Consider the following 57,671-nt stretch of genomic DNA (forward strand, 5'->3'; position numbering starts at 1 on the left):
CTCCGCCCCCACCCCCATGCCCGGGAGCGGCCCTTCCCTGCGGAACGTCCTCGCCGCCCGCCCGAAGCTCTCCGGTGGGAGCGGGAGCCCGGCCTCCATCGAGGACATGGGCCAGGCGGAGCTCGAGCGGTTCCTCGACGAGCAGCTCGCCGACCTCACCCACCTCATCGACTGACGCTTTCCTGCAACCCCGAGCGGGGGACTCCGAATCCATGGAAGAGAAGCCCGATCCACACGTCGCGCGCTTGAAGCAGGCGGCCGCGGTCATCCAGAAGCTGCGCGCGGAGGTCGAGCGGCTGAAGGTGAGCCGCCCGGAACCCATCGCCGTCGTCGGCATGGCCTGCCGGATGCCCGGCGCCAGCTCCGTTGAAGCGTTCTGGCAAGCACTCCAGGAGCAGCGCGACTGCGTCAGCCCCGTGCCGGAAGGCCGCTGGGACGTGGACGCCTTCTACGACCCGGAGCCCGGGGCCCCAGGGAAGATCTACAACCGCGAGGGCGGCTTCCTCTCCGACGTGGATCACTTCGATGCCGACTTCTTCGGCGTGTCTCCCCGCGAGGCGCTGGCCATGGATCCCCAGCACCGCCTCCTCCTGGAGACGTGCTGGCACGCCCTGGAGGACGCGGCGCTCGCACCGGAGCGCCTGCACGGCGGGCGGACCGGTGTCTTCGTGGGCATCACCGCGAGCGACTACTTCCAGGAGCAGCTCGCGCGGCTCGGGCTGGACGGGCTCGACGCGTACACGACGACCGGCAGTCCCCTGAACTTCGCGGCGGGGCGCGTCTCCTACCTGCTGGGCCTCCAGGGCCCCGCGTTCGCTGTGGACGCCGCGTGTGCCTCCTCCCTGGTCTCCACGCATGTGGCGTGTCAGAGCCTGCGCGCCGGGGAATGCGACGTCGCGCTGGCCGCGGGCGTCAACCTCCTGCTGTCACCCGTCACGAGCGTGCTCCTGTCGCAGACGAAGGTGCTCTCACCAGATGGCCGCTGCCGGACCTTCGATGCCGCGGCGCAGGGAATCGGCCGCGGTGAAGGCGTAGGAGTGCTGGTCCTCAAGCGCCTGTCGGCGGCGCGCCGGGATGGGAACCGCATCCTGGCGGTGGTGCGTGGCTCGGCGGTGGCGCATGACGGCGCGAGCGCGGGCCTCACGGCGCCTAACGGTATCGCGCAGCAACAGGTGCTGCGGCAGGCCCTGGCGTCCGCGGACGTGCGGCCCGCGGAGGTGCAGTACGTCGAAGCGCACGGAACGGGAACGCCACTGGGCGACCCCGTCGAGTTGGAAGCGCTCAACGCGGTATACGGCCAGGGACGCGCCAGGCCAGACGCGCTCCGGGTCGGCTCGGTGAAGACCAACATCGGCCACCTGGAGTCGGCGGCGGGCGTCGCGGGCCTCATCAAGGTCATCCTGGCCATGAGGCACCGCCAGTTGCCCGCGCACCTGCACTTCCAGCGCGGGAATCCGGCCTTCGCCTGGGAGGACCTGCCCCTGCGCGTCGTCCGGGAGCTGGAGCCCTGGGACACGGACGGCGCCCCTCGCATGGCGGGCGTGAGCTCCTTCGGCATGAGCGGCACCATCGCGCACGTCATCGTCCAGGAAGCCCCGCCGGACGAAGAGCGGCGGACGAAGCCCTCGCGGCCGGTGCAGCCCCTCCTCCTGTCGGCGCGCAGCGACGAGGCCCTGCGAGCGCTGGCCCTGCGCTATTCGGACCACCTGGCCTCCGTGCCCGAGTCCGAGTGGCCCGACCTGGCCCTGACCGCCAACGTCGGCCGGGCCGCCTTGCCGCACCGGCTCGCGCTCGTGGAGGACAGTCCTCGAAAGGCGGCCGAGCACCTGGCGGCCTTCGCCCGCGGCACCAGCAGCCCCAGCGTCCGCGAGCAGGTCCTCGCGCAACCGCGCCGCGCGAACGTGGCCTTCCTCTTCACCGGGCAGGGCTCCCAATACCGCGGCATGGGGCGCGAGCTCTACGAGAGCGAGCCCGTGTTCAGGGACGCACTGGATGAATGCGACCGGCTCCTGCGCGAGTCCTTCGCGCTCCCGCTGCTCGACGTGCTCTACGCCGACGCGGGGGACATCCACGCAACGGCGAACACGCAGCCCGCCCTCTTCTCCCTGCAATACGCGCTGACGAAGCTCTGGCGCGCCTGGGGCGTGGAGCCCCGCTTCGTCATGGGCCACAGCGTGGGCGAGTACGCCGCGGCGTGGGCGGCCGGGTGCCTCGACTTCGAGCAGGCGCTCGGGCTCATCGCCGTGCGCGGTCGGCTCATGCAGGCACTGCCCGCCGGAGGCGCCATGGGCGCGGTGTTCGCCAGCGCGGCGCGCGTCGCGAGCGTGCTGGAGCAGCTCGGCGGCGGCGTGGACCTCGCCGCCATCAACGGGCCCGAGAGCACCGTGGTCAGCGGTCCGGCGAGTGGCGTGGAGGCGGTGCTGGCCCGCTTCGAGCAAGAGGGCGTCCGCAGCCAGGTGCTGCGCGTCTCCCATGCGTTCCACTCCTCGCTGCTGGAGCCCATGCTGGACGCCTTCGAACACGAGGCGGGGGCCGTCACCTTCCAGCCGTCACGGCTCGACCTGGTCTGCAACCTCACCGGGGAGGTGCTTCCACGCGGCGGCATGCTCGATGCCCGCTACCTGCGACGCCACTCGCGCGAGCCGGTGCGCTTCCTGGAGAGCATCCGCACCCTCCAGCGCCTCAAGTGCGACACCGTCATCGAGCTTGGCCCGGGCGCCACGCTCCTCGGAATGGCCCAGCAGTGCATCGAAGTGCCCGAGGGCGCTGCGTCCCCTGCCCATGACACCCTCTGGCTTCGCTCGCTCAATGCCAAGGGGGGTGACAGTCGGCAACTGCTGCAGAGCGCAGGCGAGCTGGGGCTCCGCGGCGTCCCGGTGGACTGGCGGGGAGTGATGACGGGCACCCAGGCGCGCTTCGTTCCCGCGCCGCGTTATCCCTTCCGGCCCCGCCGCTTCTGGCCCACCGCCCCACCGCGCCAGCCCACGCCCGGAGCTTCGCCGTCCGCCCATGAGCACGCCTACACCCTGGGCTGGAGTGAGCTGGACGTGTCCACGCGGCCCACTGCGGACGAACGCCCGCTGCTGCTCATCGCCCCCAGCCTCGAGCACGCCGAGCCCCTGGCCGCCACGCTCCGCGCCCACGGGCGGCCCGTCCAGGTGGCCTCGCTCGCGTCGGAGCAAGGCCCCGAGCTCGACGCGCTCATCGAGAGGCTGCGTCGGAGCGCCTTCTCCGAGCTGCTCTTCCTGGGAGGGCTGGAGCTGACCTCGGTGTCGGCGGACGCACAGGCACGCGTGTACCGACCCCTGCTCGCGCTCATTCAGCGCCTGATGTCGGGCGCGGTTCCCGCGCTCCCCCGGCTGGTGCTCCTCACTCGTGGCGCGCAGCGCTGTGAAGGGCCGGTGGCGCAAGCCGCGCAGGCGCCGCTCTGGGGACTGATGCGCGTGCTGCGAAGTGAGCTGCACGAGGCCTCGACGCGGGTCATCGACCTGGACCCCGCCGGCGCCGGGACGGACGGGGACACGCTGGTGAAGGCGCTCGGCGCGAATGAGCCCGAGGTCGTCATCCGGGGGGGCCGGCTCTTCGCGGGACGGCTGCGGCGCGCAACGCTCCAGGACCACGCGCGGCCCCCCGCCGTGCGCGAGGACCGGAGCTACCTGCTGACGGGCGGGCTCGGCGCGCTCGGTCGGCGCGCCGCGCAGACGCTGGTCTCCCTGGGCGCGCGGAGCCTGGTGCTCATGGGCCGGAGCGAACCGGATGGCGCGGCGCGTGCCTGGATGGACTCGCTGCGAGACGAGCGCGTCCAGGTCCGCTACCTGCGATGCGACGTCGCCGATGCGCGGGAGCTGTCGCGCGGCCTCGACAGCCTCCGCGACGCCCCGGCGCTCGGCGGCATCCTTCACGCAGCAGGCGTGCTGGATGACGGCATCCTCCTGGAGCAGTCCTGGGAGCGCTTCCAGAAGGTGTTCGAGCCGAAGCTGGTGGGCGCCTGGAACCTGCATGCGCTGACGCGAGAACAGCCGCTGGACTTCTTCGTGCTCTTCTCGTCCGTGGCCGCGCTGCTCGGCCCCCAGGGCCAGGCCAACTATGCCGCCGCGAATGCGGGGCTCGACGCGCTGGCCGAGCACCGCAAGGACCTCGGCCTGCCCGCGCTCAGCATCAACTGGGGCCCCTGGGCGGAGGCGGGCATGGCCGCCGGGTTGGGGGACGACAACCGCCGACGGCTCGCGCGGCAGGGCCTCGAGCAGCTCCCGGTGGAGCGTGCGTGCTCCGCGCTCGCCGGCCTTCTGGGCGCCATCCCCGACGCACGCGCCGTGGTCCTCTCCGCGAACTGGGAGCAGGTGGCACGGAGCCTCGGGCCCCGGATGGCGCGCGGGCTCCTGTGGGAGCTCGTGGGCGGGCACACGGCGTCCGAAGTGGAGGCGGAGGCCCACGCGCTCCGCCTGCGACTGCTGCAGGCCACTGGAGCCCGCCGGCGAGAGCTGCTCAAAACGCTGGTCGCCAGCCAGGTGCGGCGGGTGATGGCGTGGGACGAAGCGGAGCCGCTGCCGGAGTCCAAGCCCATGCGCGAGTTCGGCATGGACTCGCTGATGGTCGTCGAGCTGCGCAACGCGCTGGCCCGTGCCCTGGGACAGACGCTCGCGCTCCCCATGTTCTTCAACCACCCCACCGTGGAGAGCCTGGTCGACGTCCTGATGGAGACGACCGGGCTGGCGGCGCCGCCGGTGGTCACCGCCGCGGAGACCCGCCGGACACCGCGCGGCCAGGACGCCCTGGAGCGCGTGCGGCAAATGACCCCGGAGCAGATTGACGCCTTGATTGGCGAAGGTCTGGAGCTGGGCAGCGAATGAGCTCGACGCGGAGAACCCACGACATGCGTGATGTGAGTAGCAACGCAGAGGCCAGCACGCTGGAGCGAGCGCTGATGGCGCTGGAGGCGACGAAGGCCCGGCTCAATCAGGTGCTCGCCCAGCAACGCGAGCCCATCGCCGTCGTCGGCATGGCCTGCCGCTTTCCCGGCGGCATCCGGGACGCCAATGACTACTGGGCGTTCTTGCGCGGCGGGCGGGACGCGGTGGGGGAGCTCCCGCCCGAGCGGTGGCCGTTCGACGAGGTCTACGACCCGAACCCGGGCGTGCCGGGCAAGAGCTATTGCCGTCACGGCGCCTTCCTGGACGACGTGGACCGCTTCGACGCCGCCTTCTTCGGCATTCCTCCGCGAGAAGCCGCCAGCATGGACCCGCAGCAGCGGCTGCTGCTCCAGGTGAGCTGGGAGGCGCTCGAACACGCGGGCATTCCCCCGGGACGACTCCAGAAGAGCGCCACCGGCGTCTTCGTGGGGATTGCGGGCAACAACGACTACCCCGTCGCGATGCTGAAGGCGAACGCGTCACTGGACGCGTACTCGCTGACGGGCGCCGCGGTGAACGTGGCCAGCGGCCGGATTTCCTACCAACTGGGGCTGCGCGGTCCCTCCCTCATCGTCGACACCGCCTGCTCATCGTCGCTGATGTCCGTCCACCTCGCGTGTCAGAGCCTGCGGCAGGGCGAGTGCGACGTCGCGCTGGCGGGAGGCGTCAACGTCATCGCCTCCACCGAGACGAGCGTCTGCCTGGCCCAGACGGGCGCGCTCTCTCCAATGGGACGCTGCCGGACGTTTGACGCCGCCGCGGATGGCTATGTGCGCAGCGAGGGCTGCGGCATCGTCGTGCTCAAGCGCCTGTCGAGCGTGACGCCGTCGGACCGCGTCTTCGCGGTGATTCGCGGCTCGGCCACCAACCAGGACGGCCGCAGCAACGGGCTGACGGCGCCCAACGGCGCGGCGCAGGCCGCGTTGATTGCTCGCACCCTCGAAGGCGCGGGAACGCCGCCACGAGAGGTGGGCTACGTGGAGGCCCATGGCACGGGCACGCCCCTGGGCGACCCGATAGAGCTCCAGGCCCTGGGCGAGGTCCTCCGGCCGGAGCGCGCCTCGGCGGAAGCGCTCTACGTGGGCTCGGTGAAGACGAACCTGGGTCACACCGAAGCGGCGGCGGGAATCGCCGGGCTGCTCAAGACCATCCTCTCGCTCCACCACCGCGAGATTCCCCCGCATCTGCACTTCCAGAAGCCTAGTCCGAACGTCGACTGGGAGGCGTTCAACCTGCGCGTCCCCACCACCTGCATGCCGTGGCCGGAAGGCAGGCCCGCGGCGGGGGTGAACTCGTTCGGCGTCTCGGGAACCAACGTCCACATCGTGCTCGGGCCAGCCCCCGTCAGGGTCGCTCCCGAATCCGTTGATGCCGGCGCGCACCTGCTGCTGGTCTCCGCGGGTTCGAAGGAAGGCCTCGAGCGACGCATCGAGGCCCTGCGGCCCTACCTCCAGACCGCGACCCCGGCCGCACTGCGCGACCTGTGCCACACCTCCGCGCTGCACCGCGAGCACCTGAGGTGGCGCGCGGGGCTCCTGGCCAGCACACCGGAGGAGCTGCGCACGCTGCTCGACGCCTGCGTCGCCCACGAGCGCGCACCGGGAATCTTCATCGGTCCCGAGGCGGGCGACCGCGCCCCGCGCTGCATCTTCGTCTTCTCCGGACAGGGCTCGCAGTGGCTGGGCATGGCGAGAGACCTGCTGGGCGAAGACGGCGCCTTCCAGCGCAAGCTGAAGGAAGTGGACGCCTGCCTCCAGCCGTTCCTGGGCTGGTCCGTCCTGGAGCGGCTGGCCTCCGACACGGACACGGAGGCGTGGCTGTCCGCGGCCGAACGCGTGCAGCCCATCCTCTTCGCGCTGCAGGTCTCCCTGGCCGAGCAGCTCCGCGCCTGGGGCGTCATCCCGACTGGCGTGGTGGGCCACAGCATGGGCGAGATTGCCGCCGCGCACGTCGCCGGGTGCCTGGACCTCCAGGACGCGGCGCGGGTGGTCAGCGCGCGGGCGCGGTTGCTGCCACGGCTCCGGGGAAAGGGCGGCATGCTGGTGGCCGGCCTGGGGCTGGAGGCGGCACGGCAGGCGCTGCGCGGCTTCGAGGACCGCGTGGGCGTGGCGGCCATCAACGGGCCGGACACCGTGCTGCTGTCGGGAGAGAACGCCGCGCTCGACGCGCTGGCGGCCCGCATCTCCGAGGACGGCACCTTCTGCCGGCGCGTGGGCGTGGACTTCGCTTCCCACTGCCCCCAGGTGGACGAGCTCCTTCCAGACTTCCGGGAGCTGCTCGCGGACGTGCGCCCCTCGGAAGGCACGCTCGACTTCTACTCCACGGTCGAAGGGGAGCGGGTGGAGGGGACGCGGCTGGATGCGGACTACTGGGCTCGCAACCTCCGACAGATGGTGCGGTTCGCTCCAACGGTGGCCGCCATCGCGGAGGGGCCGCGGGCCTTGTTCGTGGAGGTCAGCGGACACCCGGTGCTCACGCCCACCTTCGCGTCGCTTGCCAACACGCCTCGCTGCGTCGCCACCCTCCGCCGGGACCAGCCCTCGCGGGCGGCCCTGCTCGCGTCCCTGGCGGAGCTGCACACGGAGGGGCTGACGCCGGATTGGGCCTCGGTGCATGGCTCGGACAGCCGCTGCGTGGACTACCCCAACCACCCCTGGCAGCCAGAGCGTCACTGGTTCCAGGCCGGCGTGGGCCCCTGGCGCAAGCAGGTGGCGCCTCCCGAACCGCGGGGCCCCGAAGGCGACGTGCGGTCCGTCGTGCGTGACGAGTTCGCCCGGCTCATGGAGTCCTTCTCCGCGCAGCTTCGTGGAGGAGGCGCCGCGCTCGTGAGCGAACCGGCCCCGCCGCGGACGACCGCGGCCCCGGACGCGCCCTTCGCGTTGCAAGACGCCGCCCTGACGCCCGAAGCGCGGCGCGAGCAACTGACGCAGCAGGTCCACGAAGAGGTGGCGCGAACACTCGGCATCTCCGCGAGCCGGCTGCCCCGGGACCAGAAGCTCCAGGAGGTGGGCTTCACGTCGATGTTGACGTTGATGGTCCGCAACTGGTTGCGCTCCCAGCTCCAGGTCGCGCTGCCCGCCTCCGTCCAGCTCCCGGGGTTGAGCGTGAACGAGTTGGCGGAGCGGGTGCTCGCGGAGCTGGAGCCCTCGCGGCCCCTCACCGCTCCGCCCACGAGCGTCGAGCCCCTCCCAACGCCCGCCCCTGGCCCGGTGGAGCCACCTTCTCTGGGTGGCGTGCTGATGCAGGACGGCTGGTTCCCGCTGCGGCGTCCCCGGCGGACGGCGCCGAGCGCGCGGCTGTTCTGCCTGCCCTTCGCGGGAGGAGGCGCATCGGCCTACCGCGCGTGGCCCGGGCTCCTTGGCGAGGAGGACATCGAGGTCCTCCCCATCCAACTCCCCGGCCGTGAGACGCGCCGCGATGAGCCGGCCTTCCAGCGGATGGCGCCGCTGGTCTCCGCGCTCGTGGAGGCGCTGTCCCCGCTGCTCGATGTCCCGTATGCCTTCTACGGCCACAGCTTCGGCGCGGTGCTCGCGTATGAAGTCAGCGCTCGGCTCATCGCGGACGGACGGCCTCCACCGCGCCACCTCTTCGTCGGCGCGCGGGGAGCGCCCCATGCCGTGGTGGAGCGCCCCCTCTTCCGGCTGAGCGACGAGCGCCTCATCGAAGAGCTGCGCCGCATGGGTGGGACGCCCGAGCAGGTGCTCGCCGAGCGCGACCTCATGAGTGGCTTCCTGCCCGTGCTCCGCGCGGACTTCAGCGTGCTGGGGACGCACGTCCACGCCCGCCGTCCACCCCTGCCCTGCCCCATCGACGTGTTCGCGGGAGCGTCGGACCCCCGTGTTCCTGTCGAGCACCTCTCCCGCTGGTCGGAGCTGACCTCCGCGGGAGCACACGTCCATGTGCTCCCGGGAGGCCACTTCTTCCTCCAGCAGCATGCCCAGGAACTCGTCGACCAGCTGCGCGCACGCATGACGCCGCGCACGCGCGAGTAGGAGCCCCCATGCCTCGCATCATCGCCACGGCCAGCGCGCTGCCCAGCACCTACTACGAGCAGGCGCTCCTCGCGCAGACGCTCGAACACTTCATCGCGTCGCTGGAGCGTCCCTTCGAGGGGCTCTGGCTCGTCGCGGACATCTTCAAGAACGCGAAGGTGCGGGGGCGGCACTTCGCCATCCCGCTCGACTCCTTCTATGAGCCCCCGGACATCGGCCGGGGACACCGGCGGATGGTGGAGGAGCGAAACGCGCTCTGCGCGAGCGCGCTCGCGAGCCTCTTCGAGAAGTCCGGCGTCGCCGCGTCGGCCATCACCCAGCTCACGTCCGTCACCTCCGTGATGTCCATCCCCTCGGTGGACGCGGAGATGATGAACCGGTTCGGGTTTCGCGGGGACCTCAAGCGCGCGCCCCTCCTCGGGCTCGGGTGCCAGGCGGGCGCCGCGGGCATCTCCCGGGTGACGGACTACCTGCGGGGACATCCACGCGAGGCCGCCATCCTCCTGGGCGTGGAGATGGGCTCGAGCATCTGGGCGGGTCCGCTCCAGCGTGACCTCGAACACCTGCTCGAGCAGCTCCAGCGCGAATCAGAGGTGTACCCCATCATCCTCTCGCAAATCGTGGCGGCGTCCCTGTTCGGCGACGGCGCGGCCGCGCTCCTCATGGTGGGTGACGAGCACCCGCTGGCGACGAGGCCAGGCCCCCGGGTCTTCGACACCCGCTCCGTGTTCGTCCCCGGCACCGTCGGCCTCATGGGCATGAACATGGAGGACGCGGGCCCTCGCAACGTGCTGGGCGTCGACGTGCCAGCGCTGGCGTCACGGACCTTCGCGGAGGGCCTGGGCGGGTTGCTCGCCGAGCACGCGCTGGACGCGTCACGCATCGCCCACTGGTTCATCCACCCCGGTGGCCCCAAGGTCCTCCAGGAGCTCCAGGCAATCACCCGGCTCCCGGACGCCGCGCTCGCCTCCAGTTGGAGCGTGCTGAACGACGTGGGCAACCTGTCGTCGGCGACGGTGCTCTACATGCTGGGCCAGCACCATGACGCGAACAGCGCCAGCGCCGGCGACCTGGGGCTGCTCACCGCCATGGGGCCCGGCTTCTCCGAGGAACTGGTGCTGCTTCAATGGTGACGCAGGCCGGCTTCACCCTGCTGGTCGTCCTCGTCTTCCTCCAGCGCGGCCTGGAGCAACGCTTCAGCGACCGCAACACGGCCGCGCTGCGGGAGCGCGGCGCGAAGGACCACACGCCCCGTGCGCTCTCACGCCGCATGCTCGTGCTCCACATGGCGTGGTTCGCGGCCATGCTGCTGGAGGTCTGGGCGCTGGACCGCCCCTTCCAGGCGCCGCTCGGCATCGCCATGGCCACCGCGGTGCTGCTCGCCCAGGCCCTGCGCTACGCGTCGATGCAGGCGCTCGGCTTGCAGTGGACGCTGGGCCTCCTCACCCTGCCCGAGCTGGGCGTGGTCGACCGAGGCATCTACCGCTGTTGCCGCCACCCGAGCGTCTTCGCCGTCATGGTGGAGATGTTCGCCCTGCCGCTCGTCCACGGCGCCTACCTCACGTCCGCTGTCTTTGGCTGTGTCTACACGGCGCTCCTGGTTCACCGGACGGACCTGGAAGAGCAGGCCTTGAAGCAAGACACCGACTACGCCCGTCTCTTGATGGACCGCCCCCGCTACCTGCCCCTGCCTCCCACTCTTCGCGTGGGGAGAGGAAGACATTCATGAGTCATGACAAAATCACCCATTCCATTCACATCCTCCGGCGGCGGGAAGACGTCTTCACCGTGCTGGCGGATCCGGAGCGACACGAGAGCAAGTGGCGCCCGGAGGTCATCGAGTTCCGCCAGGTGAATGACGGCCCCGTGGGCGCGGGGACGCGCTACCAGGTCTCCCGTCAGCTCATGGGGCGCCGCTCCGACGCGACGGTGGAGATTCTGCGCCTGGAGCCGCCGCACCTGGGCGAGTTCCGTGGCACCGCGGGCCCCTTCACCTTCTGGGGCAAGTACGTGCTCGAGTCCGCGGACGGCGGCACGCGGATTGACGTCGAAGCGCGGATTGGCACCAAGGGCGCGGCGGAGGCCGGGGCCTCCGCGACGCTGGGCCAGCGGCTCCTGAATGCGGCGTATTCGGCGCTGCTGCGCGCGGGCATCGTGGTCTTCCGCAGGGAGATCGCCGTCGACTTCCGGCGCCTGAAGCGCCTGATTGAAGCCCCCACCGCCAACCAGCTCTTCGGCTTCCCGGAATCACCCTGATGACGGAGCAACCCATGGACAAGACTTCCACTGCCTATCGATTTGGCGGCATCTGCGGCGTCCTGACGGGCCTGCTCTACATCGTCATCGCCGGCTCCATGGTGGTGGACCCCGGCGCGGCCAAGGCGACGGCCACCACGACGACGCCCGAGTACTGGCAAGGCCTGGCATCCAACCTCACGCCCTTCATCGTCCGGCAGGCCGCCTACATCCTGAGCGGCTTCACGGGTGTCGGCTTCGTCGTCGCGCTGAGCACCTTCGTGCGCCGTGACGAGAACGCGGGCTGGGTCAACTGGGGCGCCATCCTGGGCGCCAGCGCGTATGTCATTACTGGCGTGGACGGCTCGCGGCTCCTGGCCACCCTGCCCCACCTGGCCCAGCAGTGGGCGACGGGGGATTCGGCCACGCGGCAGATGATCGAATTCACCTACAGCGTGTCGCGCCTGGACCCTGGCACCTATCTGCGGTTCGGCGCCTTGGGGCTCTGGACGCTGACCATTGCCCTGGCGAGCCTCAAGGCAGGCATCCTGTCCAAGCCGCTGACCGCCCTGTCCTTCGTCGCCACCGCGGGTTACGCGATGGTCGTGGTTGGCATCGCGGGACGCATCATGGTGCTTCAGGAGCTGGGCGCGGTGATCGCCGGCATCCTCGTGGCCCCCATCTGGTTCATCTGGTCCGGCATCACCCTCCGGCGCGCCGGCGCCTGAGGCACGGCGTCCACCGCGAGACGGATTCGACCCATTTCAACGAAAGCGACAAGTCATCATGGCGTCCAAGAGCGAAGGCTATCTCCACACCATCCTCCGTGAATACAACGACAGCCCCACGGGAGGGCTGCGCCGCCGTCACGCGCCGGGGCCCGGGTATCAGACGCTGCCCCGGATGATGTACTCAATGGCTCGCGGAGGCATGGAGAAGGTCGTCCGCGACCTGTGGACTCGCTACGGCGATCTGGTCCGGCTCGATTTCGGCGTCGACACCTGGCACCTGTCGATGAAGAAAGAGCACTTCCACTACGTCTTCGTCGAGAACCGGAACAACTACATCAAGGGCAAGACGTGGGAGCGCAGCCGGCTGGTGTCTGGCTATGGATTGACGACGAGCAACTCGGAGCTGTGGAAGCGCCAGCGCCGGCTCATGGACCCGGCCTACTCCCGGGAGAGCCTGCTCCAGTTCACGCCCGCCATCGCCAGGTCCGTGGAGGTCATCGCCAGGCGCTGGGAGAAGGCGGCGCGCGACGGGTCGACCATCGACGTGTCGGCCGACATGCGCAGTGTCGCGCTCGACATCATCACCACCACGCTCCTGGGCGGTATTGGCGAGCACGGTGACGAGCTCCACCGGGACATCATGTTCACCATGGACTACGCGAGCCCGGCGAGCGTCGAGCTTCCGCTGGGCCTGGGCAGCGGGCGGGCCCGGCGCTTCATCCAGGCCATGACCCGGGTGGACGGCGTCATCAACGGGATGATTCGCCAGCGTCGCGGCGCCGGTGGCTGTCCGTTCCACGACCTGCTCGACCTGCTCATCCACGCCAAGGACGAGGACAACAAGACGGGCATGTCCGACGAGCTCCTCCGCGACGAAGTCCTGGCGGCGTTCTACGCGGGGCACGAGACGACGGCGACGTCCATGGCCTGGACCTGGCTCCTCCTGGCCCAGAACCCCGAGGCCTACGAGCGCCTCATGGCGGAGGTGGACCAGAGCCTGACAAGCGACCACCCCACCCGCGACGACCTGGAGAAGCTGAACTTCGCGGAGGCCGTCTTCTACGAGGGCATGCGGCTGTATCCCCCCGGCTGGATGATTCCCCGGGACGTGGCGCTGGATGACGAGTTGGACGGCTACCACATCCCCGCGGGCAGCCGCATCGTGCTCGTTCCCTATCTCATCAACCGGCACCCCCAGTACTGGGACGCACCAGAGGAGTTCCGACCGCAGCGCTACCTGGATGACTCCGCGGCCTATGCCTTCGTCGCGTTTGGCGGTGGACCCCGCATGTGCATCGGCCGCTTCTTCGGCGTCATCGAGGCGCAGGTCGTCCTCGCGCTGCTCACCCGCCGCTTCCGAATCGAATACGTCGGTGTCCCCGAACCCAAGCGGGACTTCAGCCTGACGCTCCGTCCAGGGCCGCTGCTGTTCAAGGTCCACGAGCGCCGCGCCGCGTGAACCCCTCACGGCTGGGCCCCCGGCTGCCGCGGGAGGCCCGGCCCACATCCAACAGGAATACGTCCATGAAAAACGGTATGGATACTGATTACGACGTCGCCATTCTCGGCAGTGGTATCTCGGGCTCCTTGCTCGCCACCATCCTGGCGAGGCGTGGCGCCCGGGTCGTCATGATTGACGCGGCCTCGCATCCCAAGTTCGCCATTGGCGAATCGACCGTGGGCCATACCTCCGGGATGCTGGAGCTGCTGGGGATGCAGTTCGACATCCCGGAGTTCCAGCAGCTCTCCACCTTCATGGGGGCACGCAAGCACATCGCGAGCGGGATTGGCATCAAGCGCGGGTTCGCCTTCATCCACCACGACAAGTCGCGCCCCTTCGACCTCGACTACTCCAATCAGCTCGTCATCTCCCCCATCCTGCACGGCCCCGAGGCCCACTGGTACCGGCAGGACATCGACGCCTACGTCGCGCACATCGCCGTGCGCTACGGCTCCGACTTGAAGCAGCAGCTCCGCATCAAGGACATCGACCTGGGCCAGGACAAGGTCACCCTGGTGAGCGACCGCGACGAGCGCATCACCTGCCGCTACCTGGTGGACGCCGCGGGCCCCAACTCGCCCGTGGCTCGCCAGCAGGCGCTGCGCGACACGCCCACCCGCTGCAAGACGCACTCGAGGTCCATCTTCACGCACATGATTGGCGTGAAGCCCTTCGACGACGTCCTCGTGGGCAGCGAGCGCAAGCCGTCCCCCGTCCCGTGGTTCCAGTGCACCCTGCACCACATCTTCGACGGCGGCTGGCTCTGGGTGATTCCCTTCAACAACCACAAGTGGTCCACCAACCCGCTGTGCAGCGTGGGCCTCCAACTGGACCCACGGCGGTGGCCCGTGCCGGAGGGCGTGACGCCGGAGCAGGAGTTCAACGCCTGGCTCAAGGAGAATCCCATCGTCGAGCGGCAGTTCGTCGGTGCCCGCTCCGTGCGCGAATGGGTCTCCGTGCCCCGGCTCCAGTATTCGTCGAAGCGGACCATCGGGCATCGCTACTGCCTGCTGGGCCATGCGTCCGGCTTCATCGACCCGCTCTTCTCGCGGGGGCTCGCCGGCACCATGATGTCGGTCCACTCGCTGTCGCTGCGCCTGCTCGACGCGCTGAAGGAAGACGACTTCGACGTCTCGCGCTTCGAGACCTTCGACCGGCTGCAGCAGGGCCTGCTGAACCACAATGACCAGCTGGTCAACAGCGCGTTCATCGCGTTCCGCGACTTCGAGCTCTGGAATGCCTTCTTCCGCGTCTGGGTGATTGGCGAGGCGGCGCTGGACTTCCTGCGGCTGCTCAAGGCCAAGTTCGAGTTCAAGGAGACGCGCGACGAGCGCGCCTTCCATGGCATGGACGAGGTGCCCTACCCGGGCCTGCTCTGCCCCGACGAGGCCGCCTACAAGAAGCTGTGGGACGAATCCGTGGCCAGCATCGAGGCCGTGGAGCGCGGTGAAATGAGCGCCAAGGACGCGACGGCACGCATCGTCCACGGGCTGCAGAGCGCGCAGATTGTCTCGCCCGCGCTCGGCCTCACCGACCCCTCCCGGCACCACTTCGACGGACGGAGCGTGGCGGACGCGCTCAGCGCCTTCGCGTGGGGAAAGCTGTCCGCGCCCGAGTCCATCAAGCAGCGGTACGCGGGGCTCCCGGCCGGCGGAATGCTCCGGATGATGATGAACAACGTCGTGTCCGCGGCCCTGCGGTCCTGACACCAGGAGGAAGCACCCATGAGCTTCGAAACCTTGCAAGACCTGCTGTCGCACCGGGCCCGGACGCAGCCGGACCGGGAAGTCTTCTCCTTCCTCGACGGACGCGGCGAACAGGTGGCGTCGTTGACCTACGGTGCCCTGCACCAGCGCGCGGCGGCCATCGCCGCGGCGCTGCGGCCCGGCATGAAACCCGGAGACACCGCGCTGCTGCTGTACCCCTCTGGCCTGGAGTTCATCGCCGGCTTCTTCGGCGTGCTCCTGGCGGGTGGCATCCCCGTTCCGCTCTGTCCGCCGCGCGGGAAGAGTGACGTGCGGCGCGTGGCCACCACCCGCGCCAACGCCAGGGCCCAGGTGGTGCTCACGAGCAGCGAGCTGCTCCCCCTGCTGCGGCCCATGTCCGGCCTTCCGGACTGGGCCTCCGTGCAGTGGGTGGCCAGCGACACGCACACGGCCGCCGCGCCCCAGGGCGAGCTGCCTCCGGCGCGGCGCCATGACACCGCCTATCTGCAGTACACGTCGGGGAGCACCGCGGCGCCGAAGGGGGTGATGATCAGCCACCGCAACGCGCTGTTCAACGCCACGGACATCCAACAGTCGCTCGGCCTGACCGAGGCCAGCGTGGTCGTGAGCTGGCTGCCGATGTTCCATGACTTCGGCATGGTGTTCACGCTCTTCGCGGTGTTGACGAGCGGCGCGCGGGCCGTGCTGCTCGCGCCGGAGTCCTTCATCAAGGACCCGCTGACCTGGCTGCGCGCCCTGACCGAGCACCGGGCGACGCACACGGGCAGCCCCAACTTCGGCTACCAGCGCTGTGTCACCCATGTCGCGCCGGAGCACCGCAAGGACCTGGACCTGAGCGCGCTCCGTTGCGCGGTCTCCGGCTCGGAGCCCATCCGGTACGAGACGCTCCGTGCCTTCGCGGACGCCTATCAGGGCGTGGGCTTCTCGTATGACGTGTTCGACTGCGGCTTCGGCCTGGCGGAGTCCACGCTGCGCGTGACGACGGGCCAGCGCTCCCGGGTGCTCGCGCTGCACCGGGACGCGCTGGAGCGGGGCACCGTGACGCCCGTCGAGGAGACGTCGCCCCACTGCCGCCTGCTCGTGAGCTGCGGCAAGACGGCCCACGGGGAGGGGCAGCACGAGATGCGCCTGGAGATCGTCGACCCAGGCACGCGCCTGCCCTGCCCACCCGGAAAGTTGGGCCATGTCTGGGTGGCCGGTCCCTCCGTGTCCCCTGGCTACTACGAGAACGCCGAGGCCACGCGAGCCACGTTCCACAACCTGCTCACGGGCGGCGACGGCACGAGGTTCCTGGACACGGGTGACCTGGGCTTCCTGGACCACGGGGAGCTGTTCATCACCGGCCGGGCCAAGGAGCTCATCATCATCCGCGGCGAGAACCACTACCCCCAGGACCTCGAGTCCACGGCGGTGGCGGCCATGCCGCGGCTGCGTGACGACAGCACCGTGGCCCTCGGCACGGAGGGCGAGACGGAGGACAGCATCGTCCTGCTCGCGGAGGCGCCGGACGACGCGAGCGGCGAGGATGTCGCGGCGCTCGCTGGCCCCGTTGCCCGGGCCATCAGCGAGTCGCACGGACTCTCGCTGTCGCGCTTCGTGCTGGTCGCCAGGCGTGGCCTGCCACGCACCACCAGCGGCAAGCTGCAACGGCTCCAGAGCAAGGAAGCCTGGCTCCGCGGGGACCTGTCCGTGCTGGCCACCTGGGAGAACGCACGCGGCGACGACGAGACCGCGCCCACCGTGGCGCCGGAGCTGGACGGGCTCCACTGGCGTGCCATCGAAGCCTGGGGCCGCGCGTGGCTGGCCAGGCAGCTGCGGCTCCCGGATGCGCACGTGACGGCGCAGGCGCCCTTCACGCACCTGGGGCTGAGCTCGGTGGATGCGCTGGCCTTCTCGGGGGCGCTGGAGCGGCTGCTGGGGCGCAAGGTGCCGGCGACGACGTTCTTCGACCATCCCACGCTCCGTGAGTTGGCCCAGTCACTGCAACCGGCCGCGGAGGACGTCGCGTCTCCAGCAGCCCCCACTGACGCCTTGTCGGAGCTCGAGCAGGAGCTTCAGCGGGCCGAGCAACGCATCAAACACTGACGCGCGGGCTCGCGCGGGAGGAAGTCATGCAGCAGAAGACCGGAGACAGCGCCGCGCTCCTGTCGCGGGCCACGGCGGCACTGCGTCAACTCCAGGAGCAGCTTGACGCCGTGGTCCGCTCGCAGCGCGAGCCCATCGCCATCATCGGCATGGCGTGCCGGCTCCCCGGCGACGTCCATGATCCGTCCGGGCTGTGGGAGTTGCTGCGAAGCGGGCGCGACGCCATCGGCGAGATTCCGAGGGAGCGCTGGGACTTCGACGCGTTCTACGACGCGAAGCCCCAGGTCGCCGGGAAGATGTACACGCGGCATGGCGGCTTCTTGAAGCGCGTGGAGGACTTCGACCGAGGCTTCTTCGACATCTCCGAGCGGGAGGCGGTGCAGATGGACCCGCAGCACCGCTTCACGCTGGAGGTGACGTGGGAGGCGCTCGAAAGCGCGGGGCAGCGGCTCGAACAGCTGGAGGGCAGCCGGACGGGGGTCTTCCTGGGGCTGTCCGCGCAGGACTTCATGCTGCAGAACATGCACTCGGGAGACCCGCGGCGTATTGACCCCTACGCGGGCACGGGGACGACCGCCAGCGTCGCGGCGGGCCGCATCTCCTACGTGTTCGGCTGGATGGGTCCGTCGATGACCCTGGACACCGCCTGTTCCTCCTCCCTGGTCAGCGTCCACCAGGCCATTCGGAGCCTGCGCACCCGGGAGTGCGACCTGGCCGTGGCGGGGGGCGTCAGCCTCATTCTCGCGCCCCAGAACAACATCTATTTCTCCCTGCTCATGTCCCAGGCCCCCGACGGCCGGTGCAAGACCTTCGATGCCGCGGCCAACGGCTTCGTGCGCAGCGAGGGCTGCGGCATGGTCGTCCTCAAGCGGCTGTCGGAGGCGCTGCGGGACGGTGACCCGATTGCCGCTGTCATCCGAGGCTCCGCCATCAACCATGACGGGAGGAGCAATGGGCTCACCGCGCCCAATGGACGAGCGCAGCAGATGGTCATCAAGGAGGCCTTGCGCGATGCCGGCCTGGAGCCCCAGGAGGTGGGCTACGTGGAGGCACACGGGACGGGAACGAAGCTCGGTGACCCCATCGAGCTGGCGGCGCTCTCCGCCGTGTATGGCCAGGGCCGGACGGCGGACGCACCGCTCGCCATCGGCTCCCTCAAGACCAACATGGGCCACCTGGAGCCCGCGGCGGGAATCGCCGGGCTCATCAAGGCCGCGCTGGTCGTCCGCAACCGGGAGGTGCCGCCTCACCTGCACCTGAAGACGCCCAATCCCCTGTTCGACTGGACCCACGCGCCCCTGCGCGTCCTCACCGCGCACAGCCCCTGGTTCGGCACGGACGCGCCCGCGCGTGCCGCGGTGAGCGCCTTTGGCTTCAGCGGCACCAACGCGCACGTCATCCTCGAAGGCCCACCCGCGCGCGAGGCGAGACAGGAGGCCCCGGACGGCGCGCACCTCCACCTGGTCCCCGTCTCCGCGCGCTCGGAGGCGGCCTTGCGCGCGCAGCTCGCGCGCTACGCGGACTGGCTGGAGCGCACGCCCGGCCTGTCACTGGAGGACTTCGCGCACACCGCCGGAGCGCGACGGAGCCACCACCGCTTCCGAGCGGCTGTCGCTGGCCGCTCGCGCGATGAAATCGCGGCCGCGCTACGACAGCAGTCCCTGCGGCCTGGCCCCTGGAGCGCGCCCACGGAGCCCCCGCGGATCGCTTGGGCCTTCACGGCGCTTCCGGGCCACTGGCGGGCCTTCGCCGCGAAGCTCCTCGCGAGTGAGCCTCGCTTCGCGCAGACGTGCCGCCAGTGGAGCAACCGCTTCCAGGCGCGGCTGGGCGTGAAGCTCGATGACTGGCTTGCGGGTGAGTCGCTGCCGGCGGAGACGCCCGCGGGGCTGGATGTCTCGGTTCCCGGCCGCTTCGTGTTCACGGTGGCGCTCGCGGAGCTCTGGCGCGCCTGGGGCGTGGTTCCGGAGGCCGTGCTGGGACACGGAGAAGCGCTGCTCGCCGCGGCCTTCGTGGCGGGACGGCTCTCCCCCGACGCCGTGGCCACCGCGCTGGAGTCCGCCGCTCGGAGGGAGTCCCCGGCGCGAGCGTCCTGGAGCGCCTCCCTGCCAATCCAGGCCGCGGGCCTGCCGCTCTATTCCACGGCGAGCGGAGGTTGGCTCCAAGGTCACGAGCTGACGGTGGCCGGAGCCAGCGGCGAATCACTCCGGGGCCATGTCGCGAGGCTCATCCGCGAAGGCCACGGCCTGCTGCTGGAGCTGGGGGCGGAGCTCCCGTCACCGGATGCGACGCTTCAGTCCATCCAGGTTGCCTCCATCCCGGAGGACGGTGAACCCGCGGCGGCCCTCCGGCGAGCACTCACCCACGTCTACATGGCGGGCGCATCCTTGAGCTGGGGCACCCTGTCGGGCGAGCGCGGCCAGTGTGTTCCCCTTCCCAGCTACGCGTGGCAACACGAAGCGCTGTGGCCCGGTGGCGTGAGTCGGCGCGAGGCGCGCGGCCCCAATACCGCCTGGCTCCACCCGCTGGTCCAGAGGTGTACGCGCCGCGACGCGCAGGAGGTGCACTTCGCCTCGGAGCTCTCGACCCGAAGCCATCCTGAGTTGCGCGACCACCAGGTGCAAGGACGCATCGTCTTCCCGGGCGCTGGCTACTTCGAAATGGCCCGTGCCGCGTGCACGCTCGCCTCGGACTCAACGGACGTGGAGCTCCGCGACGTGGACATCGTCCAGATGCTCCCACTGGGTTCGGAGAAGACGTCCGTCCAGGTCGTCGTGAAGGGCGACGCGTTCACCATCACGAGCCAGGATGAAAACGGGCGGAGCCGCGTCCATGCGAAGGGCCACCATGGCGCGCCCCTCCGGGACGTGGGAGGGGCCGGGTGGCCGGACCTGCGCGAAAGGGGCGTCGCGGACGAGGGCGCCACCCAGGTCGGTCCGGGGGGGATGAAGGGCTTCTACGCCATGCTGACCTCGCGGGGGCTCGACTACGGCCCCGCGTTCGCGCTCGTCGAACGTCTGCGCCATGACACACGGCGATTCCACTCGTGGCTCCGGCCGGTGACGGCGGCGGAGGGCAGCGAGACACGCCAGGACATCCCGCCCGCCCTGCTGGACGCCGCCTTCCACGGGCTGGCGGTCGTTGAACCTCCCGACGCGGCCGGGGGAACGTATGTGCCCGTCGGCGTCAAACGGCTCCGCTTCCGGGGGACACCGCGCGGAGCAACGGAGGTGCTCGGCCAGTGGAGCACCGAGGCGCCGACCCAGGGCGTGAGGGTCTGCGACCTCCTGGTGCGCGACGTGGCGGGTGACTGCATCGCGGAAGTCGAAGGGTTCCGCGTGAAGTCTCTGCGGCAGGTGCCCGAGTCAGGCCGAGACGATGAACCCGCTCCCGCGCTGGAGACCTACGTCCCCACATGGGTGCGCGCGGAGACGCCGAGCGCGCGCGAGGCACGGCCGCTCGACGGCGTGCGCCGGGTGGCCGTCTTCTCAGACACAGGAGGGCTGGGTGACAGGCTCTGCGCCACCCTCTCGGCTCGCGGAACCCCCTGGGTGAAGGTGCTCGTGGGCGAGCACTCGCGCCGCGTCGACGACAGCACGTTCATCGTCGCGCCCAAGACCCCCGGAAGCGTCCTGACGGACGCCATCGCGGCGTGCTCTCACGTCGTCTACCTCTGGGCCCTGGGCGTCAGCACGCCGGAGACAGCGCGGAGTGTCGACGAGGCCCAGGCCTTGACGTGCGCCGGTCCCCTGGCGCTCGCCCAGGCGATGGGCCGCATGAAGCAGCAGGCCCGCATTCTCTTCGTCACCCGTCATGCCCAGCAGGTGGAGCCCTCGTCGGGTGTCCCGGGCTTGAGCCAGGCGCCGCTCTGGGGCTTCGGCCGTTCCCTGGCACAGGAGCTGCCGGAGCGGTACGGCGGACTGCTCGACCTCGACGGGGGCCCGCTGGATGCGCAGGTCGACGAACTCCTCTCCGCGCTGAACACCGAGGCAGGTGAGGACCAGCTTTGCCTGCGCGAGGGCGAGCGCTGGGTCCTGCGCATGCAGCCGGCCCCCCTTCCGGAGGTGGCGGACGCGACGCGGGGGGGGCTGCGCGCGGACGCACACTACCTCATCACGGGAGGTCTCGGAGACCTCGGCCTGCACGTCGCCGAGTGGATGGCCCGGTCCAAGGCCGGACACGTCACCCTGGTGGGACGCCGGGCGCCCGAGGCCGCGAAGCAGGCGAGAATCGACGCCATGCGGACCCTGGGGCTCCAGGTCCACGTGGTCCAGGCGGACATCACCGACCGCGAGCAGGTGCGGGCGTTGGTGGAGCAGCTCCCGGGCCCTCCCCTGCGCGGCGTCATTCACGCAGCGGCGGAGCTCGCGGATGGGCTGCTGCGCCAGCACACCTGGGAGTCCTTCTCCCGAGCGTTCACCGCCAAGGTGCAAGGGGCCTTGTGGCTGGACCAGGCGACGCGGGCCCACACGCTCGACTTCTTCTGGATGTTCTCCTCGGCCAGCGCGGTGCTGGGCTCGGCGGGCCAGAGCAACTACGCGGCGGCGAACGCGTGGCTGGACGCGCTTGCCCTCGCGCGACGCGCCTCGGGGCTTCCCGCCACCAGCATCAACTGGGGCCCGTGGGCGGGAACCGGACTGATGGCCCAGGTCGGCGGACGTCAGGGCATGGAGCGCCAGGGCGTGTCGCTCATCGCCCCCGAGCGTGGCATCGAGTGCCTGCCATCGCTCCTGTCCGGCACGGCACCACAAGTCGTCATCGGCCGGTTCGCCTGGGCGAAGCTGGCCACCATGCTCCACACATCCCGGTTCGGCTGGCTGGCCGCGCTGGGGGGCGCCGGGGCGGAAGCGCGGGGAGCGGTGGCGCGCGGCATGCTCGACGCGCTCCCCGCGAGCGAGCGGCGTGAAGCCGTCACGGCGCTCATCCTGCGGCTGGCGGCACAACTGCTGCCTGGCAACCGCTCCGCCAACGAGATTCACCCCGACCGGGCCCTCTTCGAGTTGGGGCTCGACTCGCTGGCGGCGCTGCACCTGAAGGACGGCCTCCAGCGGGAGCTCTCGCACGAGCTCCCGTCGGTGGTGGTATTCGACAGTCCGACCATCGCGGAGCTGGCGACCCACCTGCTGAAGTCCATCTGGGGCGAGGACACCGAAGCGCGCCCGGCCAGCAGCGCCCAGGCCGCCGCCCCTGACACCGGTGACGACGAGCTGCTGGTGCGGGAAATCGCGGGCCTGACCGAAGACGAGTTCGACCAAGCGGTCGACGACCTCCTCCGAGACGTGCAGTGAGTGAGACCAGCATGGATGAGCGCATCGAAGCAGGAAGGATGAGACGTGCCCTCGCGACACTGGTGGACCCGGGGGAGGCGCGCGTCAAACAGGTGGATGGCCTGCGGGCCATCGCCATCCTCTGGGTGTTCATCCTGCACTGCATCTGGTGTGTCGGGATGTTCATTCCTCGTGACGCGCTCATGGCGGTGGTGAACGAACACGCAACGCATCCCCTGTTCACCTTCTTCATTCGTGGTGACCTGGGCGTCGACCTCTTCTTCGTCATCAGCGGCTTCTTGATCAGCGGGATGCTGGTGCGCGAACTGGAGACGCGCGGAGGAATCAACCTGCTCCAGTTCTACTCCCGCCGCCTGCTCCGGCTGATGCCCGCGTATGTCGTGGTGCTCCTGCTCTTCTGCCTGCTCTCAGGCGAGAACTGGCGCTTCGCATGGGCCAACCTGCTCTACGTCAACAACTTCATCCCCACGGCGCAGCAGTGCATGAAGTGGGCATGGTCCCTGGCGATTGAAGAGCAGTTCTACCTCCTCTTCCCGTGGCTGCTGCTGATGTGCGGCACGTCGGCGCGGCGCAACCTGGCCGTCATGGTGACGCTCGCCGGACTGGGCGTCGCCCTGCGCGCCTGGCTTGTCTGGAGCCATGGGGTGGAGCTGCCCATCGTCATCCACGAACGAATCGACCCGCAGCCCTTCGAGTCCTACAACGACGTGTTCTACGTGAAGCCCTACACCCGCTTTGGGGCCCTCCTCATCGGCGTGGCCGTCACGGAACTGATGCGCAGCCCCTACCGCCGGTGGGTGGTGGACACCCCTTGGAGCGCGGTCCTCCTGCTATGGGTAGGCATCATGAGCTGGGGATGGGTCATCGCGCCGCCCATCTTCAAGCCCGGCACCGAATGGTCCACCACGTTCAGTCTCATGTATCTGAGCGCCTACCACACCGTCTTCGCCATCGGCACGGCGGCCTTCCTGCTCGCCAGCTTCGCCGCGCGTGGTGTCGGCGCGTGGTGGGGTCGGCTGCTAGCGGCGAAAGCGTGGCACCCCATCGCCAGGCTGTCGTATTCGACCTACCTGATCCACCCCATCATCATCTTTGGCTTCTACACGCTCATCGGCTTGAAGGAAGTGCCCTCCATGACCCAATTGCTGGGCGCCATGGCCCTCTGCTGGACGCTCACGATGGCGCTGTCACTCCTGCTGTACACCTATGTGGAGCTGCCCTTCATGCGCATGCGCCCGGCGCTCTCCCACGTCCGGTTGTCGCGTGAGTGAGGGGTACGCGGTCGGTCTCTCGGAACCTGTCAACGCGAGCGACACTCGCAACCGGACGCCGGTGGGCCCCCTCCGTCGAGGCCCCTCCCCGAACCTCACCCCGGCTGCGCAGGAGATGAAGTGCATCGGCTGAGCCCTCTCACGAGACGACAGCCTTGACGCTCACCGCGAACAACCTCCGCAAACGCCTCGGGCACATCCACCGTCACCTGGGCCATGAAAGATCCTCCCATGGCCCAACCCGCCAACACGCACCCCCCTTCACCCAGGCGCGGGCACCCGCCCCCTCGGCCCGTCGTCAGCTCTGCCGACGCCCAGCTCCAAGTCCGCACCCCACCTGAGCCAGGTATCGCAGTGCGCAAGGCTCGCGAGGCGGCTTGTCCTAAACAAGACACCAGCGATCGCTTCCTATCCTGCACAAATCAATTACATACTCCCAGGCGTCAGGCATGGCTTGCCAACCCCACGGAACCGCCTATCATTGACGATCCCTACCTCGACACCTGACGCCCCTGCCTCACGCCCCAGGAGGAAGCGCGCTCATGCCTTCCCGCAAGCGTTCACCCCCGGCCGCCATGCTGTTGCTGGTCGCCGTGGCCCTGAGCGGGGGCTGTCAGGGATTGAACATGGACGAGGAGATCCGGTTCGCTTGTGATTCGAACAAGCGCTGCAGCCAGAAAAACCATACCTGCGGCCTCGACGGGCTCTGCCACCCCAGCAAGGTGCGCGGCTTCGCCTCGCTCTTCGACGCCACGGACACGTCTGGAGAGGTCCACCCCGCCGCCTATGCCACTTCGGTAGCAGGCAGCGCGTCCCGGAAAGCAGCGCTCGCGGCCCGGGAGCGGCCAGGAGACCATGACTGCGCGAAGCGCTGCGCGAAGCGGCTCGCAGGGTGCACCGCTGGGTGCGAGGGGCGCTTGAAGTGCCGTGAGCACTGCAGCCGCGCCTCGGACCTCTGCTATTCGCGGTGCCGGAACGTCAACGACGCGCTCGAGGTGGCCCGGCAGCGTCGCGACGAAAAGCTCTGCATGAGTGAGAAGGGCCAGATGCGACGATGCACCGCGGCGGAAAACGAGGAACTGAACGCGGAGATGGCGCGGGCGGCGAAGATGTTCTGCGAAGATCGTCATGGCGAGCACGTCCTCTGCCCCGAGCAGCGCGAGCAACTCCAGAAGGCCAGACGTTTCATACCAGCGGGCTACCATGGGGTCGGCTGCGACGGTGCCGGGCAGGAATAGACAAGCGGAGTCTGGAAACACCAAACGCCTTCAGGAAAGAAGAACCATGCGGCGCGAATCCGGTCAGGCGTTTGTGGAAACCGCCTTGACGCTCCCCCTTGTCCTGTTCGTGATTCTGGGCAGCCTGCAGCTCTTCCTGCTCTCCCAGGCCCGCCTCTTCGCGCAGTACGGCGTGTTCCAGGCGACCCGGGTCGGCTCCTTGAATCACGGAGCCTGCACGCCGATGACCCACGCCGCGCTCCTGTCCGTGCTTCCCGCGGTGCATTCTTTCCTCGGCGACCGGACGCTCCCGGGTGTCACCCCCGGCGAACAGCTCGGCGAGGCCTTTGGCCGCTTCCGCGACAACCACTACCTCGGCTACAGGGGCCCAGGTTGGAACAGCGCCGGTGCTGAAACCGAGGCGCTCGTCTGGCTCGTGCGGGAGCAGCCGGTGCCCACGGCCGCGGACGTGGTCGCGTTCGATCAGCCCCTGCCCCGCCCGGGGCGAGCGGAGCCGCTGCGACTCGAGGTCCGGATGATCTTCTGGGCGCCGCTGCGCATCCCCTTCGCGGACTGGGTGTTCTCACGCATCGCCGCGGCACGGCTGGGGCTCGACAGCTTCACGGGCCAGGACCCGCTCATGCTCACCCGGAGCGCGGAATGGGAAGCCGAGGGCCGCCCGAGCCTCGATGCCCGGATGGCGTCCGAGCTGCGGCGCAGGCTCGCGCGCGGCCACTACATGTTCCCCATTGAGGTCTCCTCCACCATGCGAATGATGACGCCTCCTCGCTTGTCTGAATTCGCCGGGGCTGAGTGCTCGGCGCCGGGGTTCACGCCATGAACCTCCGGACCAGGCCGGTAGCGCGAGGACAGACGCTCGTGCTGTTCGCACTGACGCTGGTGCTGCTCGTGGTGATGGTGTGCATGACGCTGTCCATGGGCGCCAAGGTGAAGGAGCGCATGGAGCTGCAGACACTGGCGGACACTGCCGCATACAGCTCCGCGGTGACGACCGCGCGCGCCTTCAACTCCGTGGCGGTGATGAACCGGGTCCAGGTGGCGCACGCCGTCTCGACGCTCGGGACGCTGAGCCTCATCTCCTGGTCCACGCTGTACTGGAAACACGCGGACAACGCGGCGGAGCTGTTTCGCCTGATGGCCGTGCCGTATAGCGTCAACACCTTCTTTCAGTGCTATCCGGTCCGCAAACCCATGTGCGGGCTGTGCACGCGTGCGCTCGCACAGACGCTCGTGCTCGCCACGCTGTCGACCGTGCATGCGAATCAGACGCGCGGCAAGCTGCGGCGCGACACGGAGCTCTTCACCGCGGAGACGCTGCCGCGATGGAACGCGGCGCAGCGCATCCACGCCGCGCAGGTCGAGGTGCTGGCGCGTGCCCGGGCTCGCGCGGGTGACGGCCCCGACGGACTCGCGCAAGAGTACCTGTCCCGGGCGAACCTCGTCGCGCCCGACGAGGTCCGCGTCCAGCCAGCCGGGACGGCCGTCACCCGGCGGGAGCTGAACGATGCGGTGCTCGACCATGCTTCGGCTCGTCAAGGCAGTGAACCGCACGAGGTCGGACACCTCGTGATGGGCACCCGCGGGCACCCGTTCCTGCGCAATCGGGGCGAGGGGGGCGCGTGGGATCGGATGTTCTCGTCGGACAGCGTCGGCCACCGCTCCCTCCTGCTGTTCGCGGCCGGTCACGTCTTCTACAGCGGCTCCCGCAGTGGCAAAGGCTATTACGACAGCGACTACGCGCCGCTTCCCTCGGGCCGGCCGTATGAGCCACGCGCCCATGATGGACAGGGTGGGCGTACACGCGTCGCCTTCCTCCCCGCCGCCGACGTGGGCCGGATACCGGGGGCCGTGGCGCGACTCCGCAGGTGGACGATGTGCATGTCGCCCCTCCCCGCCTTCCCCATCGCGGGAGCCATTGGCCTGGCGGGGCGAGGAATTGGCGCTGGCGCGGTGCGGGTCACCGCGACCCAGCACGAAGGCATTGGCCACACGACCCGGCACGCGGTCGAGACGTTTCCGCCCTTCGTCGACTTCAACGGCGCACAGGTCCTGGATGCGGCGAACCTCCAGGGGCAGCCCAAGCTGGTGACGGCGCTGTCGCGCGACCCGGTGCCCGAGCGGGATGTCTGGAACCTCTCGTTCAACTTCCGCACCACCGCCGAAGACAGCAGGACCCTCAGCCTGGGGGGCGGACACACCTTCGGCGGAGCGCCACGTCAGGTCGCGGTGGGCTCCGGCATCGTCTACTACCACCGGTTCCAACACTCGACGGAGCCGCCCAACCTGTTCGCGCCATACTGGCGGGCCGGCTTGACGCGGCTCTCCATCGACCGGCCCCGGGCAGGGTCTCCCGATCGCACCCTTTTCGATACACAAGCGGGTGAGTTCCTGTCGGGCACCGGGGCCACCGAGGTGCAAGGCGCGTTCGAAAGCCTGGTCAGGAACGGGTACACCGGATGGTGACGCGCAAGGGACGCCAGGGTGCCGCGAAGGGCGCGCGGGGACAGGCCATGCTGGAGGCCGTGCTCGGCATCATCGTGCTGGTCACCGTCCTGATGTTCGGCCTGCACTTCGCCGAGCTCGCGCATCTTTCGCTGAAGGCCCATGAAGCGGTGGCCGCGGCAGCATGGGATGCCACCGCGTACCGCGTCGAGCGCCCGGGCGTGGACACCGTCGACGACTGGGCCTGGTACGACTCGGGCCGGATTGCCGCGACGCGCGTGACCTACGCCACCAACGAGCGGTACGCGGATTGGGATGGCCGCAGCAGCACACCGGGCGACAGGGGGCCCACCCAGCTCTACTCCCAGGCGGGCACACTCAACACGGCGTGCATCCGCAGCGAGGACCCACGCAATGGCTTCCGCGTGTCCGCGACAGCGAACACGCCTGCCTATGGCGAGCCGGGCGCGCTCTCGTGCATCACCCAGGGGTCGGTGAGGACCATCAACCTCCCGGCGCGATTCCTCAAGGCCGCGGACGACGGCGTCTTCTCCGCCGAGCACCTCACGCGGAGTTCCTTCAGCCTGTGCGGCCTGGGCCGGCCCGCGGCGGGCGACACCTGCCGCGGCTCGCTGAACATCCTCCTTGGGGACCACGGGCTCACCTCGGGAGAGGATGAAGAGCGTGAGTGCGCCCTCCTCCAGGACGACGTCCCTGGCCAGCGCTGTCAGAACCGGGCTTTCTACAGCCTCGCGCACGAGGGGTGGGACCGCTCCATGGGGTGGACGGGTCTGCCCGAGCGATGGGCGAACGATATCGTCGGCAGCACGCCCCGTGGGCGGGTGACGGGCTTCTACCTGAGCTTCCGGGGCGAGGAGTCCGGCACCTTCGGAGAGTCCCACGAGCGCATCTGGCAGACGCAGCCCATGGACCACAACTTCGTGGACGACCCGTCGCTGGGCAGGAGACGCGGAACGTATCGCGAGGCCTTCGACGCCGCGAACAGGCTCCGTTCGACCTCGGCGACGCGGTTTGTCTACCTCGGGAAATACACATGCGACTGAGCCGAACCCTTCTTGTCGCGACCGCGTGGGTGATGACGCTCTCGGTGGGGTCGGTCGCCTCCGCGAATCCCTTCGTGAAGGACGTCCCGGGGGCCGTTTCGCAGCCCACGCAGGCGGAGAAAATGGTCGTCGACGGCGTCATCATCGAGACCTCGACGCTCGTCTCCAGCAAGGACGTCGCGACGCTGAAGGCGCACTTCCGCGCGCTCTTCGCACGCAGGGGCCTGTACCTCGCGGAGGAGACGGCGGAGATGAAGTTGAAGCTCGGTGATCAGGTGACCGGGCTGGATCCGGAGCGCCTCATCTCGTACACCGTCATCCTGCAGCCGTCGGGAAAGAATGCGACGACGCTCATCGTCAGCTCGGCGGAGTTGGCCAGGCGGCAGCAGAAGGCGGCGCCAGCGTTCGCGCCGATCTACCCGGGCAGCGGTCCTGTCACCAGCACCCAGCTCGAGTGGATGAAGTCCATGAGCTACGCGACCACGGCGACTCCGGCCGAGGTTCGCGCGTTCTACCGCGAGAAGCTCTCCGCGCAGGGTTACGCGCCAGGCCCGGACGACGCGTTCATCAAGGGCGCGGAGCGCATCGCGCTGACAGTGGCGCCGGGCGTGACGGAGCGCACCGTCTTGCTCATCCATGAGCTGGGCGTCGCGGAGTGAGCCTGGAAGAAGGCGCTCCAGCGCCAGTGACGCGTGAGCGTCACCCACCGAATCGAGTCACGCGCATTGCAGAACGTCTCGGCCCTGATTGCCTACGATGAGGGAGAGGATGGACACCGAGGCAAAGCGCCGCATCCGCGCGGTCGGCGCCATTCCGGCGCGCGCCAGTGCGCGGCGGCTCATTACCATCGCCTTGGAAGTCACCGATGTCTGGGATGACCGCCGCCACCTCAACATTCTGCCGCTGCTAAAATCAACCCCAGACGCCCCTCTATGATGCCACCAAGGAGCCTCCCTCCCCGCCCCTCCAGCCAACGACACGTTTCGGGACTTTACTGATAGAAAATGAGTCTCCCGCGAACGTGTCGTGATTCGCGGCGGCAGGCGGACGCATGTCGTGGATTTCGTATCCATGGTACTCGGGTGCTTGTCGGCTAGTGGCCTGAGGACGTTGGCCATCCATGTGTTGCGCGCCGAATCGTCGGGAGCAAGAAGTGGTGTCGTTCATTCCATGGGGGGGACGGTCCATTCCGGACTGCATCCTGCTCTTCGGGGGAAGACAATAGATGCGAAGCCGTCCTGGGGTGCTGTGGTCGCGGAGACTGGCGGTCACGCTTGCCTTATCGCTGGGAGCGTGTGGTGTGGAGTCTCTGGAGGAGAAAGTCCGTCCTCAGGAGGATGGAGTATCGCTAGAGGACAATGGGGCGCTGACGCGTGAGCGTCCGAAAGCCTCTTTGACGTGGGACCCTTATGCGGACGCGGTGGCGTCGGGCACCACGGCGACGGTGCTCAACGCGAGCGCGGCGCTGGGCGCTCCGGACGGGCGGGCCGCGACACTGCTCGGCTTGCTCAACACGGCGCTGGTGCTGGACCTGGGCCAGGGCGAGGAAGGCACCGGCGACCTGCGCGTCTACTATCAGGGCCTGTCATTGGCGTTGGTGGCCCAGGTGGACTTCCTGAAGGCGGATGGGACGTTCATTGGCTCCAGCTCGCTGCACCTGGTGGAGTTGGGCCTGGGGACGCATGTGGCGGTGGCGACGTACCCAGGGAACCAGCCCTATCGCTACGTGCGCCTGAGGGGCGCGGTGCTCGCGCTCTACCTGGTGGACGCGGTGGAGACGTCGCTGCGGCCCATCTGTGGTGATGGGGTGCTGGGCGGATTCGAAATCTGTGACGACGGCAATCAACTCTCTGGAGACGGCTGCAACAGCGTCTGCCAGGTGGAGCCGGGATACACCTGCACGGGACAGCCGAGCGTCTGCGACAACAACTCAGCGCCCACGGTCGAGGACGTCCACACGACCACCCCGGAGGACACCTCGGTGACCATCACCATCCCCGCGGCGGACCCGGATGGCGACGCGCTTGACTTCTTCTACACCACGTCTGGCCATGGCACGCTCTCGCTCGCGGGGGCCTCGGTGACGTACACCCCGAACGCGAACTTCGCCGGAGAGGACAGCTTCCAGGTCACGGTCTCCGACGGAAAGAAGCAGGCAGCGGCCACCGTCTCGGTCACGGTGACTCCGGTCAATGACGCGCCCGTGGCTGCCTCCGCCACGGTGACGGCGGACTACAACACGTCCCCGCCCATCACGTTGGCGGCCACGGACGTGGATGGAGACGCGCTCACGTACACCGTGACGGCGCCTCCCGTTCACGGAACCCTGTCCGGGACGGGCGCCCAGTTGCTCTACACGCCGGCCGCGGACTTCCAGGGGGAGGACTCGTTCACCTTCACGGCCAGCGACGGCGCGCTGACCTCCAATACCGCCACGGTCAGCATCACCGTCAGGGGACCGCCTGTCTGCGGCGATGGCCACACCGATTCGGGTGAGGTGTGTGACGACGGCAACCGCGTCGCGGGAGACGGGTGCCGAGCGGACTGCCAGGGCGTGGAGGTGTGCGGTGACGGACTGGTCGACAGCGTCACGGGAGAGCAGTGCGACGATGGCGGCACGACCCCCGGGGATGGCTGCGACGCCGCGTGCCAACTGGATGCCTTCTCGAATGTGCCCCCCACGCTCGTCAGCGGGACGCTGAACTGCACCACGGCCGAATCGAACACGGGGCGCAAGGCGGCGGTGGATGCACTGGGGCGCTTCTACGTCGTCATGAAGTGCGGTGGCGATGTCCATGTCAGTGTGAGCGTGGACCGTGGCCACACCTGGGTGGGGCCCACTCCCCTGGGAATCACCAACGCGGCGGAGGTCGTGATTGAAGGCGGCCCCACGGGGGTCGCGTACGTCGCGGCCACCAGCGCCGGCACGGTGATATTCACCCGGACCCTCGACGCGGGAGCGAGCTGGGAGGCGCCGCGAACCCTCAGCGCGGCGGCCAACCCCACCGTCAGTCTGGATTCCAGGGGCGACGCCCTCTACATCTCCGTCTCGCGAGGCAGCAACGCAGGGGTCCGCGTCCTCCGGAACTTCGCGCGAGGCGCGAACGACTTCAGCGTGACGGACGTGGACCAGCGCAATGCCTACTTCGACGTCCTCGTGGACAAGGTCAGCGGAGATGTCTTCTCGGTGAGCGACGACCCCTCCTTCCGCATCAGCCGCAGCAGCGCGCAGGGGACCAGCTTCGGCCCGCTGAGCTCCCCGCCGGGGCAGGCGTTCTTCTCGGACTGGACGGGCTCCAACGGCTTCATCTACGTCACGGGCTCCTTCGGGGACGACAACGTGGACGTCATCCCCATGTCCGCGCCGGGGACGAGCACCCAGGTGCCGGGCCTCCCCACGGACGTCGGTCCCGGTCCCTTCCGGACGATTGACGCGGACGCGCTCGGCAACGGCTACATCGCCTCCCAGCGAGGGACGGGCGACATCCAGTTGGACCGGATGCTCGTGGGGGCCACCATGATTCTGGCCGCGGATGCCAGGACGGTGGGGCCGGGCGCCGTGCCAGCGGTCGCGGCACTCCCATCGAACGGCGGTGCCCTGGTGGCCTACACGAACGGCACCAGTGTCTACGCCTCGGTGGTGGTGTACTGAATCCACGGAGCCCTTGATGCGTGCCTTCCAGGTCGTGCGGGAGGCGCGCATTCAGGCCGCCGTGGATGAGAGTGCCCTCCCCCGGTGCAGGTGTTTCCCTGCACGACGGGCGCATCGTCGGACGTCATCGCAGGCGTGGATTGGGTGGCCGACAACCACCTGTTTCCCGCCGTTGCCAACATGAGCCTGGGGGGGAGTGCCAGCCAATCCCTGGATGACGCGGTCGAAGGGCTCATTGACTCCGGCGTGGTGACCATCGTCTCCGCCGGAAACGACGGCGTGGCTGCCTGCACCCAGTCACCCGCGCGGCTGCCCGCGGCGATCACCGTGGGCGCCAGCAACGACATGGACGCGGTCGCGGGCTTCTCCAATCACGGGAGCTGCGTGGACCTCTTCGCGCCGGGCGTCGGCATCCGCTCCACCCTGGCCACCCCGGTGAATGGGGTTGGCAACATGAGTGGGACGTCGATGGCCGCGCCCCACGTCACCGGCGCCGCGGCCCTCTACCTTCAACGCCATCCTGGATCGACTCAGCAACAGGTCCGTGACTTTCTCGTGGGTGAGGCCACGACGGGCCGGCTGACGGGACTTCCGGCAGGGTCACCGGATCGCCTGCTCTTCACGGGTGGCATCAACAGCTTCCTGCTCAACGTCGCGAGCGCCCAGCCACCGGTGGGCAACGACGGCCACTTCGAGGCGGCGGACTGGAACGGCGACAAGCGGCCGGACCTCTTCTTCATCCAGCCGCAGAGCCTGACGGGCTTCACGGAGGTCCACATCCTCTCCGGGTCCACGAGCTACCAGACGTTCCTTGGACATTGGGTGACGGCGTTGCACACCACGAACGCGGACTGGGCCTTCGAGGTGGGTGACTGGAACAACGACGGCAGCCAGGACGTGTTCGCCATCCAGCGGGCAGGCGCCACCGCGACGGAGGTCCACATCCTCTCCGGCGCCACGGGCTTCCAGACGTTCCTGGCGCACACGTCCACCGCCCTGCACACGACGACGGGCGACTGGGACTTCAAGGTGACGGACTGGAACAAGGACGGCACGCTGGACGTGGTCGCCCTCAACTCCCAGGGCGCGGGAGGCCACGTGGAGGTCCACATCCTCTCCGGGGCCACGGGCCTCCAGACGTTCCTGCTGAACACGACCACCGCGCTCCCCAGCGCGGGGAGCTGGGAGTACGAGCTGGCGGAGGTCAACGGCGACGCGACCGTCGACCTGGTGGGCATCCTCCGCTCCGGGGGCAGCAACTCAGCCGAAGTCCATGCCGTGTCCGGCGCGAGCGGCTTCTCCAGCTTCGTGTTGCAGGCGGGCACCGCGCTGCATCCCACGAACGGGGATTGGACGTTCGAGATGGTCCGGTGGGATGACCCGAGCCTGTTTGGCATCGAGCTGCTCGGGAACGGGCCAGACCTGGTCGCCATCAACCGGAATGGGCCGCTGGCCGTCGAGGTCCACATCCTCAATCCGTGATGCATCCGGGAGCGGCGGCGGCCTCCCAGCCGCCGCCGGTCGCGGCCACTCACCTCCGCGCCATGGATGCGTTGTTTCAGGACGGCGAGGCAGTGCCCACCGCCGCGCACCGAAAACGGCAGTGAATGCTCGACGAGCAGCGCCAACGTCCGCTGCGCCTCCGAGGCATGGGCTGTACCGACCCGCCGAAGACAGGACGGGTCCCCGCGCGACGGGGCACGCCCACGGCCGCCTGCCGCTCCCCCCTCTGTCATCTCGGCTCACGTTTTACGAGGGATGAATCCAGGGACAGGCATCGGGCTCAAGAGGAAGTCATGGAAAACAATGGGTTGAAGCCATTCACATTTCACCGGCACGACCGCCCTGAAGTGGCTGCGGCGCTCCGACCACTCAGGGGTCTGGCCCCCTATCCAACACGAGAAGCGCCCAGCCTCGCTTCGCTCGACGCAGAGACCGCCGCGCGGCGATACCTCGACAAGGCCTTCGCCAGCGCACAGCTCCCGAGCTTCTCACCGATGACAGTCCACGACCACGAGAACGAATTCCGGACCCTCGGCGCCGAAGCGCTCCCCCTCACCGATACCACCACGGTGAAGTTCCGACAGCTCTTCGGGAACATCCCTGTCTACGGCTCGCTGGTGACAATCGAGCTGGATGAGAACAACGAGCTGCTCGCCATCCACTCCTCGCTCGGGCAGCCGTCCGACGTGGAGCCGGTGGCGGAGCTCTCCCCAGCGCAGGCCCTGGGAGTGGTCGCCAGTCGGGCAGGGTACACGAATGGCTCGCTCAACGCCGTGCCCCGTCTCCAGTACTACTTCGACCCAGGACAGGAGCGCTGGCACCTCGTCTACACAGTCGAGAATGTGCTGAGGCGGCAACCGCGAGGCCAGCGTGCCCCTGCCCTCTTCGACTACGTGGTGGACGCGCATACGGGCGCGCTGGTCGCCGAGCTGCCGCGCACCCAGCGAATGGAGTTCACGGAGCCCGGTGCCTCCGAATCCAGACGGCGCCGCCGTCACGCGCCAACGGACCTCCCGGACACGGACTGCGCCGCGACAGCGGCGGATGAGCTCGGCCAATCGCGCGAGTTCCGGTGCAAGCGTGATCGGGAGCGAAGCCTGCTCGTGGACGAGGACCTCAACATCCACACGCACGACGCACGCTTCCGGGACCTCTCACTCGGCGGCGACGCATTCCCGGGCGACTACGTCACCCTGCCGCCCAAGCCCTGGCCCGCAGCGGGAGTCAGCGCACATGCCAACGCCACGGAGGTCGCTCGATTCCTGCGGAGCATCCTCAAGCGCAACGGCCTCGACAACCGGGGAGGCCGCATCATCTCCTCCATCAACTGCTGTTACGGGGGCGACGGCGTAGGACGCGAATGGCGCAACGCCGCGTGGATTGGCACCCAGATGGTGTACGGCCAGCGCCTGCAGCGAGGCAAGCTCGTCTCGTACGCCTCCGCGCTCGACGTGGTTGCCCATGAAATCCTCCATGGACTCACGGACCACACCGCGCGCCTTCGGTACTCGGGCGAGACCGGAGCGCTCAACGAGTCCTACTCGGACATCTTCGGCATCATCATTTCGAACTTCCACGAGCCAGACGTCGACCAATGGAACTGGGAGATGGGTGAGGCGTTGGATGAAACCGGACTGCCCCTCAGAGACCTGCGGTCACCCAGGCGCTGCGGCCAACCAGAACACATGGATGACTACCTGGTGCTTCCTTCTGACCCAGCGCACGACTGGGGCGGCGTACACGCCAACAGCGGCATCCACAACCGCGTGGCCTACCTCCTGTTGACTGCCGCTGGCGCCGAGGGGCAACCGCTCCTGAGACCGCGGGAGGTCGCAGCCCTCTTCTACCTGACGCTCACGCAGTACCTCTCCTACACCTCCACCTTCAGCGACAGCCGCCGCGGAATGGCAGCCGCCGCGCGCAGCCTCTTCCGCAAGGACCCGGCGCTCGAAGCGAAGCTTCAGGCCCTCGCGCATGCCTTCGATGCGGTAGGCATCGCGTCCACGGTGCCGCACGATGCGTTTGAAGCCGCGGAGGAGGAGGCCTCCTCCTCACCCCGCTCGATTGAGGCACCGGAGGTGGCGGTCGTCAGCGTCGCGCCCAGGCTGCTCATCCCCTACTCGTCGGACTTCCTTGGCGACGGGTTCGAAGTCCCGCTGCCCCAGTTGACGGGGCGCACGTCCGACGAGGCGTTCTCGGGTGGCCAGGTGGTGGACTACGTCCACTTCTCCCTGACATTGCATGAGCGTCGCCGTATAGCCCTCTACACCGCATGCAACATCGACGCTGCGCAGATGGTACGGCTGGGGCGACAAGGGCTGCCGTGGAGGTTGGACCCACGAATCCCAGCGAAGGTGCAATTGGGGCCCGCCTACTACGCAGGCAACGAATGGGACCGGGGCCACCTCGTCCGCCGGCAGGACCCCATCTGGGGCCCGGTGACTGAAGCGCGCCGGGCCAATGAAGCCACCTTCTACTTCACCAACGCCGCCCCCCAGCATGCCAACTTCAACCAGGATGAGTGGCTCGTGCTGGAGGACTGGGTGCTCGAGCGGGCCGCCGACTTCGCCTACCGGCTGTGCGTTTTCACGGGCCCCGTGCTGAGCGACGATGACCCGCCGCTCCGTGATGCGCAGATTCCAGCGGGCTTCTGGAAGGTCGTGGTCCTTCGCGACGCCACCGCGGGCGGCGCGGACCTCTCCGTGGTCGCGTTCTTCATGAAGCAGACCGAAATGTTGCGCGACAAGCTCGGAAAGAAGCTGCTGCGGCTCAAGCGCTACCAGGTCACGCTGTCGGCCATCGAAGACTGGACGGGCTTGGACTTCGGCGCGCTGAAGGACGCGGACGAACTGGCATGGACGCCCTTCGCCCTGCGCGCCGACAGGCCCGCCGAATCCTACCGACTCCTGACCGGCCCACAGGACCTCGTCTTCAGCGGCGACCAACGACGCGCTGCGGGCCGACGCATCCTCCCACAGCGGTTCCCCGGCGCACCTCCAGGGCTGGGGGCGTCGGTGCACTGAAGCCTGGAGCCGGACCGCGCGCCTTTCACGCGAAGGCACGTGGCCAGGGACGCACCGACTACCATCGCCCGCTCGAACCACCCGTCGCGAACCTGGGCACCGCCGAGCCGGTCCACCTCCGCGAGCGTCTGCGGCGTGAGCGTCCCGGTCATGTCCACGGACCAGGCTCCGGTTGCAAGCCGAGGCACTTCTTCCACGGTGACACCCAGGGCCGGAGAGCCAAAGGCGCAACACGCTGGGCGCCATTGAGCGCTGGCCCGCGACACCACGGGGCAGACCACCTTCATCGCGGCATCGGGTGCCCGGGGGCTTTCATGACATGGCGCTGATGCGGCCTCCGCCCATTCCGGGCTTCACGAAACCAGGCGGAGGTGCATGAGGAGGCGGGCTATGCGCCTGTGCCCGCCGCCGCCGGCTCATCCAGGATGGGCACGAAGCCGCCATGGGTCCGGCGCCCCTCGTCGTAGGGCACGTTGTCCGGGTGCATGCGCGGATCAGCCATGGCCTTCCCCCACCCCGCGTCGCGAGCCTCCTTCGACGGCCACTCAACCCAGGCGAAGACGACCTGCTCCTCCGCGGTGGCCTTCACCGCGCCCTTGAAGTCAGTGACCTTCCCGTCGGGGAGGTCATCTCCCCACGCGTCGACGACGCGCAGGGCGCCATGCTCCAGCAGCACCGCCGCGAGACGGGACGCGATGGCATGGTAGGCCTCCTTGTTCCCAACCGGGACCGGCACGAGAGAGCCATCGACGTAGCCCGGCCTCCCCGCTCCGCCCTCGTGGAGGTCGGGGACGAAGCCGCCGAAGATCATCCGCTTCCCATCAAAGGGCATGTGCGCGCCCATCTCCTTCATCCGCGGATCACTGAACGCCTTCGCGTTCGCTTCGTCCCGCACCGCCTTGTTGGGGTACTCAATCCAGGAGAAGACGATGACCTCATCAGGCTCGGCCTTCACCGCGCGCCGGAGGTCGGTGACCTTGCCCTCGGGGACATCGTCCCCCCAGCACTCAACGAAGCGCGTCGCTCCAAACTCCTTGTACAGCGGCGCCGCGGCGACAGCCGCCTGCCGATACGCTTCCTTGTTCGCCGCGGGTACTGCGACCACGAATCCATCGATATAGGCCATGGCAACGCTCCAGTCGGGCATCCCTGCTTTGACAAGAAGGGTTGATATCAACATAATCACCTCTGTCAATGTCCCGAGCCGTCCCATTCGCCACGACGCTTCACGTCCGCGACCACTGCCTGTGCCTGGTGGTCCAGCAGGCCGCGCGCGCCCTTGCTCGGCGCTTCGATGAAGCCCTGCGTCCGGTGGCCCTCACGCACGGACAGTTCTCACTGCTGATGTCGCTCAATCGCCCCCAGCCACCGTCCATCGGTCCGGTCGCGGAGCTCCTGGCGATGGACCGGACCACGCTGACGGCCAACCTGAAGCCGCTCGAAAGGCGCGGGCTGGTGAAGACCACCGTCGACCCGGCCGACCGCCGCGGGCGGCTGCTGACGCTGACAGACGCAGGGCTCCAGCTCCTTCAAGCCGCGCTGCCCCACTGGGAGCGCATGAACGAGGAGACAGAGCGGCTGCTGGCGCGGACCGATGTCGACGCCCTTCGAGCTGGACTGCGGGCGCTGTCCTGAGTCCTCGTCTCGCCTTCGGAGCGCCAGCGGCGTGCGCCGCCCGTTCTGCTATAGGGGGCCCGTGAGCATCGCGACCCACGAAGAAGGCCCGCTGCGGGGACCGAGCTTCTTCTTCAACCGCACGGCGCTCCGCTCGCTCGCGCTGGCCCATCGCTCCAGCTACGGCGCGGCGCGGCCTCATCCCCACGCGGTCATCGATGGCTTCCTGGGGGAGCCGCTGGCGTCCGAGCTGGCCGGCGTCTTCCCGGGCGCGACCGAGGCAGGCTGGAAGCGACGCGACCACCCCGAGCAGGCGGCTCGGCTGGGACAGCTTCAGCGCAAGGCCTTTGAAGACGTCCCCGGAGCGCTCCGGCACCTGCTCTCGGAGTTCTCCGGCATGGCGTTCATCGACTTCCTGGAGTCACTCACCGGGGTGCAAGGGCTCATCCCGGATCCACACTTCCGGGGCGCTGGGCTGCACCTCACGTTGCGTGGGGGGCATCTGGCGCTGCACGCCGACTTCAACCGAGATCGCTTCCGCGCGCTCTCACGCCGGCTCACCGTCCTCTACTACCTGAACCCCGGGTGGGAGCCCGCCTGGGGAGGCGACCTCGAGCTGTGGAGCGCGGACCTCTCCCGGTGTGAGACGCGAATCGCGCCGCTCCTGGATCGCCTGGTCGTGATGGCCCATGGCGACAATCACTGGCACGGACACCCCACCGCGCTGGAGTGCCCCGAGGGACGGGGTCGCGCCGCGGTCGCGGCCTACTTCTACACCGCGGAGGAAGCCCCCAACGCGCCGGAGCCCCACAGCGCCATCTGGGCGCCACAGCCCTGACTCTGCAATAGTTCTCCCGATGCCCGCCGCGCCCCCGAGCGACGACATCCTGATGGAGCCCGTGATGCGCCAGCACGCGGCGGCGTTCCATGCGCTTGCGTCGGACCCGGCGGTCAGCGCGACCACCCACCTTCCATCCCCCTTCCCGCCCGGCCATGCGGAGGCGTGGATTGATACCGCGATGGGTGCGCGAGCGAAGGGCGAAGCCTTCCACTTCGCCATGCTTCATCCCCAGGACGGATTCGTCGGCTGCTGCTCGCTGGTGGCCCTGTCCCCGAGAGCGCGGACCGCCCAGCTCTCCTATTGGGTCGGCCGGCCCTACTGGGGACGTGGCCACGCGACGCGCGCCGCGCGGTGGATGCTCGACTTCGCCTTCGAAACGCTGAAGCTCGACCGGGTCCGCACATGCGTCCTGGAGAGCAACACCGCGTCCCTTCGCGTGCTGGAGAAGCTCGGCTTCGAGCAGGTCCTGCGCGCGCCGAACAGGAACCCGAAGTTCTCGCTCGACGATGTCCTCGTGTTCTTCGAGCGCGCGCCCGAAAGCGACAGGAGGCCAGATGCTCCGAATCCGTGAAGCGCAACTGCGCGCTCTGGCGGCGGCCAGTGACGACAACCGCGTCGCGGCGATAGTCGACCGGCTCTACGTTGAGCATCCCGGCCACGTCGTGGGACAGGCGCGCGAACAGGTGCGGCGCCGGGTCGCATCGGCGCTGCGCAGGGCCCGGGGCTTCGGGCTGCGCGACGACCGGGACCTGCACGCCTTCGGCCTCCTCTGCATCGTCATCTCTGAGGCGTTCGACGCACATCCGCCCTTCCAACGGCTGCTGGCGGACCCCGCCGTGCCTCCCGAGGAGAAGATGACGCGCCTGTTCCAGGGCGCCACGGACGCGGACTGGCGGGCCGCCGCGGCCCTCGTTACCCCTCACCCGTCGCGCGAAACCCGGTGACGCAGCCCGATGGACTACCAGACCTCAGTCATCCAGGACGCGAAGTCCCTCCAGGACCTGCACGCACGCACGGCGCCCGGAAACGCATCGACTCAGATTCACGCGTGCGAACAGCCCCCGTCGGACCTCGTCTTCGCGGTGGAGCGCCTCTGGTTCCTGAATCACATCCCCGTGGAACACTATGTCTTTCCGCGGCCGGACGACCCCGTCTACTGCCTTCCTGGAAACGCCTCCCCGCCCAACAACCTGCTGCCCCCCCAGGCCTTTCCCGCGAATGGAGACCCGCACTGGCGCCCGGAGGACACGTCCATTCTTGGCAAGATGCAGCGGCTCGTCGAGACGAGTTGGCCGGTCGCGTATGTGCGGTCGGGCGCCTCCACGCCCCCTGCTCCGCCCATGGTGCGCGTCGTCCTGAAGGCCACCCCCGGCACGTCATCGGGGAAGATGTCGCGGCCGGGCAGCCGCTGGGTGCGCGCGGCGGAGAAGCCCGGCACGGGGCAAGGCCTCTACACGCATCACGCCCAGGTTGAATTCGACGAGTCGGGAATGGGCCAGGTGGACCTCCCGCTTCACGGCCTCCCCAGCACGGTGACCCTGCGCTCCGGGCTCGAGCTCACATGGGAGGTGGCGGAGAGCGGCCGCGAGTACACCCCCCTGGCGAAGAAGACGAAGCACACGCTCTTCATCGTGGATGCCACGCCCAAGGCCGGTCGGTTCAACATCCTCGCCTACAAGGGCGGCGCGTTTCTGGACGCGTTGTACTTCGGCTGCACCTGGGCGGAAGGTGCGCAGGGCCCCGCGGAGGTCATCCAGGCCATCTGGAAGAACTTCGTGGGCACGCCGGATCCCCACCCCGCCGGACTGGGATACTGGCTCACGGTGGAGCCCCTCCCCGAGGACGACTTCTTCCGCGCCGCGCGCCTGCGCCGGCTGGACCTGGGCACGGAGCATGCGGGCCGCAAGGTCAACGCGAGCTGCACCGCCTTCGCGCAGCTCTTCATCAACTGTCTGGCCGTGCATGGCATCGAGAGCGCGGAGGTCAAGGTCGCCCCCGCCGTCTCCACGGCCACGTCAATGAAGGCTCGCTTCAATTACGACGGCGTCGACTATGTGCCGACCAACAAGTTCCTCGTGCCCCCGCGTGCTCCCGCCCAGGGAAACCAGGCACTGGAACGAACCGACTCTCCTCATCACTGGGTGGTCTGCGTGCGGGAGAGCCAGGGGTGGTTGCTCTACGAGACATCCTTCGGCCTGGGCCCCTTCCCGCTCAAGCAGGCCCCCCACTTCACCGAGCCTGCTCCGAATACGCAGAACCACGCGCCGCATCCCCAGCGCTTCGAGCCGAAGGTGAACCACGAGTTCATCGCGCCAGCTGCCTACGAGCAACAAACCGTGGTGGGCTACATGTGCACGTACTTCGAGCCGACCCGGGGCGACGACCTCACCCAGATTCCCTCCCGCAACGACGACACCCAGCCGCAGCGGCCCTATCTGCTCTCCAAGGTCCTGTGGACAAACGCCACCGGTTGAGCGGAACGCCGCGGCCTTCAATCCCTTGCACGCATCCCCACGAGGTCAATATCAGAACCTGGCCTTGCGGACATCGTGGCACCTCCCGCAGGCGCGTCAACGCGGCGGCCCGCCCGTGCGTGTCAGGAAGCGTGTCGCCAGCAAGTCGTGGCGCCACACCCACGCCCGGCCAGCGCGCATTCCGCCCCGACGGACCGTGGTCCTCCCCTGAAGCCGATGCCCGCACGCCCGTCATCACCGTGCGAGCCTGAAAGGACGTCCCGGATGCCCCCCATCCCCTCCGATGCCCCCCAGCTTGTCGAGCTCGCCGCCCGCCACGGACTGAAGCTCGAACCCGACACGCTGTCGGTCAACGAGGCCGGACTCGACTATCGCGTCGTGATGGCGCGCGACCTCGAAGACACCCTGTGGGTCCTCCGCGTCCCTCGGCGTGAAGACGTCTCCGCGAAGCTCGCGGACGAGAAGAAGATTCTCGACTTCGTCGGTCCCCGGCTCGGCGTGGCGGTGCCGCGGTGGCAGGTCGCCGACCGGGAGCTCATCGCCTACCCCGCGCTGCCGGGCAAACCGGGGCTGACGCTGGACCCCGCGTCGGGCCAGCCGGTGTGGCACTTCGACCGCGAGTCCCGCGTCTATGCCCGCCACTTCGGTCAGCTCCTGCAGCGGCTGCACGCCATCGACATTGGCGCTGCCCGCCAGGCCGGCCTCGTCGTCGAAACGCCCGAGCAGGTCCGCGCCAACTGGGCCTCCGACATCGCCCGCGTCACCCAGGCCTTCGACGTGGCGCCGTCCCTCACCCAGCGCTGGGAGCGGTGGCTGGGCGACGATACCTACTGGCCCCGCTTCGTCGCGCTGACGCACGGGGAGCTGTACCCCGCCCACGTCCTGCTGGACCCGGACGACACCCCCACCGGCGTCCTCGATTGGACGACCGCCAAGGTCGGAGACCCGGCGCGCGACTTCGTCTTCCAGAAGATGCTCGGCGTGGACGCCGTGTTCGAGGCCACCGTGGACGCCTATGTCAAAGCAGGCGGGCAGGTCTGGGACCGCCTGGGCGACCACTGCGTGGAGCTGCTCGCCGCGTCGCCCGTGACCTACGCCCTCTACGCGCTGATCACCGGCCAGCCGGAGCACCGGGCGACCGCCCAGGCGCAGCTCACCCCGGACGCCTCCATGTAGGCACAGCGAGCCGGGCGGCGGGACAAGCTCCCGCCGCTCAGGTTTCACTGTCCAATCACGGCCTGGGGCGCTAGGTAGGGACGGCTCGATGGAGCTTTGATGACCGCTGCCCTCCTGTCCCTGTCCCTCGCCTTCACGCTCGTCACCGGCCAGTTCGCGCCCCAGCAGGCGGGAAGCGACCCGCTCGCGCCGGAGCTGGAGGCGCGTGCCCAGACGCTGGGCAAGCAGCTCCGGTGCGCCGTGTGCCAGGGCTTGTCCGTGGCGGACAGCCCGTCCTCCATGGCGCGCGCCCAGCTCGACATGATTCGCGAGCTCGTCTCCGAGGGGAAGAGCGACGCCGAAATCGTCGAGTACTTCGTCGCCCGCTACGGTGAGTGGGTGCTGCTCTCCCCCCGCGCGGAGGGCTTCAACTGGTTCGTGTGGCTGGGCCCGGTGGCGCTCGTCGCCGTGGGCGCCTTCGTCATCTGGCGGCAGCTCCAGCGCGGCGCGGGTGCCCCGGAGCAGACCGCGCCCGCGACCCCGACTTCGGAAGAAACGGCGGCCCCGGCCGCGCCCGCCGGAGCGCCTCCGGTGGATGAAGAAGACCCGTACCTCCAGGCCGTGCGCCGGGAGCTCGAGCGCTAGGAGCGCCAGGCCATGCAGCCGCAGACGACGAATTGGTTGCCCGGAATCATCGTGCTCGCCGCCACCTTCGTGTTGGCGGCCGGCTGGCTCCTCTTGCAGCGCCGCAAGGGCGCCCTGGCGTCGGCCGAGCCCCGCGACGGCGTGCTCGATGACCTGACCCAGCGCGCGCAGTCCCTCATCGACCAGCTCCGCGCGCTGGACGCGGAGAAGCACAACCAGGGCGCCGAACAGTACGCCGCCGAGAAGTCCCGCCTGGAGCGCGAGGCCGCCGCGGCGCTGCGCGCGAAGGACGAGCACCTCAAGCGCAAGGCCTCCGGCGAGGGCGTCCGCGCCCGTCCCCAGGCGCCTGCCCCCACCGGGTGGGCGTCTCGCAATCCGCAGCTGGTGGGCGCGCTGTGGGGCGCGGGCATCGTAGTGTTCTTCGGCGGGCTGGGCTACCTGCTCGTCTCCGAGCAGCAGACGCGCACCGACGGAATGGAGGCCACCGGCCGCATGCCCCCGGGCGGCGCCGCCGCGCAGCCGCAGGGCGCGGGCATGGGCGAGCAGATGCAGGAAGGCCCGGAGATGCAGGAGGCTCGCGCGCGGCTGAACGCCAACGCCGGAGACGTGGATGCGGCGGCGCTGCTGAGCCACGAGCTCATCCGCCGTCAGCAGTTCGACGAGGCCGTGAAGGTCACCGCCAAGGGCCTGGCCGCGGACCCCTTCAACGTCGAGCTGAAGGTGCACCGCGGCGTGCTGCGCGCCACCCAGGGCGACATGGCCGGCGCCGAGGCGGAGCTGACGGAGCTGGTGGACACCTGGCCGGACGCGCAGGAGGCGCTCATCTTCCTGGGCAGCCTCGCCCTGCGCCGCGGCGACAAGGCCACCGCGCTGGCCTACTTCGAGCGCTTCTCCGTGGAAGTCCCGCGAAACATGCAGCCGCCGCAGCTCGGCCCCGCGATTGCCCAGCTTCGCGCGGAGGTCGCGGGCGGCATGCCCTGACGCGCGGCCTCCTGGACAGCACCCGCGGCGCCGCTGGCGTTTTCAACACTCAGTGCACCGCGGCCCGCCGGCGGCGCAGGCGCCGCACCTTCTCCACCAACGTGTCCGGCATCGCCGCCTTGGCGCCGTTGCGCAGCAGGCGCGCCAGGGATTCGGACTGGGAGAACCAGCGCCCCTCCCACGTCCCGGCATGGACGCGCACGGACAGCGTGCGCCGCTGCTTGGACACCCAGTCGGACTTGTACGTCTCGGTGCCCCGGAGGAAGTCGTACTCCGTGAGGCCGGCCTCCATCGCGTCGCGGAACGTCTCTCCCACCAGCACCAGGCCCACGCTGCGGTTGCGCCACGCCGGGTCATAACCGGACTGGAAGTACACGAAGCTGTCGCGGTGGAGGATGCCGTACACCGACGCCACGGCCTGGCCACCCACCTTCATCGTGTAGAGGCGCAGCCGGCCCCGCTCCGCCAGGAACTGGGTGGCGTCGCGGTGGAACGCCTCCACGCCCGAGCCCTTGATGCCCTGCGAGCCCCCATCCGCCGCCCACCGCGCCGAGTGCAGGCGGAAGAAGTCCGTCAGCGGCGCCGCCAGCTCGCCCGGGGCGTCCGTGCGCTCGATGCGGTAGCCCTCCTGCTTCTCCAGCCACTTGCGCCGCCGCAGGAAGTTGTCGCGGCGTCCCGTGCGCTTGAGGAACGCGTCGAAGGGCTCACCCGGCGTCAGCGTGTCGTACGGACACACGTAGCGCGGCGCCACGCGGACGTCCTGCCCGAAGAAGGTGTCCCGGAGCACGTCCACGGTGGGCGAGTCCTCGCGCAGGTCCGACAAGTCCAACACGTCCCACTCGTCACGCAGCGCGTGCAGCATCCGCGCGAAGGCGCCCGCCACCTCGCGCTCACGGCCCCGCCGCGCCACGACATCCAGGTAGTCACTGCCGACGTGCGTCTCGCCCAGGAAGCTCAGCCGCCGCACCGGCACGCCGGTGACGCCCAGGTACTCGACGCCCAGCGGCATCAGGCCCACCAGCGTGCCCGCCGCGTCGCGCGCGGTCAGCACCAGCGGGCGCCGGCCCGTGGCGATGCGCCGGCACCACGGGTACACCCACTCCCAGGCATTGAAGGGCCCCGCGTCGCTCGCGTCCATCAGCGCGGCCCACTCCTCCCGCATCCCCGCCAGCGTGGAGAGGCTGCCCACGGCGCCTACCTCCAGCCGGTGCGCGGCCCACGGTCCCTGTGACAGCTCATCCTCCCGAATCAACGCCCGTCCTCCCGGAGGGGCAGACGCCCCTCCCCTGTCCCCTGAATGAACCTCAACCCGCGCGCTTCTTCGTCCGGTGGTCCGACTTCACGGCCTCGCGCGCCGCGTGCGCCACGTCCGCCATCACCTCCGGCGTCAGGTCCTGGTGGCACGGAATCTCCACGATGGAGCGCCGCAGCTGCGCCACCTCCGGGAAGGCCGCGGCGTCACAGGCCGGGTGGAAGCGCTTCCAGAAGTCGATGGCGTCGATGCCCTGCGCGCGCAGCCGCGCCAGCACCTCCGCCTTGTCCTGCACCACCAGCGGGTAGAACAGCGGGCAGGCGCCCGGCGGCAGCTGGTTGAACAGCGGCGGAGAGATGTCGCGCAGCCGGCCCAGCAGGAAGAAGTAGTTACGGCGCCGCTGCTCGACGATGGCTTCCAGGTCCTGGGCCTGGGCAATCCGCTTCGTCAGCGGGCTCATGCCCAGGTCCACGTGCTTGCGGTCGAAGTGCTGCGTGCCCGTGGCCACGCGCTTGATGCTGGCCGCCTTCACCGTGCCATGGCCCAGCGTGCGCACGGCGCTGCGCAGGGCCCGGCCGGCCAGGCCACCGCGCAGCTCCAGGTTCTGCAGCAGCGCGGACACCGTGTGGCTGAAGGTGGACGCGGACGGCGGCGCGGGCGGCTCCGGCAGGCTGTACTGGCGCGGGCCGTTGACGACCAGCGCGCCCCCATTGGGGACCGGCAGCGTCTTGTAGAGGCAGAAGATGCCCACGTCTCCCGTCGTGCCCAGCGGCACCGCGCCGTCGGAGGACAGCAGCGACAGCGCGCAGTCCTCGATGAGGATGAGGCCGTGCTGGTCCGCCAGCTCGCGCATCTGCGCGACGGGGCCCGGGAAGCCCGCGTAGTGCGTCAGGTACAGGGCCCGCGTCTTCGGGCCGATGCGCCGGGCCACGTCGTCCAGGTCCACGTCCCAGCGGCTGCCCACGCGGTAGAAGCGCGGCGTGGCGCCGGCGTCCACCAGGGCCTCCACCTCCACGCCGTGGTGGTAGGACGGCATCAGCACCTCGCCCGAGTCCAGCCCCAGCATCTTCACCGTCAGCCAGATGGCGTTGCGGGCGAAGTAGAAGTAGCGGACGTTGGGCGAGGAGAACGGCGGCAGCGCGCCGGGCTTCGGCCGCGACAGCAGCATGTGCGGCCACAGCGTGGGCAGTGACGGCACGAACAGCCGGCCAGAGTGCTTCATCGTCTCCATCGCGACACCACCTCTTTCACCGCGGGCCCCCACCGGAACTTGGCCGCACACAGCGCCCGGCCGAAGGGGGAGTCATTGAACACGTAGAGCCAGGTGTGGCGCCGGACCTCGTTCGTCCAGTCGCGCTTCCACACCATGTCCGGCCCCAGGAAGTCGAACTCGTGCAGGCCCCGGTCGATGCAGGCCCCGATGACCTCGTCCACCAGGAGCTGGCCCGGGCTGCACTCACGCAGGCGCTCGTCGTAGCCGGGCTTCAGCAGGAAGTAGCGCCCGCCGTATTCCAGGCCGTAGTGGAAGGCCACCGGCCGGCCGTCCAGCCGCAGGAAGTACAGCGCCAGCCGCTGGCGGTAGGCCGCGTCTCGCGCCAGCTCCGTGTAGAAGCCGCGCGTGCGCGCGTCCTGCGCCATGGCCGTGCCGCGCGCGCCCTTCCAGCCGCTCTGCTCCAGCAGGAAGCCTTCCTCCAGCGCGCCCTCCAGGCCGAGCCCGCTGTCCACCCGCTCGAAGGTGAGGCGGCCCTTCTCCTCCAGCTTGCGGCGGCGACGGCGGCAGTTGGCCTTGAACTTGGACTGCAGGCGCTGCTGGAAGGCGTCGCGCGCCTTGGGCAGCGGCACGTAGGGCGAGCGCAGGGACTCCCACGCTCCCACGGCCATCCCAGACTCGCGCGCCACCGCGTGCAGCCGCCAGGCGGCCGCACCGTCGGGGACATCCGTGAGCCGCAGCACATCCCAGCCACCAGCCGAGCGCAGGTGGGACACGAAGGCCGCCGCGGCGACCTCCGGTTCCTTCGCCACCAGGTCGAACCGGCAGGAGTGGGCGTTGGCCGCCGCGGACAGCTGCCGCACCGGGATGCCCAGCAGCGTCGTGCGCTCCTCCCACAGCGGGAGCACCGCGCCGAGGCTCCCGTCCGCGTCCCGCAGCGTCAGCACGCGCGGGCTCACACCGGGAACGAAGTTGTCCATCCAGACGCGGATGAACTCATGCCGGTAGAACAGCTCGTTGGAGGTGGCCTCCACGAGCGCGTTCCACTCGGACTCCAGGGCAATGAAGGCCGCGCGTCCCGTCACTTCGGTGACGCGCGGCGAGGCAGAAAGGTCTCTTGCTTCCATGAGGTGTCGGGCGCCCAAGGTGGGGATGGAGGTTCGCGGCTACAACCCGCTGCGGGCCATCTTCAGCAGGCAGGCGGCGACCTTGCGGCTGTCGTGTCGAATCCTGGACCCTGCCTTGAGGAGGTCCGCCTGCACCGGCACCACGCCCGCGCCAATCAAGTCGCGCGGGTTGGCCGACACGACGAACGAGCCGCGACGCGCATAGCGCCGGGACGCCTCTTCCGTGGGCAGCGTGCCGTTGACGAGCACCGCGTCCAGCACCGGCCCCACGTGGTCCGTGACGGCCTGCACGTGGTCCAGGCAGGACATGCCGTCCGTCTCCCCTGGCTGCGTCATCAGGTTGGCCACCATGACCTTCAGCGCGCGCGTCTCCTTGAGCGCCTGGGCCACGCCGTCCACCAGCAGGTTGGGCAGCACGCTCGAGTACAGCGAGCCCGGGCCGATGGCGATGAGGTCCGCCGTGTAGATGGTCTCCAGCAGGCCCTCAGTGGGCGGCGGCGAGCGAGGGCTCAGCGTGACGCGGCGCACCCGTCCATGCGCGCGGCAGATGTTGCGCTCCCCCACCACCTCCGTGTCGTCATGCATCTGCGCCACCAGCTGCACGGACGCCAGCGTGGACGGCAGCACGTGGCCCCGGGCGCCCAGCAGCTCCCCGGACATGCGCACCGCCTCCATGAAGTCCCCCTTCAGCTCCGCGAGCGCGGCGATGAGCAGGTTGCCCACCGCGTGGCCCGCCAGGCCGCGCGCCCCGCCGAAGCGGAACTGGAAGACGTCCTTGAGCGCGTTCTTTCCACCCGCCAGCGCCACCAGGCAGTTGCGGATGTCGCCCGGAGGCAGCGCGCCGTGTTGGCGCCGCAGACGGCCAGAGCTGCCGCCGTCGTCGCTCATGGCCACCACCGCGGTGATGTCGATGCCGGGCTCCCGCGCCTTCGGCGTCGCGCGCCGGGCCAGGCCGCGCAGCACCATGGGCAACCCCGTGCCTCCGCCGATGGCGACGATGCGCGTCGGCCGGTCCACCTGCCCCTGAAGAACCTCGTTGCCCTGGCCCTCCAGCTCCAGCTCCAGCCTGCGGCGGGCCTCCGCCCACTCCGCGGGCAGCGGCGCTTCCATGTCCATTCCCACCATGACGCTTACCCCCATCCACGACGCCCCAGCCCGCCTCCCCAGGCGGGCCCACCTCCCGGCCTCCCTCAGCGGAGGCCGGGAAAGCGAAATGCCCTACCGCGCCCCACGACCGAGAAGCACATGCCTCACGGTGTGGAAGATGATTCCCACATCCAGGAACAACGAACCGTTCTTCACGTAGTACAGGTCGAACTCGAGCTTGTTCCGCGCATCCTCCACCGACGCGCCGTAGGGGTAGCGAATCTGAGCCCACCCCGTCAGGCCTGGCTTCACGGCCTCCCGCAGGCCGTAGAATGGAATCTGCTGCTTCAACTGCTCGACGAACACTGGCCTCTCGGGGCGGGGCCCCACGAAGCTCATGTCTCCCGTCAGGATGTTGAAGACCTGGGGAATCTCGTCGATGCGCGCGCGGCGGATGAAGCGGCCCACCCGGGTGACACGGTCATCGTTCGCCTTCGCCCACACCGCGCCATGCTTCTCCGCGTCCGTGCGCATGCTGCGGAACTTCCACAGGTGATACGTGCTCCCGAACAGCCCGGTCCTTTCCTGCCGGTAGAAGATGGGTCCCTTCGAATCCAGCTTGATGGCCACCGCGACCAGCAACAGGAAGGGCGCGGACAGCATTAGCAGGAGGGATGCCACCGCGATGTCGAAGCCCCGCTTCAGCGTACGGCGCAGCGGGGACACGGTGAGCTCGTCCGCGAAGGCGAAGTCGCTCGCCCGCAGGAACTGCACGGGAATCCGGCGCAGCACCCGCTCGCAGAACCCCGTGGCCTCATACACCCGCCGGCCCTGGAGCCGGCAGCGCAGCAGGCCGTCCACCCAGTTGGCCCCGCGCATGTCGTCCGCGGCCTGCACGACATACGCCGCGTTCAGCCGGGCCGCCGTCTGCTCCAGCGTCTCACCGGAGGTGCGAGGGTCCGTCAGGCCCACGATGCGGTAGGTGCCCTCCCCGCCCGCTTCAATCGCGCTGGCCACCGCGCGCGCCTTGGGCCCCTCGCCGACGATGAGCACCGCGTGCGGGGCTCCCACCAGGGCGCGGATGGACACCCGCACCATCAACGTCCCGGCCAGGGCGCCCATCGCCCCACCCAGCAGCGTGCCCGGCGGGAGCTGCATCGGCACCACCAGCGGGGTGACGAGCATGACGCCGCCCGCCACCATCGCCGTGACACCCGCGGCCTTGAGGAACCGGTATCCCCTCACCCGGTCCTCCGCGGCCACACGGAGGTCATACAAGTCCAACAGGTACAGCGTGAACTGGAAGGTGATGACGAACGCCGCGCCCACCCACAGCAGCGTGGGCCACAGCTGCGACAGCGGCGTGTGCATCCCGTCAGGCGCGAAGAGTGCCGCGCAGGCCGCCGCGCCCATCACGCAGGCCAACGCGATTGCCGAACTTTCGGCGAGGAAGAACGTCAGCTTCTTTGCAGAGAAATAGTGGTGAAAAACGCGGAGCACGTGCCCCTCCAACCTACCCGCCCGACCCTCTCCCACCTCCGGCCCCGCCCCCTGTCACCAGGGGGCGGGCGCCGGAGCCGAAGCCACCCGCCGCTACTTCTTCTCGTAGTTCTTCAGGTACGGCGCCGAGTGGACCTCCGCGCCGTTCAGCACGCACCCGACGATGGGCGCGCCCCCCAGGCTCTCCACCGCCTGGTGCACCGCCTTGCCCGACGTCACGTTGGCGCGGATGACCATCAGCACGCCGTCCGCCTGGTGGCCCAGGATCGCCGCGTCCGCGAAGGGCAGCGTGGGCGGCAGGTCGATGTAGACCTCGTCGAAGCCCTCGCGCACCGCCTTGAGGAACTGCTTCATCCGGCCGCTCGCCAGCACCTGCGCGGTGTCCTCGGGGGTGACGCCCGCGGGGATGAGGGCCAGGCGCGTGGAGTTGAACCGCCGCACCACGTCCCGCACCTCGCAGTCCCCCGCCAGCAGCTCCGCCAGGCCCGTCTTGTTGCGCATGCCCAGCGTGGCCGCCACGCCGCCCCGGCGCAGGTCCGCGTCCACCAGCAGGATGCGGCGCTCCGGGTTCGCCCGGGCCGCGGCGAGCGCCAGGTTGACGCTCGTCACCGTCTTGCCCTCCCCCGGCATCGCCGAGGTGAGCGCGACGACCTTCATCGGCCGCAGGTCCCGCATCCGCTCCAGCCTGTAATAAAGGCTGCGGTACTGCTCCGCCGCGGCCGACGCCGGCGCCGTCAACGTCACCACCCGGCGGTCCACCGCGTTGCCGCCCGTCGGGTTGTCATCCACTCGGGGGAGGAAGTTGCCCGCCCGTTCCATCGTCTGATCCATGTCCGTCCTCCGTCCTTTTCCGGCGAGACTCAGTTCAACGTCGTGGGGTTGGACACGCTGTTTCGAGCCCCCGAAGCCGGCATCAGAATCCGCCGCTCCGTCTTGCCTTGCATTTCCGGGACCACCGCGAGCACAGGCAGCGTCAGGCGCTGGCGGACCTCGGTGCCATCGCGCAGGCTGTCGTCGCGCATCTCCAGGACTGAACCCGTCAGCACACCCAGGCCCAGGGCCAGGAGGAAGACGATGAGCATGCCCGCCATGCGGTCCGGCCGGGCCGGGGTCGCCGGCACGCCCGCCGGGGAGATGACGTTGAACAGGCTCTTGGCGCTCTTGGCCTCCAGCTCCTGCGCGATCTCCGCCTCCACCTTGCGGCTCACCACGCTCTGGTACTTGGTGCGCGCGATTTCGTAGTCGCGGTTCATCACCGCCAGCTCGTGCGCCCAGCGCGGGGTGTTGTTCAGCCGGCCCTGGTACGCCTCGGCCTGCTTCTGGAGGTCCTGAATCTCCTGCTGGATGTTGCCAATCAGCGAGGCCACGCGGGTGCGCTCGGCGCGCTCGGCCCACAGGCGGCCTTCAGCGTCCTTGCGGCGCGCGGACATGCTGTCCAGCTCCGTCTTCAGGCGCTTCACCTCCGGGTGGTCCTCCGTCCAGGTGGTGCGGGCGTTGACCAGCGAACGGGTGAGCCCGTTCTCCGCGGCCTCGAGCCGGCCGGCCTCGCTGTCCACCGCGTTGCGAGCGCGGGCCAGGTCGGAGCGACGCGCCTCGGCGACCCGCAGCTCCTCCGACTTCGTCTGGAGCTGGTGCGACACGCGCTCCAGGCCGCGCATGTTCATCTCCATCTGCTCGGGCAGCTCGCCCAGGTGGTCCACCTTGAACTGGGAGATTTTTCCCTCCCAGGCGCTGACCGCCTTGCCCAGCGCCACCATCTCCTCGTTGAAGAGGTCGGTGGCGCGCGCCGCCTGCGCCTGACGAATCTTCAGCGTCTCATCGGAGAAGATGGTCGGCAGGCGGTTGGCCACCTGCGCCGCCACCTGCGGGTCGCGGTTGGCGTAGGTGAGCTCGAAGGCCGTCTCACCCTCCACCCGCACCGTGAGGTCCTTGCGCATCTGCGCGACGGCGGACTCCATGCCCTTCTCCGAAACGATGTCCGGATAGAGGTTCATCTCCTCGATGGCCTTCTGGAGCACCGGACGCGCCAGCAGCTCCTGTCGAACGGTGAGCAGCCGCTGCTCGATGATTTCGCTCACCGTGCGCTGCACCATCTCCTCACCTGGCCGCTGCGGCTCCACGCGGACCACCACTGAAGCCTCGTACATGCTCGGCCGGGTCATCACGATGGCTGCGCCCACCAAGAAGACCACTGCTGCGATGGCACCGACCAGGGCCTTGCGTCGCCACAGGGCTCCCAGAAGCTGGTCTGCCGTCATCCCTCGCTCCATGTTCCGCTCCTCCTCCATCCCACGCGCTGTAGCTACCAAGGCGTCACCACCAAACGGACGGCGAACACATTGCGCGTCAGGTCCACCGCGCTCGCCGAATCCGCCAGCCCGACCTGAGCGATTCGATCCACCGCACCCTGCGCCGACAGGCGCCGGTCAATGCGGTACTCCACACCACCACTCACCGCGTAGCCCTGCGACACCCGCGGCGCTCCCCTGAACACGGCCCAGTCCAGCGACGGGGCCTGCCCGTTGCGGAAGAAGCTGGCCGCGCCAAAAAGCGAGAACTTCTGGGTGAACCGGCGCGCCAGCATCACCGACGCGTAGTCCGCCCACAGCGCGTTGGTGAAGCCGTTCGCGCCCACCAGGTCGTGTCCCATCGACACGCCCACGTCGAACAGCTCCCCCGCGCGCTGCAGCTCCACGTTCACTCGCGGAACCCACCCCCCCTGCTGGGCCACCGGCGCCAGGTACCGCACGGGGCCCGCCCGGACGGTGAAGGTGGTAGGCCGCGTCAGCCGATACCGCAACCCCAGCGCCGCGCCGTGCGACTGGCTCAGCGTCCCCTCATAGAGGAAGCCCTGGTACCGGTACTCCAGGCCCAGGCTGAGCCGGCGCGTGGCGCGGTACCAGCCTTCGATGGAGGGCGTGTGCGCGTACCCGGCGCGCTGCCCCACGTCGATGATGCGCACCGCCTCGAAGCGGTAGCCCGCGCGCATGTCCAGCCGCTCCGCCACGCGGTTCGTCACGCCCAGCGTCGCCTGCGTGAAGAACGTGGGCAGCGTGGAGCGCGCCAGGCCGTCACGCGGCAGCGAGCTGGGGTCCGTGACACGAAACACCCGGATCGCCGTGTCCAGCCGCAGCCGGCGCGTCATCTGGTGCCGGGCCTCCAGGCCGCCCCGGTGGTCCAGCGTCGTCCTGCCCGACCCATGCCGCATCAGCAGGTCGGCCGCGTAGAAGCTGTCCAGCGTGAGCCGCGCGTCCTTCGCCTCCAGCCCCAGCCGCGGCGTCACCTTCGTCATCAGCTGGCCGGTGCCGTCACCGCCCAGGCGCAGGTCGTCGTCGAACCGCTCCTCGGCCGTCAGCCGAAGCCGGGGTTCCCACACCGTCGCGGCCTGCGTGGCGGGCGCACCGAACATGAGGCCCGCCAGTAGCCACTTCTTCCAGTTGCCCTTCACCGTCGCCCTCCGTCCCGTACGCCAACCACCGCCCACGTCCACGACACCCACCGCGGCATCACAATTCACGGAACGACGACGGTGTCACCCGGACGGAGCATGACCTCGTGTCCGCCATCCGGAGAGATGAGGTCGCTGTAGCGCACCGGAATCTGGCCGCCCTTGCTGTCGGTGCGGATGACCACGATGCCGTCCGAGTTGGCGAAGTCCGTGAAGCCACCCGCCAGCGCGATGGCCTGCAGCAGCGACACGCGGCCGCGCAGCGGATAGGCGCCCGGGTGAGCCACCTCGCCGGTGACGAACACGCGGCTGCTGTTCACCTCGCGGACAATCACCGTCACGCGCGGCTCCTGCACGTACGGCTGATAGGCCGCCTTCAGCGAGTCAGCCAGCTCCGTGGGCGTCTTGCCCGCGGCGTGGACCTCGCCCACCATGGGCATGGAGATGTAGCCATCCGGACGGACCGGCAGCGTCCGGGACAGCTCCGCGTCACGCCACACCGCGATGTCCAGCACGTCCTCACGGCCAATCCGGTAGGGCTGCTCCGTGTTGTCCACCTTCACCTGCGGCTGGTGCGCGCAGCCCCCCAGGAGCATCACGCCCAACACCGTCCAGAACCCCGCGCTCGTCTTGCCCATCGTCAGCTCTCCCTCAAAAGCGTGTGTCGCGCTCCCGGCCCCACCGCGGCCGAGCGCTGCTTCCGGCTGCGTTGCCTTAGCAGCGCGTGTGCCACGTACTGGAGGGAGGGAAAGCCCTTGGATAGCAGTGGGTTACGAAGTGCCCTCCTGGGCGACCCCATGGGGTTCAGGAAATTTTTCCGGCATCGTACCCGCGTCGCACCCGGTGCTTTCTTCAGGCATTGCGCTGAACGGGGAACGACTTTTCCCTCCGCGCCCCCTCGCGCTTCCCATTTCCCCGGGGCTGGAGGCTGGCACGCGTCTTGGATTGAGGTTCGCGCGAGGCAGTGAAGTCCACGGCGCATGATGCGTGCGCGAGAACGAGGGAGGGTCGGATGAGGAAGGCGGCTGGGGCGGTGGCGGCGTCGTTCGCGATGGGCACGGGAGCCATGACGGTGATGGGTGTTGCCTTCGCGACGCAGATGGAGGCCGCGGTGGTCGCGGTGGTGGGCCTGGCGTTGTACGCGAGCAGCGCGCTGCTCACGAACAAGGCGCCGGCGGCGGCGGCCACCAGCGTCGCGAAGCAGGCGTAGTCGTCCGGAGGCAACAAAAGAGGCCGGGTGCCCCCGCGTGGCGGCGCCGGGCCTCTTTCATTATGGTGCGCCGCCATGGCCAAGCCACAGTACTGGCTCATCAAGAGCGAGCCCTCCGTCTACGCCTACGCCCAGTTGGAGAAGGACGGGAAGACGGAGTGGACCGGCGTGCGCAACTTCGAGGCGCGCAACAACATCCGGGCGATGAAGCCCGGGGACCTCTGCCTCTACTACCACTCCAACGAGGACAAGGCCGTGGTGGGCGTGGCCCAGGTCCTCACGCCGCCGGGGCCGGACTCCACCGTGCCCGATGAGGACTGGGCCGCCACCTTCATGGGGCCCGTCATTGCCTTCACCCAGCCGGTGGACCTGGGCACCATCAAGGCCACCGCCGCACTGAAGGATTTTCCGCTCGTCACCCGCGGCCGGCTGAGCGTGGCGTCCGTCACCGCCACGCACTTCAAGCAGGTGTTGAAGATGGGGAAGACAGTCCTACCGAAGTAGTACGGTGACACTGGTGGGGCGCCACCCGCCGAGGGCATACTCCGGCGCCGTGAGCGCCACTGACATCCGCAAGATTCCGGCTCGGGAGACGCGCGGCCTCCGCCACGCCATCCTCCGTCCCAACCAGCCTCCGGACATGGCCGTCTATCCCGGGGATGATGACGCGGACACGCTCCACCTGGGCGTCTATACGGCGGGGCGCCTGGTGGGCGTGGCATCCTTGTATCGGGAGCCGCCGCCGGACGCGCTGCGTGCCACCACGGCCTGGCGCCTGCGAGGCATGGCGGTGGACGCCACCCTGCGTGGGCACGGCCATGGCGCCGCCCTCCTGAAGGCCTGCGTGGAGCATGCGGCACAGCAGGGCGGCTCCCAGGTGTGGTGCAACGCGCGGCTGACGGCCTCCGGGTTCTACCGCGCGCAGGGCTTCGCGCAGCGAGGCGAGCCCTTCGACCTGCCCGGCATCGGCCCGCACCACCTCATGTGGCGCAACCTCGGAGCCTCGTGATGACCACCCTCCCCGACCTCGACCTCATCCGGACCTCCATCGAGCGCATCGACGAGGAAATCCTCGATGCCATCCGCCGCCGCATGGCGCTGGCGGACGACGTGGCCCGGGCGAAGCTGGCCGCCGCCGCGCCCTTCCGGGACCAGCGCCGCGAGGATTTGCTGCTGCGCCGCATCCGCACCCGCGCCGCGGAGCACGGCCTGGACCCCCACGAGGTGGAGCGCATCTGGCGGCTCTTCATCGACATGTCCGTGGCCCGGCAGCACGAGCTCGTCACCCGCCTGGACACCACGCCCCTGCGCGTGGCCTACCCCGGCGTGGAGGGCTCCTACAGCCACCTGGCCGCGCGCCGCCGCTACGGCCACCGCGCGGGGGGCGTGCTGCTGTCCGGCTTCGACCACGCGCGGGAGGCCGTGGAGGCGCTCCGCCGCGGCGAGCAGGACCTGGTGCTGCTGCCCATTGAAAACACCACCGCGGGCAGCATGAACGAGACGTACGACTTGCTCGCCGAGGGCGGCGTGGTCATCACCGCGGAGCTGGTCAGCCAGGTGGACCACCGCCTGCTGGGCCTGCCGGGCGCGAAGCTGGAAGGGCTGCGGGAGGTGCTGTCCCATCCGCAGGCGCTGGCGCAGTGCGAGGCGTTCCTCCGGGAGAAGGTGCCCTGGGCCCGCGCGGTGCCGGACGTGGACACCGGCGGCGCGGCGCAGAAGGTCCGCGAGCGCAACGACGCGTCGGTGGCGGCCATCGCCAGCGAGACGGCGGCGCAGCGCTTCGGCCTGGAGGTGCTCGCAGGCGAGCTGCAGCCGGCCTTCGACTACACGCGCTTCGTGGAGGTGGGCCGCGAGGCCACGCCCCTGGCGCCCGGGGTGCCGTGCAAGACGTCCCTGCTGGTGGTGCTGGAGCACAAGCCCGGCACGCTGGGAGAGATGCTCCAGCGGCTCACCCTGCGCGGGGTGAACCTGAGCAAGCTGGAGTCGCGCCCCATTCCGGGGCAGCCGTGGCAGTACCGCTTCTACCTGGACGTGGAGGGCCACGCCGCCTCCGCGGCGGTGACTGCGGCGCTGGACGACATCCGGCCGCTCACCTCGTCGCTGCGCGTGCTGGGGACGTATGCGCGCGCGGAGGCGCCTCATGCCTGAGTCGCCGCGGCGCATCGCCTTCCAGGGCGAGCCTGGCGCCTACGGAGAAGAGGCCCTGCGCGCGCTGCATGGCGCAGGCGTGGAGGCCGTCCCCTGCCTCACCTTCCGCGCCGTCTTCGAAGCCGTGGCCGAAGGCCGCGTGCACGGCGGCGTGGTGCCGGTGGAGAGCTCGCTGGGCGGGCCCGTGGCGGAGACGGTGGACCTGCTGCTGGAGCATGACGTGCCGGTGACGGGCGAGCTGTCGCTGCGCATCCGCCACTGCCTGCTGGCCCCGCCGGGCCTGGCCCTGGATGACGTCCAGCAGGCGCTCTCCCACCCGCA

43 protein-coding genes (1 of these 43 running past the window's edge) are annotated in these 57,671 nt (G+C 69.5%); 33 read left to right on the forward strand and 10 right to left on the reverse strand.

Features of this window, described 5'->3' with window-relative positions:
* Positions 1-212 precede the first annotated feature (212 nt).
* The 20 genes from HV826_RS16910 to HV826_RS17005 all read left to right on the forward strand — a co-directional run bounded on the left by HV826_RS16910 (position 213) and on the right by HV826_RS17005 (position 36,659).
* Positions 213-4,850 (forward strand): type I polyketide synthase, encoded by a 4,638-nt coding sequence (locus HV826_RS16910; protein ID WP_176418062.1) that lies wholly within the window; start codon positions 213-215, stop codon positions 4,848-4,850.
* A gap of 23 nt (positions 4,851-4,873) precedes the next feature.
* Positions 4,874-8,902 carry a type I polyketide synthase gene (locus HV826_RS16915; protein ID WP_176418063.1) on the forward strand — a complete coding sequence of 1,343 codons (4,029 nt, stop codon included), beginning with the start codon at positions 4,874-4,876 and terminating at the stop codon, positions 8,900-8,902.
* Positions 8,903-8,910: 8 nt separating this feature from the next.
* Positions 8,911-10,035: a type III polyketide synthase gene (locus tag HV826_RS16920; protein WP_176418064.1), complete on the forward strand. Its 1,125-nt coding sequence runs from the start codon at positions 8,911-8,913 to the stop codon at positions 10,033-10,035.
* On the forward strand, positions 10,029-10,631 hold the full coding sequence (locus HV826_RS16925; RefSeq protein WP_176418065.1) for an isoprenylcysteine carboxyl methyltransferase family protein: 603 nt from the start codon (positions 10,029-10,031) through the stop codon (positions 10,629-10,631). The genes HV826_RS16920 and HV826_RS16925 overlap by 7 nt, the downstream gene beginning before the upstream one ends.
* Entirely contained in the window at positions 10,628-11,158 is a 531-nt protein-coding gene (locus tag HV826_RS16930; RefSeq protein ID WP_176418066.1) for an SRPBCC family protein, read from the forward strand. Before HV826_RS16925 ends, HV826_RS16930 begins: the two co-directional genes overlap by 4 nt.
* Before the next feature lie 14 nt (positions 11,159-11,172).
* Positions 11,173-11,865, forward strand: coding sequence for a DUF4386 family protein (locus HV826_RS16935; protein WP_176418067.1), 693 nt, complete (start codon positions 11,173-11,175; stop codon positions 11,863-11,865).
* Positions 11,866-11,923: 58 nt separating this feature from the next.
* On the forward strand, positions 11,924-13,327 hold the full coding sequence (locus tag HV826_RS16940) for a cytochrome P450 (RefSeq protein ID WP_176418068.1): 1,404 nt from the start codon (positions 11,924-11,926) through the stop codon (positions 13,325-13,327).
* Positions 13,328-13,404: 77 nt separating this feature from the next.
* Positions 13,405-15,075 (forward strand): NAD(P)/FAD-dependent oxidoreductase, encoded by a 1,671-nt coding sequence (locus tag HV826_RS16945; protein ID WP_176418069.1) that lies wholly within the window; start codon positions 13,405-13,407, stop codon positions 15,073-15,075.
* A gap of 18 nt (positions 15,076-15,093) precedes the next feature.
* Positions 15,094-17,181, forward strand: a complete 2,088-nt coding sequence (locus tag HV826_RS16950; RefSeq protein ID WP_176418070.1) for an AMP-binding protein — start codon at positions 15,094-15,096, stop codon at positions 17,179-17,181.
* Positions 17,182-17,207: 26 nt separating this feature from the next.
* Positions 17,208-22,466, forward strand: coding sequence for a type I polyketide synthase (locus HV826_RS16955; protein ID WP_176418071.1), 5,259 nt, complete (start codon positions 17,208-17,210; stop codon positions 22,464-22,466).
* Positions 22,467-22,504: 38 nt separating this feature from the next.
* Positions 22,505-23,737 (forward strand): acyltransferase, encoded by a 1,233-nt coding sequence (locus HV826_RS16960; protein WP_176418072.1) that lies wholly within the window; start codon positions 22,505-22,507, stop codon positions 23,735-23,737.
* Between the two features lie 542 nt (positions 23,738-24,279).
* Entirely contained in the window at positions 24,280-24,975 is a 696-nt protein-coding gene (locus HV826_RS16965; protein WP_176418073.1) for a hypothetical protein, read from the forward strand.
* 46 nt (positions 24,976-25,021) lie between these two features.
* On the forward strand, positions 25,022-25,795 hold the full coding sequence (locus HV826_RS16970; RefSeq protein WP_176418074.1) for a TadE/TadG family type IV pilus assembly protein: 774 nt from the start codon (positions 25,022-25,024) through the stop codon (positions 25,793-25,795).
* A gap of 38 nt (positions 25,796-25,833) precedes the next feature.
* Positions 25,834-27,438 (forward strand): pilus assembly protein TadG-related protein, encoded by a 1,605-nt coding sequence (locus tag HV826_RS16975; RefSeq protein ID WP_368670942.1) that lies wholly within the window; start codon positions 25,834-25,836, stop codon positions 27,436-27,438.
* Entirely contained in the window at positions 27,432-28,481 is a 1,050-nt protein-coding gene (locus HV826_RS16980) for a hypothetical protein (protein WP_176418076.1), read from the forward strand. The genes HV826_RS16975 and HV826_RS16980 overlap by 7 nt, the downstream gene beginning before the upstream one ends.
* On the forward strand, positions 28,472-29,140 hold the full coding sequence (locus tag HV826_RS16985; RefSeq protein WP_176418077.1) for a hypothetical protein: 669 nt from the start codon (positions 28,472-28,474) through the stop codon (positions 29,138-29,140). The genes HV826_RS16980 and HV826_RS16985 overlap by 10 nt, the downstream gene beginning before the upstream one ends.
* Before the next feature lie 109 nt (positions 29,141-29,249).
* Positions 29,250-29,417 carry a hypothetical protein gene (locus HV826_RS16990; RefSeq protein WP_176418078.1) on the forward strand — a complete coding sequence of 56 codons (168 nt, stop codon included), beginning with the start codon at positions 29,250-29,252 and terminating at the stop codon, positions 29,415-29,417.
* Positions 29,418-29,706: 289 nt separating this feature from the next.
* A complete protein-coding gene (locus tag HV826_RS16995) occupies positions 29,707-32,133 on the forward strand; it encodes a tandem-95 repeat protein (RefSeq protein WP_176418079.1) in 2,427 nt (808 codons plus the stop codon).
* A gap of 84 nt (positions 32,134-32,217) precedes the next feature.
* Positions 32,218-33,615: a S8 family serine peptidase gene (locus HV826_RS38100; RefSeq protein WP_176418080.1), complete on the forward strand. Its 1,398-nt coding sequence runs from the start codon at positions 32,218-32,220 to the stop codon at positions 33,613-33,615.
* A gap of 515 nt (positions 33,616-34,130) precedes the next feature.
* Positions 34,131-36,659, forward strand: a complete 2,529-nt coding sequence (locus HV826_RS17005; RefSeq protein WP_217918664.1) for a DNA/RNA non-specific endonuclease — start codon at positions 34,131-34,133, stop codon at positions 36,657-36,659.
* A 388-nt stretch (positions 36,660-37,047) separates the two neighbouring features.
* On the opposite strand, the gene HV826_RS17010 is transcribed toward HV826_RS17005, so the two are convergent.
* Positions 37,048-37,785: a DUF1428 domain-containing protein gene (locus HV826_RS17010; RefSeq protein ID WP_176418082.1), complete on the reverse strand. Its 738-nt coding sequence runs from the start codon at positions 37,783-37,785 to the stop codon at positions 37,048-37,050.
* 68 nt (positions 37,786-37,853) lie between these two features.
* Between HV826_RS17010 and HV826_RS17015 the strand changes: the two genes are divergently transcribed.
* The 8 genes from HV826_RS17015 to HV826_RS17050 all read left to right on the forward strand — a co-directional run bounded on the left by HV826_RS17015 (position 37,854) and on the right by HV826_RS17050 (position 44,369).
* Positions 37,854-38,294 (forward strand): MarR family winged helix-turn-helix transcriptional regulator, encoded by a 441-nt coding sequence (locus HV826_RS17015; RefSeq protein WP_176418083.1) that lies wholly within the window; start codon positions 37,854-37,856, stop codon positions 38,292-38,294.
* A 61-nt stretch (positions 38,295-38,355) separates the two neighbouring features.
* Positions 38,356-39,111: a 2OG-Fe(II) oxygenase gene (locus HV826_RS17020; protein WP_176418084.1), complete on the forward strand. Its 756-nt coding sequence runs from the start codon at positions 38,356-38,358 to the stop codon at positions 39,109-39,111.
* A gap of 19 nt (positions 39,112-39,130) precedes the next feature.
* Positions 39,131-39,685 (forward strand): GNAT family N-acetyltransferase, encoded by a 555-nt coding sequence (locus tag HV826_RS17025; RefSeq protein WP_176418085.1) that lies wholly within the window; start codon positions 39,131-39,133, stop codon positions 39,683-39,685.
* Positions 39,669-40,058 carry a hypothetical protein gene (locus tag HV826_RS17030; RefSeq protein ID WP_176418086.1) on the forward strand — a complete coding sequence of 130 codons (390 nt, stop codon included), beginning with the start codon at positions 39,669-39,671 and terminating at the stop codon, positions 40,056-40,058. The genes HV826_RS17025 and HV826_RS17030 overlap by 17 nt, the downstream gene beginning before the upstream one ends.
* Before the next feature lie 9 nt (positions 40,059-40,067).
* The gene (locus tag HV826_RS17035; protein ID WP_176418087.1) at positions 40,068-41,588 is read left to right on the forward strand and encodes a hypothetical protein; all 1,521 of its coding nucleotides are present in this window, start codon (positions 40,068-40,070) and stop codon (positions 41,586-41,588) included.
* Positions 41,589-41,852: 264 nt separating this feature from the next.
* Entirely contained in the window at positions 41,853-42,764 is a 912-nt protein-coding gene (locus tag HV826_RS17040; protein WP_176418088.1) for a macrolide 2'-phosphotransferase, read from the forward strand.
* 99 nt (positions 42,765-42,863) lie between these two features.
* On the forward strand, positions 42,864-43,388 hold the full coding sequence (locus HV826_RS17045; protein ID WP_163785852.1) for a cytochrome c-type biogenesis protein: 525 nt from the start codon (positions 42,864-42,866) through the stop codon (positions 43,386-43,388).
* 12 nt (positions 43,389-43,400) lie between these two features.
* Complete coding sequence (locus HV826_RS17050) at positions 43,401-44,369, forward strand: tetratricopeptide repeat protein (protein WP_176418089.1); 969 nt, start codon at positions 43,401-43,403, stop codon at positions 44,367-44,369.
* Positions 44,370-44,418: 49 nt separating this feature from the next.
* Here the strand turns inward: HV826_RS17050 and HV826_RS17055 are convergent, their stop codons facing one another.
* From HV826_RS17055 to HV826_RS17095, 9 genes are all read right to left on the reverse strand, one after another.
* Positions 44,419-45,621 carry a GNAT family N-acetyltransferase gene (locus tag HV826_RS17055; RefSeq protein WP_176418090.1) on the reverse strand — a complete coding sequence of 401 codons (1,203 nt, stop codon included), beginning with the start codon at positions 45,619-45,621 and terminating at the stop codon, positions 44,419-44,421.
* Positions 45,622-45,673: 52 nt separating this feature from the next.
* Complete coding sequence (locus HV826_RS17060; protein WP_176418091.1) at positions 45,674-46,843, reverse strand: DegT/DnrJ/EryC1/StrS family aminotransferase; 1,170 nt, start codon at positions 46,841-46,843, stop codon at positions 45,674-45,676.
* A complete protein-coding gene (locus HV826_RS17065; protein WP_176418092.1) occupies positions 46,840-47,958 on the reverse strand; it encodes a GNAT family N-acetyltransferase in 1,119 nt (372 codons plus the stop codon). The genes HV826_RS17060 and HV826_RS17065 overlap by 4 nt, the downstream gene beginning before the upstream one ends.
* A 39-nt stretch (positions 47,959-47,997) precedes the next feature.
* The gene (gene yvcK, locus HV826_RS17070; RefSeq protein ID WP_176418093.1) at positions 47,998-49,083 is read right to left on the reverse strand and encodes a gluconeogenesis factor YvcK family protein; all 1,086 of its coding nucleotides are present in this window, start codon (positions 49,081-49,083) and stop codon (positions 47,998-48,000) included.
* A gap of 93 nt (positions 49,084-49,176) precedes the next feature.
* Positions 49,177-50,544 carry a polyisoprenyl-phosphate hexose-1-phosphate transferase ExoE gene (gene exoE, locus HV826_RS17075; protein WP_176418094.1) on the reverse strand — a complete coding sequence of 456 codons (1,368 nt, stop codon included), beginning with the start codon at positions 50,542-50,544 and terminating at the stop codon, positions 49,177-49,179.
* 93 nt (positions 50,545-50,637) lie between these two features.
* Positions 50,638-51,375, reverse strand: coding sequence for a CpsD/CapB family tyrosine-protein kinase (locus tag HV826_RS17080; protein WP_013939805.1), 738 nt, complete (start codon positions 51,373-51,375; stop codon positions 50,638-50,640).
* A 29-nt stretch (positions 51,376-51,404) separates the two neighbouring features.
* Positions 51,405-52,832 carry a Wzz/FepE/Etk N-terminal domain-containing protein gene (locus HV826_RS17085; protein ID WP_176418116.1) on the reverse strand — a complete coding sequence of 476 codons (1,428 nt, stop codon included), beginning with the start codon at positions 52,830-52,832 and terminating at the stop codon, positions 51,405-51,407.
* Between the two features lie 14 nt (positions 52,833-52,846).
* A complete protein-coding gene (locus HV826_RS17090; RefSeq protein WP_176418095.1) occupies positions 52,847-53,992 on the reverse strand; it encodes a hypothetical protein in 1,146 nt (381 codons plus the stop codon).
* Between the two features lie 65 nt (positions 53,993-54,057).
* Positions 54,058-54,630, reverse strand: a complete 573-nt coding sequence (locus HV826_RS17095) for a polysaccharide biosynthesis/export family protein (protein WP_163786869.1) — start codon at positions 54,628-54,630, stop codon at positions 54,058-54,060.
* A gap of 374 nt (positions 54,631-55,004) precedes the next feature.
* Here HV826_RS17095 and HV826_RS17100 point away from each other — a divergent pair, with 374 nt between their 5' ends.
* The 5 genes from HV826_RS17100 to pheA form a co-directional block, all read left to right on the forward strand.
* Positions 55,005-55,202, forward strand: a complete 198-nt coding sequence (locus tag HV826_RS17100; RefSeq protein ID WP_176418096.1) for a hypothetical protein — start codon at positions 55,005-55,007, stop codon at positions 55,200-55,202.
* A gap of 75 nt (positions 55,203-55,277) precedes the next feature.
* Entirely contained in the window at positions 55,278-55,706 is a 429-nt protein-coding gene (locus tag HV826_RS17105) for an EVE domain-containing protein (RefSeq protein WP_176418097.1), read from the forward strand.
* A 49-nt stretch (positions 55,707-55,755) separates the two neighbouring features.
* Positions 55,756-56,211 carry a GNAT family N-acetyltransferase gene (locus HV826_RS17110; RefSeq protein WP_176418098.1) on the forward strand — a complete coding sequence of 152 codons (456 nt, stop codon included), beginning with the start codon at positions 55,756-55,758 and terminating at the stop codon, positions 56,209-56,211.
* Entirely contained in the window at positions 56,211-57,350 is a 1,140-nt protein-coding gene (locus HV826_RS17115) for a bifunctional chorismate mutase/prephenate dehydratase (protein ID WP_176418099.1), read from the forward strand. The genes HV826_RS17110 and HV826_RS17115 overlap by 1 nt, the downstream gene beginning before the upstream one ends.
* On the forward strand, positions 57,343-57,671 hold the 5' end (the start) of the coding sequence (gene pheA, locus HV826_RS17120; protein WP_176418100.1) for a prephenate dehydratase. The gene runs 493 nt beyond the window's last position; 329 of the gene's 822 nt are visible here — the first part of the coding sequence; its start codon is at positions 57,343-57,345; its stop codon lies beyond the right edge, outside the window. Before HV826_RS17115 ends, pheA begins: the two co-directional genes overlap by 8 nt.

This window comes from Myxococcus sp. AM010, assembly GCF_013372585.1.
Taxonomy (GTDB): domain Bacteria; phylum Myxococcota; class Myxococcia; order Myxococcales; family Myxococcaceae; genus Myxococcus; species Myxococcus vastator.

Coding starts and splice junctions, on each gene's coding strand:
- HV826_RS16910 (WP_176418062.1), top strand. CDS start 213: ATGGAAGAGAAGCCCGATCCACACGTCGCGCGCTTGAAGCAGGCGGCC.
- HV826_RS16915 (WP_176418063.1), top strand. CDS start 4,874: ATGCGTGATGTGAGTAGCAACGCAGAGGCCAGCACGCTGGAGCGAGCG.
- HV826_RS16920 (WP_176418064.1), top strand. CDS start 8,911: ATGCCTCGCATCATCGCCACGGCCAGCGCGCTGCCCAGCACCTACTAC.
- HV826_RS16925 (WP_176418065.1), top strand. CDS start 10,029: ATGGTGACGCAGGCCGGCTTCACCCTGCTGGTCGTCCTCGTCTTCCTC.
- HV826_RS16930 (WP_176418066.1), top strand. CDS start 10,628: ATGAGTCATGACAAAATCACCCATTCCATTCACATCCTCCGGCGGCGG.
- HV826_RS16935 (WP_176418067.1), top strand. CDS start 11,173: ATGGACAAGACTTCCACTGCCTATCGATTTGGCGGCATCTGCGGCGTC.
- HV826_RS16940 (WP_176418068.1), top strand. CDS start 11,924: ATGGCGTCCAAGAGCGAAGGCTATCTCCACACCATCCTCCGTGAATAC.
- HV826_RS16945 (WP_176418069.1), top strand. CDS start 13,405: ATGGATACTGATTACGACGTCGCCATTCTCGGCAGTGGTATCTCGGGC.
- HV826_RS16950 (WP_176418070.1), top strand. CDS start 15,094: ATGAGCTTCGAAACCTTGCAAGACCTGCTGTCGCACCGGGCCCGGACG.
- HV826_RS16955 (WP_176418071.1), top strand. CDS start 17,208: ATGCAGCAGAAGACCGGAGACAGCGCCGCGCTCCTGTCGCGGGCCACG.
- HV826_RS16960 (WP_176418072.1), top strand. CDS start 22,505: ATGAGACGTGCCCTCGCGACACTGGTGGACCCGGGGGAGGCGCGCGTC.
- HV826_RS16965 (WP_176418073.1), top strand. CDS start 24,280: ATGCCTTCCCGCAAGCGTTCACCCCCGGCCGCCATGCTGTTGCTGGTC.
- HV826_RS16970 (WP_176418074.1), top strand. CDS start 25,022: ATGCGGCGCGAATCCGGTCAGGCGTTTGTGGAAACCGCCTTGACGCTC.
- HV826_RS16980 (WP_176418076.1), top strand. CDS start 27,432: ATGGTGACGCGCAAGGGACGCCAGGGTGCCGCGAAGGGCGCGCGGGGA.
- HV826_RS16985 (WP_176418077.1), top strand. CDS start 28,472: ATGCGACTGAGCCGAACCCTTCTTGTCGCGACCGCGTGGGTGATGACG.
- HV826_RS16990 (WP_176418078.1), top strand. CDS start 29,250: ATGGACACCGAGGCAAAGCGCCGCATCCGCGCGGTCGGCGCCATTCCG.
- HV826_RS16995 (WP_176418079.1), top strand. CDS start 29,707: ATGCGAAGCCGTCCTGGGGTGCTGTGGTCGCGGAGACTGGCGGTCACG.
- HV826_RS17005 (WP_217918664.1), top strand. CDS start 34,131: ATGACAGTCCACGACCACGAGAACGAATTCCGGACCCTCGGCGCCGAA.
- HV826_RS17010 (WP_176418082.1), bottom strand. CDS start 37,785: ATGGCCTATATCGATGGATTCGTGGTCGCAGTACCCGCGGCGAACAAG.
- HV826_RS17015 (WP_176418083.1), top strand. CDS start 37,854: ATGTCCCGAGCCGTCCCATTCGCCACGACGCTTCACGTCCGCGACCAC.
- HV826_RS17025 (WP_176418085.1), top strand. CDS start 39,131: ATGCCCGCCGCGCCCCCGAGCGACGACATCCTGATGGAGCCCGTGATG.
- HV826_RS17030 (WP_176418086.1), top strand. CDS start 39,669: ATGCTCCGAATCCGTGAAGCGCAACTGCGCGCTCTGGCGGCGGCCAGT.
- HV826_RS17035 (WP_176418087.1), top strand. CDS start 40,068: ATGGACTACCAGACCTCAGTCATCCAGGACGCGAAGTCCCTCCAGGAC.
- HV826_RS17040 (WP_176418088.1), top strand. CDS start 41,853: ATGCCCCCCATCCCCTCCGATGCCCCCCAGCTTGTCGAGCTCGCCGCC.
- HV826_RS17045 (WP_163785852.1), top strand. CDS start 42,864: ATGACCGCTGCCCTCCTGTCCCTGTCCCTCGCCTTCACGCTCGTCACC.
- HV826_RS17050 (WP_176418089.1), top strand. CDS start 43,401: ATGCAGCCGCAGACGACGAATTGGTTGCCCGGAATCATCGTGCTCGCC.
- HV826_RS17060 (WP_176418091.1), bottom strand. CDS start 46,843: ATGAAGCACTCTGGCCGGCTGTTCGTGCCGTCACTGCCCACGCTGTGG.
- HV826_RS17065 (WP_176418092.1), bottom strand. CDS start 47,958: ATGGAAGCAAGAGACCTTTCTGCCTCGCCGCGCGTCACCGAAGTGACG.
- yvcK (WP_176418093.1), bottom strand. CDS start 49,083: ATGGTGGGAATGGACATGGAAGCGCCGCTGCCCGCGGAGTGGGCGGAG.
- HV826_RS17080 (WP_013939805.1), bottom strand. CDS start 51,375: ATGGATCAGACGATGGAACGGGCGGGCAACTTCCTCCCCCGAGTGGAT.
- HV826_RS17085 (WP_176418116.1), bottom strand. CDS start 52,832: ATGGAGGAGGAGCGGAACATGGAGCGAGGGATGACGGCAGACCAGCTT.
- HV826_RS17095 (WP_163786869.1), bottom strand. CDS start 54,630: ATGGGCAAGACGAGCGCGGGGTTCTGGACGGTGTTGGGCGTGATGCTC.
- HV826_RS17100 (WP_176418096.1), top strand. CDS start 55,005: ATGAGGAAGGCGGCTGGGGCGGTGGCGGCGTCGTTCGCGATGGGCACG.
- HV826_RS17105 (WP_176418097.1), top strand. CDS start 55,278: ATGGCCAAGCCACAGTACTGGCTCATCAAGAGCGAGCCCTCCGTCTAC.
- HV826_RS17115 (WP_176418099.1), top strand. CDS start 56,211: ATGACCACCCTCCCCGACCTCGACCTCATCCGGACCTCCATCGAGCGC.